This is a genomic window from Streptomyces sp. AA4 (assembly GCF_000158875.1).
Taxonomy (GTDB): Bacteria; Actinomycetota; Actinomycetes; order Mycobacteriales; family Pseudonocardiaceae; genus Amycolatopsis.
The window spans coordinates 6,820,403-6,875,630 of sequence record NZ_GG657746.1 but is presented as its reverse complement, the minus strand read 5'-3'; the positions used below and the strand labels follow the sequence as shown (position 1 = coordinate 6,875,630).

Genomic DNA, 55,228 nt, shown 5'->3' with positions numbered 1-55,228 from the left:
TCCGCTGCCGGTCGTGCTGGCAGTGCGCGCTGTGCACCGTTAATTCGGATGCGCGCCGCTCGGACGATCTTTACCCTGGCGATCGTGATACAGCACCAGTTCTACCTCTGAGGGTTCACCGCCTCCACCGGTACCGCGCGCGTTCGCGGCACCGGCCCTCGTCCTTGTCGCTGATCACGTTTCTCCGGAGGCAATTCCCTCATGACCTCTCCGCTTTCGCCTGCGCTCGTGCGCACGGCGCATATCCGGCTGTCCGACGTCCACGTCGCCTTCGGCGGCCGTCCCGTGCTCGCTGGGGTCGATCTGGTCGCCGCGGCCGGCGACCGGGTCGCCGTTGTCGGCGAGAACGGCCGGGGCAAGACCACCCTGTTGCGCGTACTGGCTGGCACTCAGCCGGTCGATCACGGCGAGGTTCGCCGGGCGGGCACGATCGGCGTTGCCGACCAGCAGATTCCGTTGGGAGACCAGGAAACTGTCGGCGATCTGATCGATCTCGAACTGGCGGCCGTACGCAATGCACTGGCCTGCTTGGAAACCGCGACGACCGCGCTCGCCGAAGGACAGCCCGGTGCCGAGGAAGTGTTTGCCCAAGCCCTTTCGGACGCCGAAGCGCTCGACGCGTGGGACGCGGATCGGCGGGTCGAGGTTTCGCTGGCCGCGCTGAACGCGGTCGACGAGCGGAGCCGTCCGCTCGGCACGTTGTCGGTCGGGCAGCGGCATCGGGTCCGGCTGGCGTGTCTGCTCGGCGCGGGGCATTCCGTGCTGCTGCTGGACGAGCCGGCCAACCACCTCGACGCGTCCGGTCTCGCGCACCTCACCGACCGGCTGCGTGCGTACCCGGGTGTGGTCGTGCTGGTGAGCCACGACCGGGCGTTGCTCGCCGACGTCGCCACGTCCTTCCTGGACCTCGACCCATCGAGCGACGGCCGTCCGCGCGGCTACGGCGGTGGCTATGCGGCGTACGTCGAGGCCCGGCAGTCCGAACGGGCTCGATGGGAGGCACTGCACGCCGAGCAACTAGCCGAACGACAGCGGCTCGCGGACGACCTTTCCGCCGCGCAGAACCGATTGCGGGACAACTGGCGTCCGGAAAAGGGCCACGGCAGGCACACGCGCGCAACTCGCGCGCCGGGTTTGGTCCGCGCGGTGCACCGGCGGCAAGAGGAGTTGAACGCGCACGTCGTGGCCGTTCCGCCACCGCCAGCGCGGTTCGTCCTGCCGGAATTGCCGCAGCACCAAGGAACAGTCGCGGTTCGAGCGGCCAGGGTGGCCGTCGCCGGACGGCTGGACCAGCCGGTCGACCTGACCCTCGGCGGCGCGGACCGGCTCGTCGTCACCGGGCGGAACGGGGCGGGAAAGTCGACGCTGCTGGCGGTTCTGGCCGGGAGACTGGAACCGACGTCGGGCACGATCACGCGCGCCCGGTCGGTGCGGATCGGCTGGCTGGGCCAGGAATCCGACCTCCCGGCCCGGCGCACGCCTGCCGAGTTGCTCGAGCAACGCTTCCCGGGCGCGGCTGATTCCGGCTTGCTCAGCGGATACGACCGGCACCGCCCGATCGCCGAACTGTCGACCGGAGCCCGGCGGCGGCTGGATCTGGCGCTGGTCCTGGCGGCGCGCCCGCAGGTACTGCTGCTGGACGAGCCGACGAACCACCTGTCCGCGACGCTGGTCGACGAGCTGACCGAGGCCCTGCACGCGACCCCGGCCGCGGTGGTGGTGGCCACGCACGACCGGCAGTTGTTGCGCGACACGGCTTCCTGGCCGAGGCTGGCGCTCTGAACCGCTCCGAGGTGGCGTTGGGTGCGCTCAACGTCACCTCGGGCGCTAACCGCCCCGAAACATCCGCCGGGCAGCCTGGAGCCATGCCCCTGGTGATCGAGCGAGCCGACTTCGCGAACCCGCAACTCCGCACCTTCCTGCAGGCCCACCTGGACGATCTCGCTCCGACCGCTCCGCCGGAGAGCCGCCACGCCCTCGATCTGGCCGCGCTCCAGCGTCCCGGCATCCGGCTCTGGACCGTCCGAGACGGCCAGCACCTGGTCGGCACCGCCGCCCTGGCCGCGCTGGAACCCCGGCACGAGGAACTGAAAAGCATGCGCACCGACCCCGCTCGCCGCGGGCAAGGCATCGCTCGCACGCTGCTCGATCACCTGCTCCAGGACGCCAAAGACCGCGGCATCGAACGCGTCTCCCTGGAGACCGGCAGCATGGACTTCTTCGCCCCGGCCCGCGCTCTGTATACGCGAGCGGGCTTCACCCCGTGCGCACCGTTCGGAAGCTACCGAGACGACCCGAACAGCACGTACCTGTCCCTCCGTCTCTGAAGCTGTCACAGATCTTCCGCGCCCGGTGTCCATCTGCCGAACACCCGAGAGCGGAGGAGGACCGCATGACGACGACAGTGCTCGGCGGGGGATACGCCGGGGTCATGGCCGCGAACCGGCTGGCGGGGCGCGGCGAAGAAGTGGTGCTGGTCACGCCGAATGCGTGGTTCGTCGAGCGGATTCGCCTGCACCGCGTGGCAACTGGCCTCCGGGAGAACGCCCGGCTCGACCTGGAAACCGTGCTGAACCCGGCCGTCGAGGTCGTCCGCGACACTGCGACCAAGATCGGCGACGGCAAGGTCCAGCTGGCCTCCGGCGAAAACCTGCCCTACGACACCCTCGTTTACGCGGTCGGATCCGGGGCCAGCGACCACAACGGCGCCTACCGGATCGTCTCCGAGGAGGAATCCGGACGGTTCCGCGCCGCCCTCGCCGAGGCACCGGACGCGCCGGTCACCGTCGTCGGCGCGGGCCTGACCGGCGTCGAGCTGGCCGGGGCACTGCGCGAGGCCGGACGCGCGGTGAAGCTGGTCTCCACTGCCCCAGAACGCCGTGCGATCCAGGCGCACCTGCGGTTTCTCGCCAAACAAGGGGTCGAGATCGAGCTTGGCCGACGCGTCGATCCGGCCGCGCTCGACGGGCTCGTCGTGGACACCACCGGCTTCACCGTGCCGAGCCTCGCCGCCGATTCGGGACTGCCGGTCGACGGCTTCGGCCGCTTGCTGGTGGACGAGCAGCTCACCGTCCCCGGACACCCGAACGTCCTCGGCGCGGGCGACGCCGTGCACCTCGCATCGCCCAGTTACCTTCGCGCCGCGTGCGCGACGGCGTTGCCGATGGGCGCCCACGCCGCCGACGTTCTCACCGCGCGCCGCGAAGGGCGGGCCGGGGAAGCGTTCCGGATGGGCTACGTCCTCCAGTGCACCGATCTCGGCAGCGGACGAGGTCGCGTCCAGTTCCTGCATCCGGACGACACCGAGCGCGCGCTCGCGATCGACGGGCGGGCAGGCGGGCTCGTCAAGGAGACGATCTGCCGGATGACCGTGCGATGGCTGACCCAGGAACGGGACCGCGCGGGTCGCTACTCGTGGCCGGCCGGCGCCTAGAGTTGGCCGGCATGGACCACGGTGCCGTCTTCACCGCGCATCGGTCGACGATGCTCGCCGCCGCCTTCCACATCACCGGATCGCGCCACGACGCGGAGGACGTCGTGCAGGACGCGTGGGAAACCTGGTCCCGGGCGGACCTCGCCACGGTCCGCAAGCCGCACGCGTTTCTGTCCGTGATGGTGTCGCGGCTGGCGCTCAACGCGGTTCGCGCGCAGCGGCGCCGGCGCGAGAACTACCCCGATCCCTGGCTGCCGGACCCGGTGGTCGAAGGGGATTCGCCGGAGTGGGAGGTGCTGCATCGCGACGGTCTGGGCCAGGCGCTCGACTTCGTGCTCAGCACGTTGACGCCGGAGCAGGCGGCCGCGTATGTTCTGCGCAAGGTCCTCGACGTCGACTACCCGTCGGTCGCCGAGGTACTGGAGACGACGCCCGTCGCGGCCCGCCAACTCGTCTCGCGCGCGCAACGGGCGGTGACCTCGGCGATCGGCGATTCCTTGCCGGATCAGGGAAAGCGCGACGCCGAGGCGCTGGCGAAGCTGGCCGACGCGGTGCTGTCCGGCGAGATCGAGAGGGTCGCCGCGTTGCTCGCGCCGGACGCGGTCCTGTACTCCGACGGCGGCGGCAAGGTGCTGGCCGCGCGCAAGCCGTTGTTCGGACCGGACCGGATCGCGCGGTTCCTCCTCGGAATCTCCACGATGGAGGAGGTGACGATCGTCCCGGCGATCATCAACGGCAGCGCTGGCGCGGTTTTCCTGCAGGACGGCAAGGCGACGACCACCGTCACGGTGCGAGCCGGAGCAAAGGGCGTGTCGACGCTGTGTTTCGTGCGCAACCCCGACAAGCTGACCGAGATCAGTCTCGCCTAGCCGCGATCCCGTCGTACATCATCCGCCGCACGGCCTCGCTCAACCGGCGCTGTTCGTCGGGGTCCGGATTGCGCAGCGAGGCGATCGCCGACGCCAGGATCATGCCGTTGATCGCCCGCGCGCTGTTCTCGATGTCGAGATCCGCGCGCAGGTACCCGAGTTCGACGCCGTGCGACAGGTACGCCGCGGTCAGCTCGGTGGCCAGTTCGAAGAAGTCCAGTACCCGCGCCGCCATCGCTTTGTCGATACCGGCGGCTTCGAAGAGCAGCAGCCGCGGGACGCGCGGGTCCTCGCCGAAGATCTGCGCCAGCGCGTCGCCGATCCGCGCGGTCTGCTCGCGGTAAGCGTCCAAAGTAGACACCGCGTCCGGCGCGTTCTCCGCGGTGAGCGCGGTGACGATGCGGGCGACCAGGTCGTCGATGACGTGGTCCACGATGTCGCGCTTGTTCTGGAAGTAGCGGTAGAAGGTGCCGTGCCCGATGCCGAGCTTCGTGGCGATGTCGGAGATGCCCGTGGCGTGGTAGCCGAGGTCGGCGAAGCAGTCGAACGCCGCGTCGATGATCTCGCGGCGCAGTTCCTGCTTCTTGCGCTCGGCTCGGGTGGTGCGGGCGCTCTCCTGGGCTGTCACGCACTGCAGTGTATTGCCAAGCTCGGCCAAGTGACATACCGTTCCGTTACTGACAAGTAGTTCCGGACGAGAGGTCGGACATGGACGCGCAGTACGACGCAGTCATCGTCGGCGCGGGCTTCGGGGGCATGGGGGCGGCCATCCAGCTGCGCCGCCTCGGCTACCGCGACCTGCTGATTCTCGACCGCGAGGACGACCTCGGCGGGACCTGGCACGTGAACCGGTATCCGGGGCTGGCCGTCGACATCCCGTCGTCCACCTACTCCTACTCGTTCGAACCGAATCCGTACTGGTCGCGGCTGTTCGCGCCGGGCGCGGAGCTGAAGAAGTACGCCGAGCACGTCGCCGACAAGTACGGCCTGCGCGCCTCGATGCGCTTCGGCACGGTGGTGACCGGCGCGACCTGGGACGGCTCCAGCTGGCGGGTCAGCATCGAAGGCGGCGAGACGGTCACCGCGAAGTACCTGCTCACCGCCACCGGGTTCCTCTCTCAGCCGAAGATGCCGGACATCGAGGGCATCGAGAAGTTCGCGGGCAAGGTCATCCACACCACGCAGTGGGACGACAGCTACGACCTGACCGGCAAACGCGCCGCGGTGATCGGCACCGGCGCGACGGCCGTCCAGCTCATCCCGGAGATCGCCAAGGCCGCCGCGGAACTGACGGTCTACCAGCGCACGCCGATCTGGGTCAGCCCGAAGCCGGACTACGCCGTGCCGAAGCCGGTGCAGCAGGCGTTCGCGAAACTGCCGCTGGTGCAGCGCGCGGTGCGGCTGGCGGGCAGTTCGATCCTGGAGCTGATGATGATCTCCGGCGTCGTGCAGTACCGGCAGTTCCGCGGGGCCAACCGGATCGCCGAACGCTGGTGCCGCGCGCATCTGTACCGCCAGGTCCGCGACCCGGAACTGCGCCGCAAGCTGACGCCGGACTACTCCTTCGGCTGCAAGCGGCCGGCGTTCTCCAACGACTACTTCCCGGCCTTCACCCGTCCGCACGTGCATCTCGAAACCACCAGCATCGAGCGGATCGACGAGTCCGGGATCGTCACCGCGGACGGCAAGCGCACCGAGATCGACACGCTCGTGCTGGCCACCGGCTTCAACCTGTGGGACACGAACTTCCCGGCGATCGAGATCATCGGCCGGGACGGCAAGAACCTCGGCAAATGGTGGCGCGACAACCGGTTCCAGGCGTACGAGGGCGTGACCGTGCCCGGCTTCCCGAACCTGGTTTCGCTGAACAGCCCGTATTCCTACAGCGGCCTGTCGTACTTCACGACCATCGAATGCCAGATGAAGCACATCGACCGGCTGTTCAAGGGGATGCGCGCCCGCGGCTCGGACGTGTTCGAGGTGACCCAGCGGGCGAACGACGAGTTCCTGGACCGGATGAAACACAAGGTCGGGCACTCGGTGTTCGCGCTCGGCCAGTGCGCGACGGCCAACAGCTACTACTTCAACCAGCACGGCGAGGCGACCCTGCTGCGTCCGACGTCTACGATCAGCGCGCACCGCGAGGCGGTGCGGTTCCCGCTGGAGGATTACAGCTTCGCCTGAGCCCGGGTGAGGTGTGCCGGTCCGGGGAACCTCCGGCCCCCGATCGGCGTCGAGGATGGCGTGAACACTCAGCAAGACGTCCTGGCCAGCCTCCGCACGCAGGCCGAGCCTGCCCTGGGCAAGGGCGCGGCGGCGCGGATCCGCGCCTTCGAGAACGGCGACCTGTATGTCGAGGCGCGCACCGCGTCCACGATCTGGGCGTGGCTGGTCGACTTCCTCCTGGTCACCGGCCTCTCGGTGGCCGCGGCGGTGGCGTACTACGCGAAGTCGAACGCCGTCGACGCCGCGGTCGGGGCGAGCGTGATCGGGATCGCGGGGCTGTTCGTCCTGCCGCTGCTGTACGGCTGGTTCTACGGCAACGGACGCGGCCTCGGCGCGTTGTTCAACGGCATTCGCCTGGTCCGGCTCCGCGACGGCGGCCGGATCGGGCTCTGGAAGGCGGGCTGGGCGATGCTGATACGCACGCTCGGCTTCGTGATCATCGCGCTGGGTGTGCTGAACGGCGACGTCACCGTGACGAACGGGGTCCGCACGAGCATCGACGTCCGCGAGACCGAACGGCTCCGCGCGGCCGGGTTCGTGCGGAAGCCATGAGCGGGTACCAGGTCCGCGCGGTCGCGGACACCCCCGAACAACGGCTGCGCGACTACACCACCCGGCTGCAGGCGATCGTCACCATGCGCCGGGTCTACCGCGTGATGACGGCCAGCCTCGCCGGGCTCTTCGGTCTCAGCGGGCTCCTGGTCGGGATGCTGGCGCATTCCGCCGCGGGAGGGTTCAGCCTGGCGGGCGGCGGTGTCTTCTTCGCGGTTTTGTGGCTCGGCGGAGTCTTGATCTGGCGTGCCAGGCCGGCGACCGAACGCGCGTTGAATCCTGGTTCGCATCCGCCCGCCGGTCGAACGCCGGGGAACGTGCGGGGAGCTTTCTTTGCCGCGGCGGGGATGGGTTGTTTGACGGCCGTCGTATGTGGACTGTCCTTTATGTCCTCTCCGCCCTCGGACGCTGAGCTGAAGCTGGCGATCATCGGGCTCGGTACCTTCGTGGTCTTCGCGGTTTTGTTCGTCCCGCCGGGATACGTCTACGCGCAGTCCGATCAGTACTTCGCGAAATGGCTCAACCGCAACCGCGCGGCTTACGAGGCAGCGGCTCGGCGGCTTTAAGGCGTGCGACGGCGCAGCGTCGCCGCGCCGAGTCCCAACGCCAGCACCGCGCAGCCGAGCACGATGAGGATGTTGCGGGTCAACGATGTCGTCCAGGCCGAGCTGTGCGTCACCTGGGTGAGCGCTTCGACGGCGTAGGACAGCGGCATCACGTCCGACAGCCAGTGCAGCACCCAGCCCATCTGGTCGCGCGGCTGGAAAAGCCCGCACAGCAAGGCTTGCGGCAGCACGAACAGCGGCATGAACTGCACCGCCTGGAACTCGCTCGTCGCGAACGCGCTCACGAACAGCCCCAGCGCCATGCCGAGCAACGCGTCGAGTGCGGTGATCAACAGCAGCGACCACACCGAACCGGCCACCGTCAGCCCGAGCCACCACAGGCTGACCGCTGTCGCGACCGCCACCTGCAGCACCGCGACCAGGCCGAACGCCAGCGCGTACCCGGCGAGCAGGTCGAATTTCCCCAGCGGCAACGTCATCAGCCGTTCCAGGGTGCCCGCGGTGCGTTCGCGCAGGGTCGTGATCGACGCGATCAGGAACATGATCACGAACGGGAACACGCCGAGCAGTGCCGGCGCGATCCGGCTGAACACCTCAGCTGAGTTGAACACGAAGCGCAGCAACACCATCAGCAGCGTCGGCACGAGGATGAGCATCACGACCGTGCGCGGGTCGTGCCGCAGCTGGGCGAGGATGCGGCGAGTGGTGGCGAGAGTGATCGAGGCAGTCATCGCTGAGCCTTCACGAGGTGCAGGAACGCGCGTTCGAGGTCTTGTTCGCCGGTGGCCGCGCGCAGGGCGTCCGGAGAATCGTCGGCGAGCAGCGCACCGTCGCGCATCAGCAGCAGCCGGGTGCACCGGGCGGCCTCGTCCATGACGTGGCTGGACACCAGAAGCGTGGTGCCGTCCGCGGCGAGGCGATGGAAAACGTTCCACAAATGCTCGCGCAGCAACGGATCCAGCCCCACGGTCGGCTCGTCGAGCACGAGCAGCTCGGGTTCGCCGAGCAGCGCGACGGCGAGGCTCGCGCGGCTGCGCTGGCCGCCGGAGAGCCGCCCGACCAGTGCGTCCGCGTGCGAACCGAGGCCGACCTGCTCGATCGCGTCGCTCACCGACCGGGCCGGCGCGCCCAGCACGGCGGCGAAGTAGCGCAGGGATTCGGTGACCGTGAGGTCGGCGTAGACCGCCGGCGCCTGCGTGGCGTACCCGATCCGCTTGCGCAACCGGCGGCTTCCGGCGGGTTCGCCGAGCACCGTGACCGTGCCGCCGTGGGTCACCTGCACGCCGACGACGGCGCGCATCAACGTGGTCTTCCCGCAGCCGCTCGGTCCGAGCAGCCCGGTGACCGAACCGGGCTCGACGCGGAAGCTCACGTCGCGCAGCACTTCCCGGCCACCGCGGACGACGCGCAGGCCGTCGATGACCACCGCGGAATTAATCATGCGGTTAATTCTGCGCGCGCGGAATTTCCCTGTCAAGCGCGGACTGGCGGATCAGCCGAGGTCAGGTGCGGTCGACGTACTGCTGCACCGCCGGAGCGATCAACGCGACGACGTCCTCGTGCGAGGCCCCGGCGAGAGGTTCGACCTGGATGACGTAGCGGACCATGGCGAGCCCGACCAGCTGGGCGGCGATGCCGGTGACCCGCAAGGGCGGGATGTCGAGCGCGTCGGCGATCTTGTCGAGCAGCGCGCCCTGGATGAAGCCGCGCAGCATGTCCGCGGCCTGTTCGGTGGTGGACACCGAGCGCAGCACGCCGAAGAACGCGTCGCGCGAGGCCGGGGTTTCCCAGAGCGTGAGGAACAGCCGGACGAGCCGTTCGCCGACCTCGGCGCGCGGCCCGTCGAGGATCGCGGCGACCACGACGCCGGGGTCGGCCGGGAGATGCAGCGCGGTCGCGAAGACCTGGTCCTTGCTGCCGAAGAAGTGGTGCACGAGCGCGGGATTCACGCCCGCCTCGGCGGCGATCGCGCGGATCGTCGCGCCCTCGTAGCCGTTCCGCCCGAACAGGTCCCGCGCGGCGGCCAGAATGGCCTCCCGCGTCTCGGTCTGCCCGGGGCGGCGTCCCGTCCGTGCCATCGGCGTCCTTTCGTCCGCTCCAGTATCGCGGGACCATGGGCGTACAGCTGGCTGTGCCTGATCTTTGCCTCGCCGGTCTTGACTCCGGGGCCGGACAGGAGGGGGAGCAATGAACGAGACAGCGGTCCGGGTGCTGATCCGAGCCTCGGATCCCCTTGCCGACACGGGGATCCGGAGCTGGCTGCAGGCCCGGCCGGAGTTTCCGTGGCGACCGACGAGGCGGACGTAGTCGTCGTCGCGGCCGAGTTGCTGTCGGTGGCGGTGACGTCGACGTTGCGCGGGCTCAAGGCCACTGTGGACGCTCCGGTGGTCCTGCTGGCCAACGAGGAGGCCGCAGGCCCGGCGGTGCTGACCGCGGTGGAGTGCAACGTGGTCGCCCTGTTGGACCGCGAGCGCACGTCGAGCGAGCAGTTGGCGGCCGCGGTGCTGACCGCCGCGCACGGCGGAGCAATCCTTCCCCCGGCGGCGCTGGGCACGCCGCTCAGCCACGTCCGCCGCCCGACCCACCCCCGGCCGACGCACAGTTCCGGCCTGACACAACGGGAAATCGACGTACTGCGGCTGCTGGCCGAAGGCCTCGACACGGCGGAAACCGCGGAGAAAATCAACTTCTCGGAGCGTGCGGTGAAGAAGGTGATCCACGATCTGTCGCAACGGCTGGACCTGCGAAACCGCACGCACGCGGTCGCTTACGCACTTCGCAACGGGGCGATTTGAGGCGGGTGGGGTTTGGCAGGAAGTCGTGGGCGGTTGGCTGCGCTGTGCGGTCGTGGGGGCGGGGTCGGCGGGAGGTTGGGGTTTGGGCTGCATCGCGCATGCTTGAGGCTTCCGGCCGCCGCGTGAGCCCGGTGGGTGGGTTGTGCGGGAGGTCGGGCTTCTGACTGTGCCGCGCGAGCGCGGAGGAGAAGGCCCGCGCAAGCTTGAGGCTTCCGGCCGCCGCGTGACCTCGGCGGGTGGGTTGTGCGGGAGGTCAGGCTTTGGGACTGCGTCGCGGGGCCCCGGCGAGCAAGGCCCTCGAAAGCTTGAGGCTCCCCGCTATCTCGCGCGACCGCGGCGGGCAAGGTCTGCGGAAGTCGGGGCTTGTGGCTGTGCCGTGCGGTCGCGGCGGGCAAGCCATGCGACGACCGCGCCCCTCGCTGCATTCACGCGCCCGGCGGGCAAGGCCTGCGAAACCCGAGACTCCCCGCCGCCCGGCGCGGCCGTCCGAGCGCGGCCGAGAAACGGGGCGGGCGCTCAGATGATGCCGGTCCGCAGCGCGTACGCGACCGCGTGCGAGCGGTTTCGCAGGTCGAACCGCACGAGGAGCGTGCTGATGATGTTCTTGATCGTCCGTTCCGAATACGCCAGCCGCTCGGCGATTTCGACCGTGCCCAAACCGTCCGCGAGGAGGCCGAGGATTTCCACCTCTCGGCTCTGCAACCGGTGCCGGTCGAGGAGGCCGCGCGGGTACTGGGCCTCGCCCTCGCTGGTGCGGAACTCGCTCGCCAGCCTGGCCGCGCGGACGTCTTCCGGTTCGCCCGCGGGCACCCGGGCGGCCAGCGCGTCCAGGAGCTTCTCGCGCGTCGCGGAACCCCGGTACAGCGCCGCGGACAGGCCGAATCCGCCGAGTCTGCTCAGTTCGGCCTTCTCGATCCGGTCCGCGACCAGCACCGCGCGCACGTCCGCGACGAGCGTGGTCCGGCGGATCCGCGCCAGGTCGAGCAGGGTTTTCTCGCGGACCTCCGGCACGATCACGAGCAGGACGTCCGCGCGCGGGACCTCGCCGGGAGCCAGCACGGCATAGCGGGCCGCGCCGCGCAGGTAGGCGGCGGCGCCCTCGCCGCTGATCGGATCGGCGGCGATGATCGCCACTCGTTCGGGCAATGCGCTCATGTCAGCTCACAGACCAGTCGTCCCGGCGCGCAGGGTCGATCTGCCTCGGCAGTCCATCGTCAGTTAAGGAGGTAATTGAACGTTAGTACCTGTAACCCTCGTTGCACGATAGCACTAGACGGGAGTCCAGTGCTGGTAATTGCCCGCACGACCGGACGGCGTTCACACGATCCGCGGCCTCGTGCCAGGTCCCGGCTAGACGGTCCTGAACGTGGCCATCATCCCCATGTCCTCGTGCTCCGCGTTGTGGCAGTGGAACATGTACCGCCCTCGGTACCCGTCGAACCGCGCGATCACCTCGACTGCTTCGCCGGGCTGAAGGTCCACGGTGTCCTTGCGGCCCGCGTCGTGTGGTGCGGGTGCTTTGCCACCGCGGGAAAGTATCTGGAAGTGCACCAGGTGCAGGTGGATCGGATGGTGCAGATCCGCGACGAAACGCCAGATCTCGACGTCGCCGAGTTTCGGCTGGGCCGCGATTTTCGTCGGGGTGAAGGCTTCGCCGCCGATGGTCCAGCCGTGCCTGCCGTTGAACTGTCCACTTCGGAAAGCGAACTCGCGCGTCACGGTCGCTTGTGCCCGGTCCAGATGCTCCACTTCGGACAGTCGAGCCGGGACAAAGCTGTCGTCCTGCGCCCGGCGAGCGACGCGAAACCGCATGACCTGTGCGGTGGAACCAGTGCCGAGCCGGTTCACCAGCGTCACCTCGGTACCGACCGGATAGGCGCCGAAATTGACCACCATGTCGTACCGTTCGGCGGGAGCGATCGGCAGATGCTCGTGGCCGCGCGGGGCGTCGAGCAAACCTTGGTCCGAGCCGATCTGGGTAAAAGCAGGTCCGCTCGGCGGTGGCGGGTTGAGCGCGAGGTCGTACCGGCGGGCGTTGGAACCGTTGAGGAATCGCAGCCGGTACCGGGTCGCCGAGACCTCCGCGACCGGCCACGGTGCGCCGTTCACCAGCAGCACGTCGCCGAGAACACCTGCCGCGTAAGCATCTTCGACCCCGGGAACGGATCGCAGGGAAGGATCCAGCGACGGGTACCGCATCGATCCGTCCTCGGCGAACGCGCGGTCGGTGATCAGGAGCGGGAGCTCTCGCTCGCCGCGCGGCAGCGGCAGGGCGTCTTCCTCGTCGTCGCGGACGATGTGCAACCCGGCGAGTCCGCGATACACGGCCGGACCGGTGAAATCCATCCGGTGGTCGTGATACCAGAGCATCGCGGCCTTCTGCCGCAACGGATACGTGTACTCGCGCGTGCCGGTGGTGACGACGGCGTCCGGGTCGGCCATCCCCGAATGCCCGTGCCCGGCACTGGCGAGGTATCGGCCGTCGGCGGGCAGGACGAGGTCGGTGGCGTATCCGTCCGACTCCGGCGGCGTGCGTCCGCCGTGCAGGTGCACGACGGTCGGCACCGGAAGTTCGTTGCGGTGCCGGACGATCGTGGTCCGGCCGCTGCGGGACTCGATCGTCGGTCCGGGGAAAATGCCCTGATAGCCCCAAATCGGCGTGCGCAGGCCAGGCAGGATCTCCGCGGTGCTCGCCCGCTGCACGATCTCGTACCGGTCGACGCCGCCGTCGCGGGACACCGGCTGCAGCACCGGCGGCAGCGGCAAGGGCACCTGAAACGGGTGCGGCAGCGGCACTTCGCTGGTCAGCAGCTCGCCGGTGGCCGCGGCCGGACGCAACAACCGCGGGGTGACGAACCCGGCCGTGAGCACCACTCCGGCTCCGCCCGCCAGCCCGAGAAACCGGCGGCGCGACATCCCGCTCATCGCCGCGCCCCGGTGCGCCAGATGCCGAACAGCGTGCCGAGCGCGATCGCGACCAGCGCGACCCCGAGCGGAATGTGCAGGTCAAGCGCACCGGCCTGCCCGGCGAAATACTGCGCGGTCTCGCCGCCGGCCAGCAGCAGGCTCGTCCAGAACGGCCATCGGACGCCGCCGCGCCACCAGTACAGCGCGGCAGGCACGAGCTGCACCAGCGCGACCGTCGACACGATGTTCGCGCCGAGTTCGTGCATCGCCAGCATGTCGTAATCGCCGATCAGATACCGCCCGGCGAACACCGGCTGTCCGAGGATCGCGACGGCGTGCACCGTCACGACGGCCCGCAGCACCGCCAGCACCGTCCGCCCGCGGGTCAGGACCGCTTCGGTCACCGTTCCCCCTTGTGCGCGTAAGACTTCCCCCGAACAGACGCTAAGCTGAAGTTCTCATGCCGTCCAAGACCAAATTCGCCATGTATTCATGACCTCGGAGCTATGAGATGGACCTGCTGCTGCTGCGCTACTTCCAGGCGGTCGCCTACCGCGGCCACCTCAGTCAGGCGGCGGCCGAACTGCACATCGCCCAGCCGTCGCTGAGCCGGGCGATCGCGCGGCTGGAGGCGGATCTCGGCGTGCCGCTGTTCGAACGCGCCGGGCGGGGACTGCGGCTCAACCACTTCGGCGCCACGTTCCTGCGCCGCGTCGACCGGGCCCTGCGCGAACTCGACGACGCGCGTCAGGAGCTCGTCGACCTGGCTGGTCTGGACCACGGCCGGGTCGCCGTCGCGTCGGAAACCCTGCTCACGCTCACCGGCCTGATGAGCGCCTTCCGCGCCGAGTATCCCGGCATCGAACTGCGGCTGTACCAATCGTCGGCGGAAACCATGGCGCAGCAGCTGTGCGCGGGCGAGGTCGACCTGTGCTTCGCGTCGCAACCGCTGCGGCAACCCGGCCTGCAGGCACGGGAATTGCTCCGCGAGGAAGTGCTGCTCGCGGTGCCCAGCACGCACCGGCTCGCGGGACGCAAACGCGTGCGGATGGCGGATCTCGCGAACGAGCCCATGGTGACCACCCGCCCCGGCTACTGGCCGCGCACCCTCGCCGACCGCCTTTTCGCCGAGGCCGGCCTGGAACCGAACTACTCCTGCGAAAGCGACGAACCCGGCGCGACCGGCCAGCTCATCGCGAGCGGACTGGGGATCGGCCTGGTGCCGGAGGTCGCCCGGCAGGCCGCCAAGGACGAGGCGGCCGTCGGGCTTGAGCTGGACGTCCCGGATTGCTCTCGGACGCTGTCCGTGGTGCAGCGGGCGGATGCGTATCTTTCCGCAGCGGCACAACGCCTGACGGAGTTCGCCGTGGCCTACTTCGCCCGTGAACCGTCCGAGCAGGAACCGTTTGCGCCGTTTGGGCTACGAGCCTAGCCCGCTTCAGCGAGGGGATTTGCCCGATTCTCGACCATGGACGGTTGTTGCCCGGTCACGAACTGCTCATGCTGAACAGCTATTCGGCACGAGCAGGGGAAGCCAGATGCAGCAGCAGAGCTTGGCGGTCCGGTGGTCGGCGCGAACAGTCCGGTCCGGCCCGTTTCACCGCGCGTTGTCCGAGGCCGTCGACCGGCGCGGGTTGTCGCTTTCGCGGCTCCGCGCGCATCTCGCCGCGCACGGGGTGTCGGTCGCCGAGTCCACGCTGAGTTACTGGCAGCGCGGCCTGCGCAGTCCGTCCGCACCCCGGTCGCTCGACGTCGTGCGCGCTCTGGAGTCGGTGCTGAACCTGCCGCCGGACAGCCTGGTCGTGCTGATCGGACCGCACCGGACCGCGGACGCCGACCGCAGGCCGTCGCTGCCGGAACTCCAGCAGAGCTGGGCGGAAACGTTCGCGCTGCGCGACGAGCTGAGCGGAACGCCGGGCGTCGAGGAGAACGCGGACCTCGACGTCGCGACGGTGGTCGACGTGCTGACCCTCGGCGCGCAAGGCCGCACCGAGGAGATCTCGTCGACCATGGTGGTGCGCGCGCGAAGATCCGGCCCGGACAGCTTCCTGGTGACGCACCAGGACGAGGAGGGCAGCGACGTCACGGCGACGGAGATCATCGCGGTCGACGGCTGCCGGGTCGGGCGGGTGCGCCGCAGCGCGCGGTCGTCCGGGATGGTGTTCGAGGTGCTCTTCGACCGGGGCCTCGCCGAGGGCGAGACGCACACGTTCGGGTTCACGCTGCGTCCCGCCGCCTCGGTCCGGCCGGGGAATTTCCACCGGGTCGTGCGCTCCCGCATGTCGGCGTACCTGCTGCGGCTGCGCTTCCACCCGGCCGCGCTGCCCGCGCGCTGCCTGCGGACCGTCCGGCCGAGGGAAGACCTCGAACTGCTGGTCCGCGAGCCGCTGTTCTGCGGGCCGGGGAACACGGTCAGCGCCTACTTCGAGGAACTCGGCGTAGGCATCGCCGGGGTCGATCTCATTTGGGACTGATCCGCCGTTTCGTCCAGCGCCACAGCAGGAACGCGCCGCCGAGCACCACCGCCGAGCCGAACACGATCAGCCCGACGAGCAGCGACCCGGCCGGTCCGGTGTCGCGCTGGAGGGTCTGCTTGAACCCGATCCCGCCGCCGCGCTGGTAATCGGAACCGGGCAGTTTGTCGGCGTACCGGGAATGCACCTGCCGCTGGTATTCGGCGATCGGCGTGAACTGGCCGACCGGCGACTGCGGAAGACTGGCCTGCAGCAGCACGACGCCGTCGCGGCCGAGGTCGTACCACCCGTTGATCTGGGGTTCGTTCAGCAGCACCGAACCCGGGCGCAGCCGGGCGCTGAGCGTCTCCTCGTCGTTGCCGGACAACACGTTCCCGACCGACCAGCCGCTCGGCGCGTTATGGTCGGGCGCGGCGCGGAGGGTGGCTTTCGCGCCGGTGGCCGCGGTGGCCGTCACCGCGATCGACCGCAGCACCCCGGCCGGGGCTCCCGGCTTCTCCGTGACGAAGTCCGGATTGAGCGTGTAGACCGGGAAACCCTTGGGCAAGAGGGTGATCCGGCCCGGGTCGGCGTGGCCGACCTGCCGGAAGTTCGACTTGGCGAAACTGATCGCGCGTGCCGTTTCCGCGGCTTTGACCGCGGCCGCGACGTCCTGCTCCGACGGCGGCGCGACCCACGAGGCCCCGGCGGCCTCGGCGGGACCGGCGGACAGGAGCGCCGCGACCGCGATCGCCGCGCCGGCGGCGAACTTCCGGCAGATCTCACCCATGGCGGCTCGTCAGCCCTTCTTGATGTTGACGATGGTGTCGTTCCAGGTGAACTGGGCGTTGCTCTGGTACTGGTTGTAGTCCCAGGTCTGGTACCGCTCGTAGCTCGGCCACGGGTCGCCGACCATGATCGAGTTGTTCGTGTTGTCGTATCCGTAGATCACCTCGGCGTGGCCGCCGCCGGAGGTCCAGTAGATGCCGGTCAGGTTCAGGATTCCGGAGTTGACCTGGTTCTGGACCGAGTCGTAGCTGATCGGCCCGTTCGCGCTCTGCGCGGAGAACCCGGTGCCGAGGAATCCCTGCACGATTTCCGAGATCTGGCCGCCCTCGTTCGGGCAGTACCCGGACTGGGTGCCCTTGCCCGCCGCGCAGAAATCGGCCTGCGTGGCGGTGCCGCCCTGCGACTGCTCGATGCTGGAGCCGTCCGCGGCCCAGCACCACTGGTCGTTTTCCTGCACCTGCTGGTTGTATTCGAGCTGCTTCGAGGCGGGCAGCGCCGCGGCGTGCACGCGCCCGCCGATCGGCTGGACCTCTTGCACCTGGGTGTGCGTCGCGGTCTTGATGAGGCCGTTCGGCTGGTTCGCGTCGTTGGTCGACTGGGCCAGCGCGGTGCCCGGCAGCAGCGCCACGGCAAGCGCGGCTGCCCCGGTCGCCACCGTTATCCGGACGGTCCGCCGGGTGGGTCGGTAATCCATCGAATCTCCTTGTGCCAGACGGGGAAGGGAGCCTGCCGGGTGACCCGGCCGAGCATCACTGTGTGCTCGCCCGCTCCCGCAGAGCAACGGCCCCGGCACGCGGTGTGAGTGTTCACAGCCGGATTCGCCGGAGAATGACTGGCACGGCCGCGGTTTCGCGCACCGCGGCACCAGCTAATTCGCAATATTCACAGCGCGTTCACAAGCGATGAACCGTGCCGGAGCGGGTCAGTCCACAAGGGACTCGGGTTACGGCAGGCTTTGCCGCAGCGCCTCGCGGAGCAGTTCCGGCGGAGTCGATTCGGGGTGCAGGACCGCCTGCATGGTCAGTCCGTCGAGCAGGGCGGACAGCCGGACCGACTCGACGGTCAGGTCCAGTTCTTCGGGGAGCCTGCCGAGTGCGACGGCCTCGCGCAGGATGCGCGTGATCAGGTCGCGCAGGTTCTGGTGCTGTGCGTCGGCGCTCGCGCGGAACGCCGGACGGGTGCGGGCGGCGACGGTGAACGCCAGCCAGGCCACTGCCTCGTCCCGGCGCTCGTCGTCGAGCGGGAGGAATTCGGAGAGCAGATCTTCGACCAGCGTCCGGCGGTCTGTTTCGGCGGCGAGCAGCCGGTCCGCGCGGATCGCGACGCGCTCGCCGATCCGGCGGCCGAGCTGGTTCATGGTGAAGAGCATCATCGCTTCGTGGTCGGCGAAGTAATGCCGGATCGACCCGATCGCGAGGCCCGCTTCCTTGGCCACGTTGCCGAGCGTCGCGCCCTCGACGCCGGAGCGGCGGACCACTCGGACCACGGCCTCGCTGACGGCCTTCCGCCGGTCTTCCGGCACCACGATCTTCGGCACGGTTGTGTTTATAGCACGGTGGTGCCACGATGGTTTTAGCAAGTGCGTGCTAAAACGGGTCTTGGGGGTCGTGATGAGCGGATGGGTGCTCGGGGGCTTGGTCGTCGGCGTCGTGGTGATGCTGGTGTTCCGGTTGGTCGGCGAGCCGCTGAACTGGCGCGACACCGTCGCGCCGCCGGTGGTGCTGATCGCCCTCGGGGTGGTGGGGGTGGTCCAGTTCAAGGGACTGACCAGCACGGACGTGTGGTGGATCGGCGGCAGCTGCGTGCTCGGTCTCGCCTTCGGCGCGGCGCGCGGCGCGACGATCCGGCTGTATTCGAGGAAGGGCGAGTTGTGGCAGCGCTACCGGAAATCGAGCCTCGCGCTGTTCGTGCTCGGCGTCGCCGCGTCGATCGGATTCACTGTGCTGGCAGTGAAATTCGGTCTGCACGAACAGGCGAGGCCGTACCAGCTGGCGATCGGCGTCAGCTTCGCCGGAGAAGCGTTGGTATTGATTCCGCGTGGGCTGCGCTCGGACGTCCCCTTCGCGAAGGACAAGGAACGCCCGTGGGACAACTGGCTGCGTTCCCGCTGAACCAGGTCAGGACAATTCGGCCTGGCGTCGCCGCAGTTCGTCGATGACCTGGTCGAACACGGCGCGGTGGGCTTCGAGCCGGGCGAGGGTCAGGCTGATCGACTCCTGGACCTGCTCGACGTCCTCGGCGGCGATCTCGACGTGGTCCGCGTGTTCGGCGGTGGTCGTCCCGACGGTCAGCGGACGGTCGACGCGGGGGAGCGGCCGTCCTTGCGGTTCCCGGTCCAGCCAGGACGCCATGTCCCGCATCTCGTCGTCCAGCCGCACCGTCCACGACTGCCGTCGGCGTTCCTCGCGTCCTGGATCCCGGCGTTCCCAGCCCGCGACGACCAGGTCTTCGATGGCTTTCGCCGCGGTCCGGCACGCGACTTCCAAGCGGGGCAACGGATCCAGTCCGATTGTCGAGATCTCCTCCAGGATCGGTTCGCCCGCGGTCCACACCCCGTCGACGGTGTGGGTTTCGGCGACGTCGTGCGCGGTGGCGAGCAGGGCGCTGATCGCCTCGCGCACCTTCGCCACGTCGGCCGGGTCCAGGTCCTCGTCGGTCAGCCGGTGCGGCGATCCGGTGCGCGGCGGGCGTTCCTTGGCCGGCCAGGAACGGGTTCCGCCACGCCTCCGGTAGTGCTGCTGCATCGCCTGTTTGGACCGGCCGCCGTACTCCGCGCCCAGTTGTTCCCAGGTCCAGCCCCGGTCGAGAACCGCTTCGATCAGCGTGACCTCGGCCCGGTCCAGGTCGGCTCGGACGTCCGGGACCAGGTGCAACGCTCCCGCCGCGTCGTCGGCGCTGAGGTCTTCGTCCGGGCCGCGCCCGGATCTAGCCGCGCGTACCAGTTCGCTGAGGAACGGGTTTTCTCGTTGCCGGAAGTACCGGGTGGTCATGGTGTGCACGGAGTCCGCCATGCCGGCAACGTATCGGTTGACGGCATGGCGCGTCAACTGATCCGTTGACGACTTCGTCTCACCAGGTCACCGGCAGCTCGTGGACGCCGTAGATGCTCATGCCGGTCCGCAGCGGCACCTCCTCCGGCGGGACCGCGAGCGCGAGCGTCGGGAAACGGTGCAGCAACCCGGCGAATCCGGCGCGCATTTCGATCCGGGCGAGCTGCTGGCCGAGGCATTGGTGCACGCCGTGGCCGAACGACACGTGCGTCCGGGCGTTCCGCTCGACATCGAGATCGTCGCCTCCGGGGAAATGCGAAGGATCGCGATTGGCGGCCAGCATCGAAATCAGCACGGTCGATCCCTTGCTGATCTTTTCGCCGCCGAGTTCGAGGTCTTCGGACGCGTAACGGAACAGGACGTCGACCACCGTGAGGTAGCGCAGCAGCTCTTCGACGGCACCGGGAATCAGATCCGGATCGGCGCGCAGCGCGGCCAGTTGCTCCGGGTTTTCCAGCAGAGCGAAAGTGCCCAGCGCCAGCATGTTCGCCGTCGTTTCGTGCCCGGCGAGCAGCAACAGGAACCCGATGCCGACGAGTTCCTCGACGCTCAGGTCGTCGTCGCGCGCCAGGTCGGACAGCATGTCGGAGCCGGGGTTCGCGCGCTTGCCGGTGGCCAATTCCCCGAGGTACGACGTGATCGCCGTCCAGGCGGCCATTTTGTCCTCGAGGCTTTGGTCCCGGAGCATCATCTGCGCGGAATTCTTCTGGAAAGTCTCCCGGTCGGAATACGGGACCCCGAGCATTTCGCAGATCACCAGCGACGGCACCGGAAGCGCGAATTCCCGCACCAGATCGGCCGGCCTCGGACCTTCGGCGAGGTGGTCGAGCTGGCGTTCGGCTATTTCGGTGATGCGCTCCTCGAGCTGTTTCATCCGGTTGACGGTGAACGCGCCGGTGAGCTTCCGCCGCAGCCGGGTGTGGTCCGGCGGGTCCATCGTGAGGAACAGGCCGGGCACCTGCGGCTGCGGATCGAACTCCTCCTGCGCCTCGGGCATGCTCGGCGTTTCGTAGGGCACGTGCACCTGGCCGAGGTCCTGGCGCGAGCTGAATCGCGGGTCGGCGAGCGCCTGGCGGACGGCGGCGTAGCCGGTGACCAGCCAGCCGTCGTGCCCGTCCGGGAACTTCAGCGGGCTCACCGGCCGCGACTCCCGCAGCCGGGTGATGGCCGACGGCGGGGCGAACGGGCCCGCGTCGCGTTCGAGCGGCAGGCCGGGCGGTCGGGTCATCTTCGGATCCCCTCTCGGTGGTGGTGCGACCAGCGTCACCGCGGGGGCTGACATCCCGCTGATACGGCGCTGGCTCGACTACCATCGGCAGACATGCCGGACACGCAGTACGAAGACCTGCTTCAGCACGTGCTCGACACTGGAGCCGAGAAGGGCGACCGCACCGGGACGGGCACGCGGTCGATTTTCGGGCACCAGCTGCGCTACCGGCTGGCCGACGGATTCCCGCTGATCACCACGAAAAAGGTGCACTTCCGGTCCATCGCGTACGAACTGCTGTGGTTCCTGCGCGGCGACTCGAACGTCACCTGGCTGCGGGACCACGGCGTCACGATCTGGGACGAATGGGCCGCTCCGGACGGCGACCTCGGCCCGGTCTACGGCGTGCAGTGGCGCTCCTGGCCGACGCCGGACGGCGGGCACGTCGACCAGATCAGCGACGTCCTGCGCACCCTGCGCGAGAACCCGGATTCGCGGCGGATCATCGTGTCGGCCTGGAACGTCGGGGACATCCCGCAGATGGCGCTGCCGCCGTGCCACGCGTTCTTCCAGTTCTACGTGGCCAACGGCGAGCTGTCCTGCCAGCTGTACCAGCGCAGCGCGGACCTGTTCCTCGGCGTGCCGTTCAACATCGCCAGCTACGCCCTGCTGACGCACATGATCGCCGACCAGGTCGGCCTGCGCGTCGGCGATTTCATCTGGACCGGCGGCGACTGCCACATCTACGACAACCACGTCGAGCAGGTGCGCAAGCAGCTTTCCCGGGACGCGCGGCCGTTCCCGACGCTGAGCCTGAAGCCGGCGGAGAGCCTGTTCGACTACCGCTACGAGGACTTCTCGCTGGAGGGCTACGACCCGCATCCCGGCATCAAAGCCCCGGTGGCGGTGTGAGCATGATCGGACTCATCTGGGCGCAGGCGGCGAACGGCGTGATCGGGCGCGACAACGCGTTGCCGTGGCACATCCCGGAGGACATGAAGCACTTCCGCACGGTGACCGCGGGCGCGACGGTGCTCATGGGACGGCGCACGTGGGAGTCGCTGCCGGAACGCTTCCGGCCGTTGCCGGGACGGCGGAACCTGGTGGTGTCCCGCACGCCGCAGGAGGGCGCGGAGACATTCCCCGACCTGCAGCAAGCGTTTGCGGCCGCCGACGGCGACGTCTGGGTGATGGGCGGCGCGCGGATTTACCAGGAGTCGCTGCCGTTCGCGGACCGGATCGAAGTGACCGAACTGCGGGAATCCTTCGAGGGCGACGTCTACGCGCCGGAGATCGGCCGGGAACCGGACACGGTCGGCGAGTGGCAGGAGTCGAAGAACGGGCTGCATTACCGGCATTTGAGCTGGGGTTCTCTGAGCTGACCGCGGGTGCGACGGTGAGCGTGTCGCCGTCGAGTGTCGCGACGGTCGTCGACCGCGACACCGGCGCGCGGGAAGCCATCGAGAAGGCCGGGCTCGCGCCGGGATCGCGGTAGGCGGCACCGAGGTCGGCGAGTCGGTCCGGACCCGATCTCCCGGCCGGAGTCGCGGCGGCGGCACGACGTCCGTCACGCGGACCCCCGGCTGACTCGGCCCCGGACGATCGGCGGTACATACCCCGTGGCAACCACCTCCCCGTCGAACCAGGCGGTCAGCTTCGCCGCCTCCTCTTCCAGCGCCGCCGCGGCGGCGGGAGACAGCGGTTCGATCGGCACGACGTCCACCGTCCCGTCCGGTTGCTGCGTCCAGGTCCCGACGATCCGCCCGTTCCACCACGCGGTCGGACCGGCGTTGCCCGCGCCGTCGAAGAGCTGCGGTCCGTGGTCGCCGAGGTAGAAATCGCGGCGGCGCCAGCCCATGGTGGTCGGGTCGAGGGTCGGGAGAAGCGCCGCCCAATCGCTGTCGAGACGGACCTCCTCCGGGTCGTCCGGATGCAGCCACGCCGGGGTCCCGTCCTCCAGCAGAGCGGGCGTCGCGCCGACGTCGTCCAGCGCCTGGCGGACCGCGGTTTTCGTCGCGCCGAGCCACCACACCAGGTCGCCCTCGGTCCCCGGCCCAAAGGACCACAGCCAGCGCCGCACCAGTTCCTGGTAGCCCTCTCGTTCGCCCAGGACGCCCGGATCCTCGCCGAGCCACTGCTCGACTGCTGTCCACACTGGACGCGACGCCTGCCAGCGCCCGGCGTTGTCCCCGCGAACCACCGAACCACTCGCCGCGAGCACGGAAAGCACGCGGGAGCCCACCGGGGCGAGCACCGTGGGCTGTCCCTCGGCGGCGACCCGCGTGTTCAACTCGGGAAGGCGGGCGCGCAGTTGCGCGGTGGTGCCGGGTTCTTCGCGGATCGCCTGCAGCGCCTCGGTGCACCGGTCAGCAATCCACTTAGGACCGTCGACGATTCCGGCGAGTTCGGCGTCTTTGACCAGTCGCGCGGTCAGCTGCCGCGCCACCCGAGCCGAGGCGCTTCCCCTTGCCGCGGCGAGCAAATCGACGGGGAAGGCGAAGACGGTCCGGCGCATCGCCAACTGCCGCACCACAGTCCGTCGGCTGAACAATGCGTCCGAAATGGACATACGGTCTGCACGGGACCGGGCGTATGCGGACAGGTAGATGCTGCTGGCCTCAGTCGCGTGCAAGCACGTGACCGCGCGGACGGCGGCCTCCACTCCGGACTCGACGGTCGCCAGTGCGTGCCGCAGCCCGATCCGGTCCCGTCGCTCGTCGTCGGTCACCTTTCGCATGGATTCGATCCTGCCGGAAGTAGCGGCCACTCCCTGACCGCTACTGCTGCGAGTCTCGGTTCCAGCGCGGGAACGAGTCCGGCGCGGGAATCGAGGAGTCGAAATCATGGCAGTGCACGCCGTCGCCCACTTGAACTTCCGGGGCGAGGCCCGGGAGGCGCTCGAGTTCTACCGGTCGGTGTTCGGCGGGGAGATCCGGATCGCCACGTACGGCGACTTCGGGATTCCCCAGGACGCGCCGGGCGCGGATAAGGTCGTGTTCGGCCAGGTCGTGGGTGAGAACGGGTTCCAGGTGATGGCCTACGACGTGCCCGGCGCCGCGGCCGCCGCGCCGGTCGGCGAGACCACCCGCGAGAACGGGACGACCGTCACGACGGAGAAGTTCTTCCTGTCCGTCAGCGGCGATTCCGTCGACGAGGTCGGCGAGTTCTGGAAGAAGCTGTCCGAGGACGCGGCGGTGATCGAGCCGTTCGGCCCGTCCCAGTGGGCCCCGGGATTCGGCATGCTTCGGGACCGCTTCGGCGTCACCTGGATCCTGCAGGTCGCCTGATCCGCCGGTCTGCGGCCGGAATCCTGCGCCGGCCGCGGACCGCCTTTCACCCCGGGCACGGCGAGAGACCCTGTTCGAACGCGAGCACGCCGCTCGGGTCGTATTTCGCCGCTACCGCCTGGAGGGTCGGAAGGTTCACCCCGTAGTAGGCCGTGGCCCAGTCCTTCTGGTCGTCGTTGAGGTAGTTGACGTACGCGCCGCCAGTGGCGAATTCCGCCAGCCGCGTCTGGACGTCGTTCACCTCGTGCTTCGCGGACTCCCGGTCGACGTCCGGGCCGGCGCTGAGGTAGACCTGCACGTCGCCGAATACGCCGCGATGGGCGAACGCGGTTTCGGTGGGGCGGACGTCGGAGACCGCCGCGTCGAACGGGTTCACTTCCAGCGCGACCGTGGTGTCACCGGTGACGAGTGCGCTCAGCCGCGCCGGATCCGCTTTCTCGGCCAGCACCCGGGAAACGGCCGCGAATCGGCGGCGGCCGAGGCTTCCGGACCAGAACTCCATCGCACCGAGGTAGTCCGTCTCCTGGAAGCCGCTCACGCTGCCCTTGACCCCGGCCCGGCGTTCCAGGTCGGCGATGAGCTGGCGGGCTTGCTGTTCGCCGCCGAGGAGACAGCCGGGGACGCCCGCCGCCGGGTGCGGTCCGCCGAGCACCGAGATGTTCGACCAGAATTCCCTCGGCGCGGCGGTGACCCAGTCCTGCCAGGCTCCGTAGACGTCGGTGGCCGAGCCCTCGGGAAAGTTCACCACGAACACGGTCACCCGCGGCGGCGCGGGCACGGTGCGGAAGGTGAATTCCGTGGTGATCCCGAAGTTCCCGCCGCCTCCGCCGGTGAGCGCCCAGCCGAGGTCCGAACCCGGATCTACTGAATGCACTCGCAGATCGCGCGGTGTCACGACCTTCGCCCCGACCAGGTGGTCGCAGGTCAGTCCGTATTTCCGCATCAGGACACCGATTCCGCCGCCGAGCGCGAGCCCGGCGATGCCGACCGAACCGCAGGTGCCGCCCGGCAGCGCGCGGCCTTCGGCGGCGAGTGCGCGGTAAACGTCGATCAGCCGTGCTCCGGGACCGATGACCGCGGCGCCGTTCCGGCGGACCTCGACGCGGTTCATCAGCTTGAGGTCCGCGACCAATCCGTTGCCCGGTGTGGAATATGCGACGTAACTGTGCCCGCCGCTGCGTGCCGCGAACTTGACTTTGTTTTCCGCGGCGAAATCGAGGCACTTCCGGACGTCGTCCGTGTCGACGCACCGCGCGATCGCCGGTGGATAGCGGTCATCGTAAAGAAGATTGAACGGCGGACGGATTTCCTCGTAGCCGGTGTCGTTTCGCTGCAGCAGCGCACCGTGCAGCCGCCTGCGCAACGCGGCCCAGTCCGGCTCCTTTTCGGCGGCCTCCGCAACGGTTCCGGTCCCGACGACGGCCGCACCCGCGGCGATCGCGGACCACTGCAAAAGACGACGGCGGCTCAACGTCATGGACGCCCCCTCCCCGCCCCGAGATGTCCCTTGTCCGACGCCGCTAGCATAGACTAATCTTTCCGAAATAAAAGACGTGTCTACGGTATCTCGAAAATGCGTGATTCGGGGGCGCTGGGGGTCGACCGGCCTTGCTCCGCCATCGGATCAGGAGGTGCGGGCGTCATGGCTGCAGACCGCTCCGGCTCGGCCCCGCCGCGTTCCGCGCGCCGGTCCGCGGTGCTGGCTTCCAGTGTCGGCACGCTGCTCGAGTACTACGACTATTACCTGTTCGGCCTAGCCGCCGCCGTCGTGTTCCCGGCCGTGTTCTTCCCGTCCGCGGACCCGCTCACCGGACAGTTGTCGTCGTTCGCCACCTTCGCCGTCGGGTTCGTGCTGCGCCCGGTCGGCGGCATCGTGATCGGCCATCTCGCGGACCGGTTCGGCCGCAAGAAAGCGTTGATCCTGACCATCGTCCTGATGGGGACCGCCACGATTCTCATCGGCGCGCTGCCCGGGTACCGCCAGATCGGCGTCGCGGCCCCGATTCTGCTGGTGCTCCTGCGGCTGCTGCAGGGTTTCTCGACCGGCGGCGAAATGGGCGGCGCGATCTCGCTGGCGGTCGAACACGCCCCGCCGCGCAAACGCGGTCTCTACGGTGCCCTGCTGCTTTCGGGCGCCGGCGTCGCGTTGCTCATTTCCTCCGGGCTGATGGCGTTGTTCGCGACGCTCCCGGACCGGGATTTCCTGGCCTGGGGCTGGCGGATCCCGTTCCTGCTGAGCTTCGTGCTCCTGGTCGCGGGGTTGATCATCCGGCTGCGAGTAGGCGAAACGCCGGAGTTCGAACGCGCCCGCAAGAAGGACGCCGGCGCGCGCATTCCGCTGGTCGCCGTGCTGCGCCGGCCGCGCAATCTGCTCTACGGTGTGCTGTTCGGTTTCGCCAACAGCATCGGCGGCTACGTCATCACGACTTACGGCGCGTCGTACGTCAAAAAAGATCTCGGCATGCCCGCATCGGTGGCCCTCACCGCGACCATGGTCGCCGCCGGCGCACAGATCATTCTCGCGCCGACCTGGGGTGCGTTGTCCGACCGGATCGGCCGGAAACCGGTGTTCCTCGGCGGCTGTCTCGGGCTGGCCGTGGTGATTTTCCCGGTGTTCTGGCTCTTCGAGACCAAGAATCCGGTCCTCGTGGCGGTCGCGATGGTGCTGGGCTTCTCGGTGTTCGTGATGGCGATGTCCGCGCTTTCCCAAACCATTCTGGCCGAATTGTTCGACACCCGCTCGCGCGTCACCGGCGTCAACCTGGGATACCAACTCACCGCGGTACTCGGCGGCGGATTCGCGCCGTACCTCAGCGCATGGCTGGTCGGCGCGACCGGCGCGGTGTGGGGCGTCGGAATCTACGTGATCGCCGGCTGCGTCCTCAGTGCGATCGCGATGCTGCTGTTGCCCGAGAGGGCCGGACAACCGCTGCCGGAACCGGCTGCGGAACCGAAAGCCGCGACGGTATGACCTCATCCTGGTGCCGCAAAACCAACCCTTGCGAGACCTTGCCCAAGGAATCGCTCATCCGGCATCAACCTTTGAGCTGCCGGTAGCGTCATCCGCCCGGCTCGAGGCGCGCGATCGTCCCCTCGGTCCACGATCGGATGGCGTCGACCTGCGCCGGGGTCAGCTCGTCCAGGAAGTGGCGGCGAATGTTGGCGCCATGGACCACCAGGGCCTCCTGGATGACCGAACGGCCGGGTGCGGTGAGGCTGATCCCGGTGCGTCGCCCGCTGGGCCCGCTGCGGGTCGGGGTGACCAGGTCGCGCGACTCCATTCTCGTCAGCTGGTGCGAGACCCGGCTCTTTTCCCAGCCGAGGGTTTCGACGAGGTCGGCGACGCGGGCCTCGTGGCCGGGCGTGCGCCACAGGGTCACCAGCACGCTGAACTCGGCCTTCGAGATGCCGCATTCCCGTTGCAGGCCGCGGTCGAGTTCGCGGGTGAGCAGGCGTTGCGCGCGCACCCAGGCGTTCCACAGGTCCCAGTCGTCGGGCGTCATGGGCAGGGAGCGTACCCGGGGAGTTGACTCATCAACTCGAAGCGCCCTAGAGTTGACGTATCAACTTTGGGGAGGATTCATGCGAACCTTGCTCCAGAACGGAACCGTCGTCAGTCTCGATCCGGCGGTGGGGGACCTCTCGCACGGCGACGTGCTGATCGAGGACGGGCGGATCGCGGCGGTCGGTCCGGCGATCCAGGCCGAGGCCGAGGTGGTGGACGCGACGGGCAAGATCGTCCTGCCGGGGTTCGTGGACACGCATCGGCACACCTGGCAGACGGCGTTTCGCGGGCTCGGCGCGGACTGGACGTTCGCGCAATACCGCGAAGTCATGCACGGCACCCTCCGGCCGCACTATCAGCCGGACGACGTGTATCTCGGGAACCTGCTCGGGCGGCTCGAAGCGCTGAACTCGGGGGTGACGACGATGCTCGACTGGTTCCACTGCTCGGACCGGACGGAGAACGCCGACGCGGCGATCGACGCTCTCCAGGAGGCACCCGGAAGGTCGATCTTCTGTTACTGCGCAACGGAAACAGAAGACATCGCCCGGGTTCGGGAACGGTTGCCGGGCGACGAAATGGCGTTCGGGTTGCGCGGTCCGATGTTGACCACAATGGACACCACCGACGCCGATGTCGCGTTGGCGCGGGAACTCGGGCTCCGGGTCAGCGTGCACATTCACCGCGCCGCCTGCGAGGCGATTCCCGAGATGCACGAACGAAAATTGCTTGACGACCGGACGACGATAGTTCACGGCAACGGCCTCACCGACGCGCAGCTGGCGATCCTCGCGGACGCGGGCTGTTCGGTGACGCTCAGCCCGGACGTCGAGCTGAAGATGGGGTTCGGGTGGCCGGAAACCGGACGTCTGCTGGCCGCCGGGATCCGGCCGTCGTTGTCCATTGACGACTGTCCGGCTGCCGGGGGTGACATGTTTTCGGCGATGCGCACGGCTTTCTCGGCGCAACGCGGGCTTGACGGAGGTCTCGTCGCGCGCGATGTGCTCGAGTTCGCCACTGTGGACGGTGCGCGGACCTGTGGACGAGGAGACCGCGCGGGCAGTATCAGCGTCGGGAAAGACGCGGATTTGGTGCTCATCGACGCGGAGGACCTGTCCGTGTTTCCGGTCAGCGACCCGGTGTCCACAGTAGTCACCGCGGCCCATCCGGGAGTGGTGGACAGCGTGTTCGTCGGCGGCCGGGCGGTCAAGCGGGACGGTCGGTTGCTGGGGGTGGATCTGCCGAAACTCCGGGCTCGGCTGCTGGAATCGCGCGACCGGATCGCGGCGGCGGCCGGATTGGCGATCGGATGAAGATTCTGGAGACGGATCGGTTGCTGCTGCGGCGATTCACCGAAGCCGACGTCGAAAACCTGGTTCAGCTCGACAGCGACCCGCGAGTGATGCGATTCCTCACCGGCGAGCCGACGCCGCGCACCGAGATCGAGCAGAAGGTGCTTCCCGCGATCCTCGGCGATTACGAGCGCGGGCCAGCCGGACGGTGGGCGGCGATCGAGCGGGCGACCGACGAATTCATCGGCTGGATTTCCCTGCAGCCGCCGAAAGACGGCAGTACGACGGAGCTGGAACTCGGCTACCGGCTGCTGGCGAAGGCCTGGGGTCGTGGTTACGCGACCGAAGGCGCGCGGGCGGCGATCCACAAAGGATTCACCGAATGGGACACGCGGCGGGTCTGGGCGCAGACGATGGCGGTGAACACCCCGTCGCGGCGAGTGATGGAACGGGCCGGGCTGACCTATGTCCGCACGTTTCACCCGCACTTCGCCGACCCGCTGCCGGGCACCGAACACGGCGAGGTCGAGTACGAGCTGACCCGCGACCGGTGGGCGGCCCAGGTGCGGTGAACTGTCCACCAGACCGTGGAGCGGGCTGTCTTAAACTCCTGGTATGTCATCGCGAACCGGCGGGGGAGGGGCCGAGCTGGAGTTCGCGGTGCTCGGGCCGGTCCGCGGCTGGTACGGCGGGCAGCCGCTCGAACTCGGGCCGGTGCTGCGGACGACGATGCTGGTCGCGTTGCTCCTGAGGCCGGACGTGACGGTCAGCCGGGCCGAGCTGGTCGACCGCGTGTGGGGCGAGCATCCGCCGGAGAGCGACGGCGTGCCCGGCTACATCTACCAGCTGCGGAAATCCCTGGCGGCGGCCGGTGCGGACGCGAAATCCGTGCTGCGAACCGACCCGGGCGGGTACCGGTTCGCCGGGGCGGGCGTCGGGGTGGACGCGGTGCGGGTCGAGGATCTCGCCGCTCGCGCCAAGAAAGCGGCTGCGGCCGGTGCGTTCGCCGCGGCGGCTGACGGGTACGGCCAGGCGCTGGCCTTCTACGAGGGCGTTCCGCTGGCCGGACTGCCCGGCCCGTTCGCCGAATGCGAGCGGCGCCGGTTCATCGAACGCCGCGTCGGACTGGTCGAGGGCCGGACGGACGCGTTGATCCGGCTGGGCGACTACACGTCGGCGATCAGCGAGGTGTCGGCAGTCCTCGCAGAGCATCCGCACCGCGAATCGCTGACCGGGCTGCTCATGCGGGCCCTCTACGGCGCCGGCCGGCAGAGCGACGCGCTCGACACGTGGCGCGAGTTCCGCGTCCGGATGCGGGAGGAATTGGGGCTCGAACCCAGCGAAGACCTGCGTCGGGTGCACGATGCAGTGCTGCGTGGCGAGGACGGAGCGCTCGGCGTCGCGGCGCGGCCCGCCGTCGTGCCGAGGATCCGGGACGAGCTGCCGCACGACGTCGGCGAGCTGGCCGGCCGCGACGACGAACTGGCCCGGCTCGTCGCGCCCGGGAGCGGGGTGTGCGCAGTGGACGGCGTGCCCGGGTCCGGGAAGACGGCCCTGGCAGTGCGGGCGGCCCAGCTGCTGCGCGAGGAGCATCCCGACGGCTGCCTGTTCGTCGGCCTGCACGGGCATAGCACCAGCCGCGCGCCGCTCGCGCCGGTGCGGGTGGTGCGCCGATTGCTGCGGTCGGCGGGCGTCAACGAACAGAACATTCCGGACGACCTGGACGAACTGTCCGCGAATTGGCGCGCCGCCACCGCTCCGTTGCGCCTGGTGCTGGTGCTCGACGACGCGGTCAGCGCCGAACAGGTCCGGCCGCTTTTGCCGGGCGGAACCGGAAACCGGGTGCTGATCACCAGCCGTCGCCGGCTGCCCGGGTTGGACGTGGAACGCCGGATTTCCTTGGGGCCGTTGACGTCCGACGCCGCGGCTGGCTTGCTGAGCCGGATCGTCGGCCCGGCGCGGGCGAGCCAGGAACGCGAGGCCGTACGCGAATTGGCCAGCCTGTGCGGACGGCTTCCGCTCGCGCTGCGGATCGCGGGCGCCCGGCTCCAGAACCGTCCGATGTGGACTTTTCGCGACCTCGTGGACCGGCTCGCCGACGACGCCGGCCGCCTCGGCGAGCTGACCGCTGAGGAACGCAGCGTCGAGGCCGCGTTCCGCCTCTCCTACGACCAGCTTCCGCCAAAAACCCAACGCGCCTTCCGCACGCTGGGCCGCGCGCCCGCGCCGGAATTCGACGAGCTGGTGCTCGCCGCCATGCTCGGCTGCCCCCGGCGCGAGGCGGAAAGCGTGCTCGAGGGCCTGGTCGACGCGAACCTGGTGCAAGCTCCCGCCGCGGGCCGGTACCGGATGCACGACCTGGTCGCGGTTTACGCGCGCCGCCTCGCCGCGGACGAACCCGACGTCGCCAGCGGGCTGGGGGTTTACCTGCACGCCTGTCGCGCGGCGAGCGAATGGGACGAACCCGGTTTCCCCAGCGGCCCGGCACCCACCGAGTCGCCTTTCGCCGGGCTGGTGGACGCTTCGGCCTGGCTGGATCAGGCTGGTGACCTGGTGGAAGTGGTCTCGTCCGCGGTCGCCGCGGGGCACCCGGACTACGCGTGCTGGATCGCCGAGGGAGCTGTCGACTACCTCGTGCGGCGCATCCGCTATCGCGAATGTGTTGCCCTGCTGGAAGTTGCGCTGTCCGAGGTGGACAACGTCGCGGACCGGCGGATGACGACGGCACTGCGGTTCGGACTCGGCTGGGCGCACCTCGCGCTGGGCGATTCCGCCCAAGCTCGGCACTGGTGCGAGGAGGGGCTGCGGATCAGCCGGGAAAACGGCGACCGCCGGGAAACGGCACGAGGACTGTGCGGGCTGGGAATGGTCACGATGCTCTCCGGCCCGTTGGACGAAGCGCGCCGGGTGCTGACCGACGCTCGAACGCTGGCCGTTGAGGTAGCGGACGACTGGCTGGTCGAACGGGCGGTTTCCGGTCTCGGCTACGTGCATTTCCAACAGGGCGAGTACGAACTCTCGCTCGCCTGCTTCGCCGAATCGCGGGAAGTCGCGGTCTCGACCGGAAATCCGGCGATGCTGGGCCGCGTTTCGAGTCACGTCGGCAGCGTGCAGTTGCATCTGGGCCGATCCGCGGAAGCGGCGGAACCCTTGCGGGAGGCAGTCGAATTGGCCGAGCGGGTCGACGACCGGCTGTTGCTGGTGAGTTCGCTTTCGCGGCTCGGCACCGCGGAACAGGAATTGGGACATCTGGATCTCGCGCTCTCGTATCACTTGCGAGCGCTCGGTGCGTTGACGGACCAGATGTCGCCGTGGGCGGAGATCGAAGTCCGGAACCGGCTGGGTGCGTGTCGGCAGGCTCGCGACGAGGAAGAGGCGGCGCGGGAACAGTTCGACCTCGCTGCCGCGGTGTCGGCCGGGCTGGACCCGACGCGGGAAAATCAGGTTTCGTAAACGTGCTTGGCGTGAAATGCTTGCTGCACCACCGTATTTAGCCTGAGGGGAACTTTGTTCAGCTTGCCGAAGACCGGTATCGAGGTCCACCTCGGCCTCTGGGTCGACACCGCGGATCTCGCCGAGATGATCGGCCGATGCCAGTCGCTGGCCGACGAATTCGGCGGCGTCGCGGCGCAGATCGAGCGCTGGCCTCGGGAGAGTTCGCGTCCGGGATTCGTCGCCACCCTCTACTGTTCCGCCCCGTGGACGGAGGGGGAGACCGCTGCGCAAGCCATGCGCAGTGCGGTCAAACCGGTGGCCGCCAAGCACGGGCTGAACGACGAATACCTGGACTTCTTCGGCGATCCGGAGAAGGACGGTTACGCGAACCTTTGGTTCTACGAGCAAGAATTCGACGGATATGTGCTATTTCTCGTGCTCGCCGCGCACGGCGGCGCGGACGTGAAGGAAGCACAGCCCGGCACTCGGGAAGATTTCACCGAGGCCGCCGACACCGACCTCATCGCCACAGTGCGACGCCGGTTTCCCGGGGCAGGCCTCGGGACGGCGTTGGGACAGGCACTTCCGATCGCGGAATCGATCGGGGCGTCCGGCCTCCAATTCCAGGCCTCGGAGAGTTCGTGCGAGGTCGTGCTGTTCGCCGTGCGGCCCGTCGTTGACGGAGAGAACCTGGAAACCAGCCTGCGCCGCATCGGGGAAACGCTCGCGGATCAGCTGGACGTGCCTCCGAATGCGGTTGTCCTGCGGGGCGCTGGCGAAGATCTCGTCGGCGCGCTTGAGCCCGACCGCAAACCGGTCGCGACGCTGCGCCCGCGAACGGTCGAGGATTGAGCGTTCGCGGGTGGCTTCTGTTCCTCCAGTTCAGAAGCCACCCGCGAACGGCCCCTTCGCTCAGGAAGCGCGGATCGCCTCGATCTCAAGGACGAGTTCTATTTCCTTGGAGACGAGCAGGCCGCCCGATTCCAGTACCATGTTCCAGACCAATCCCCAGTCCTCGCGATTGATCTTGCCGCGAGCGGAGAACACCGCGCGATCATTTCCCCACGGATCGCGCGCGTGCCCGAGATACTCCACGGCGAGAGTGACCGGACGCGAGACGCCCTTAATGGTCAGGTCGCCGACCATCGTCGCCTCGTTGCCGGTCGCACTCACTGAGGTTGATTCGAACGTGGCTCGCGGATGCTGTTCCACGTCGAAGAAATCCCCGGAACGCAGGTGGTCGTCCCGGGTCTGGTCGCCGCTGTCCACAGTAGCCATCTCGATGACCGCGCGCACCGTGGTGTCTTCGATCTTCTCGCCGATTTCCACCGTGGCGTCCACGCCGGTGAACCGGCCGCGGACCTTGGTGAGCAGGAAATGCCTGCCCACGAAACCGACCTCGGCGTGTCCGGGATCGACCTTCCAGGTCCCGGCGGCGGGAAGTTCCGTTCCGGCGACCACGCGAGTTGCTTCTGTCATGGTGTTTCCGTCCTTTCAGCGGCCGGATTCGGTCGGCAGTCCGGCCGCGATCCAGTCGGCTTTGCCCTCGTCGTAGTCGAAGACCTGGGTGTACCCGAGTTCCGCCAGGTGCTTCGCGACGGTCCCCGAGTTCTGGCACGGCGAATCGGCGCAGTAGACGATCACCGCGAAGTCCTTGTCCGGCAACAGGTTCGGCGCGAGTCTCTCGACGTCGTCCACCGGCAGATTGAGCGCGCCGGGCAAATGCGCCTTCGCGTAGTAGTCGGCGGGCAGTGCCTCGACGACGATCGCCGAACCAGCGTCGATCCGCTTCTTGACCTCGTCGCGCGTGATGGGCTTGACCATCGGTCCTCCTCCGGGAATTTAAGTGCGTACGCACGCACTCTATACGTTAGGTGCGCCCGCACGCAATGACGTACCCTGGGAGGCGTGAGCGACCCGAAGATCGGCCTGGAGGCGTGGCGGGCGATGCTGCTCGCGCACAGTGCCGCGGTACGAGCCATCGAAACCGACGTGCAACGGGGCGGGACGGTGCCTCTGGCCTGGTACGACGTCCTGCTGGAACTGAACGCGGCGGGAAAGCAGGGCCTGCGGATGGCGGAGGTCGCCGACCGGGTGGTGCTCAGCCGCACGCGAGTGAGCCGCCTGGTGGACGAGATGGTGCGGGCCGGACTGGTGATGAAACGCCCGGAGCCGGACGATCGCCGGGTGAGCTGGGCGGTGATCACTGACGAGGGAGTCCGCGCGCTGCGGAAGACCGCGCCGGTGTACCTGCAGAGCATCGAGCGGCATTTCTCGGCGCATGTCAGCGACGAGGAGGCCGCGGTGATCGGGAAGGCCTTGCTGCGGGTCGCCGAAAGCGGGAAGGCCGGGCGGCAGGTTTAGTGCTTCCGCCGTCGGTACGTTGCGCGACGGCGGAAGGGGTCGCAGCGGATTTTGCCTGCTGAGCACGGGAACGCGCTGAATCGCGCCGAAAGATCAAGAAACTTAAAGCGGAGAGATGTGCCTCGGCAGGGTTGCCAAAGGATGGGAACGGGGCTGGCCAAGGGGCTTTCGTCGGCACCTTGGTGGTCGAGGCGAGCTTCCTGGCGCAGGCGGGTGGTCGGCATGAGCGCCAGTTCACGGACGATTGCCCGGTTTGTCGCGATCACGATGAGGCTGGTCTTCGGGCGCACCCTCCCTGTTTGGGTTTGGGAACGTCTTCAACCTGACGTTGAAGCTGCAGTTGCCAGCTTTTCGCCGCACCGCTGGCGGTGCCTGCTGTTGACCTGACGGTGCTGGGGTTGCTCGTCGGTCCGCGGCACCTGGCGCGCAGCGTGCCACCCCAACCCTTTCGGAGATCTCCCGTGCGGCTCGGATGGCGAGTTCGATACCTGCGGGATCGACTCGCGGACCGCCGGGTCGGCGAGCATCTCGGCGAAGCTGCGGGCGGACCGATTCGCGCTGGCCGCACTTCCGTCAGGCCGCCATTCGGAGTCCCCCGAATTGTGCGCCAGTCAGTTTTCCCGGCGTGAAAAATGCACGATGAGGCGATGAAAATTAACCTCGTGATCTGATGAATTGCCGTACTAGTCGTCGCCGGTGCGCGTCCATAACATGGTCGGGTCGATCACGCGTTGTTACGCATTAATCTCAGTCGGTGAGAGTTTCATCGTCGAAACCCGGAAAACCGATACCGTCCGCTCGGGCTGGTGCCGCCGGACCGTGCTGAGTCAGCTATTCGCTCCGGTGCACCCGGCGTCACTGTGCACCGTCGTCGCCTTGTGGAGAAGAAATCAGGAAAGGTTTCAGGTCTCGCATGTTCGAAGCGAATCCATTGTCTTCAGATTGTGCCGCCCTGTATCCGGGAGCGGAACACGCCTGCGTCGGCGTGAGCCTTTTCAACGGCTACTTCACCGCGGATCGCCTGACTCGTCTCGTCGCCTGGACCGCGGAACACTTCCCCGAATACCACTTCTTCGTCCCGGACGAAGTCGCTGTCTACACGCTGGAAGCGCTCGGGTATCCGGCGGCGCGGGCCAAACAGAAGGTGCACCGGCAGTCCTGCCACGTGCACAACAAGATCGCTTCCGCGTTGCGCGTGCTCGGCGTGCCGGATCCGGAGCGGCGGATCCTCGGCATCGCCCGTCTGCGCACGATGCCGGATTACCGCGAACTGTTGCGCGAAGCGGAGACCCAGCTCGAATCCGACCCGGCGTTCCGGGCCGCGGCCTACGACGCGTCCTCCTGGGTGCTGCAGGGGAAGACCGGGGTCGCGCCGGACAGCGAAGCCCTGCGCCTCGCGGTTCGCTACCTTCTCGCGGAGATACCGTTGTTCGCGGGTTCTGGCCTGATCACCGGCAATCCGCGGTCGATGTTCGTCTACCACCAGCGGGTTCCCTTTCTGCGCCGGTTCTTCGACCGGGAATTCGCGTTCCGTCCCCGCGTCGGCCAGGGCTTCCTGGTCGTGCGGGACTCCGTGTTCGCGGCGGCGGGACGATGACCGGCCGCGGCGACGACTATTCGCTGACCACGGTTCCGGACACGGCTCGCCGGTCGTGGTACGAGGTCGCGGTACAGCGGTTCGGCCAGGTCTCGTCTCTGCAGCAGTTCATCGTCGGGGCGCTGCTCGGCTACGGGATGACGTTCTGGAACGCGGTGCTGGCGATCACGATCGGCTCGGTGCTGCTGGAAGTGATCACCGTCCTGCTGGGAATCGCCGGAGTGCGCGAGGGGCTTTCGACCTCGGTGCTCGCGCGCTGGGCCGGCTTCGGGCGCAAAGGATCCGCGCTCGTCGGGCTGCTGGTCGCGGTGAGCCTGGCCGGCTGGTTCGGCGTGCAGAACGGCGTTTTCGCGCACGGCATGCACGAACTCACCGGTGCGGTGCCGGAGTGGGCGTGGGCCGTGCTCGGCGGGGTGGCGATCACCGCGATCAGTGCCTGCGGGTTCCGGATCATGGCAGCGGTCTCCTACTTGACAGTGCCCGCCTTCCTGCTGCTGGCCGGATACTCCATCGTGGACACGCTGAGCGGACACTCGCTCGGGGCGCTGGTGTCAGCACAGCCGCCTGGCCCCGCGCTCTCTCTAGGCGCGGCGACGACCCTGGTGTCCGGTGCGTTCATTCTCGGTGCGCTGATGACGCCGGACATGACCCGGTTCAACCGGACGACCGGGGACGTCGTCAAACAGACTGTGCTCAGCGTGACGCTCGGCGAGTACCTGATCGGACTGATCGGGGTGCTGCTCGCGCACGCAACCGCGACGTCGGACATCGTCAGCATGGTCGCTTCGTCCTCCGGCGTGCTCGGCACGCTGGTGCTGACCACCGCGATTCTCAAGATCAACGACTGGAATCTGTACTCCGCGTCGCTGGGCGTGGTCAATGTCGTCGATGTCTTGCTGCGCTGGAAAATCAGCCGGGTCCAGGCGGTGGTCTTGCTGGGCGCGCTCGGCACGGCGGCGTCCGCGGCCGGCATCGCCGACAGCTTCTCCGGGTTCCTGACCGCGGTCGGGGTGCTCACGCCGCCGGTCGCCGGTGTGCTGATCGCAGAGTATTTCGTGGTTCGCGACTGCCGCGCGGCCCTCGACGCGCTGCGGAACGGCCGGCCGGCCAGCGGCCGCGACTGGGTGCCGGCCGCACTGGTCAGCTGGGTGCTCGGGACGGCATCGGCGATATTTTTCGAATTCGGCATTCCCGCGATCAATTCCGTGGTCGTGGCTTTCGTCAGCTATCTGGTGGCGGCCCGCATCGCGCGGGCATTCCGCCAGGGAAAAGGAGCGGCGCACATGGTGGCGTTGATCGGCCGTGATGAGCTCAAGCGCGAAATGGAGTCCGGCAGGGTGGTGGTCGTCGACACCATGCCGGTCGCGTACTACGAGCGGGAACACCTGCCCGGCGCGCTGAACATCCCGGGCTTCCCGTACGAGCACGCGGCCCGGTTCACCGACGAGCACGCGCCGCGGGTCGTCCCGGACAAGGCCGCGGCGATCGTCGTGTACTGCGCCAATACCCCGTGCCGGAACAGCGATTTCGTCGGCAACCGGCTGATCGAGCTGGGGTATCTCAACGTCCGCAAGTACCGCGAGGGCATCGCTGACTGGGTCGAGGCCGGGTATCCGACCGAATCGGGGACGGTTCGCCCGGAAGTGCCGGTTCCGGCCGAGCAGCCGGACCGGTGAGAAGCGCGCGCCGCCCGGGCAGCCCCGGCCGCCGAACCCGATTTCCGGCATTTGCCGATGCTGCGAAAGCCGGCCCGCGGGCCGCCTGACGACTTACGGAGGATCCGATGACCGACCTCGCGCCGCGTCGCGCCGTCCTCGCGCTTTTGGCACTGGCTGCCGCAGTGTTCATCGGCTGCTTGACCGAGGTTGTCCCGGCCGGGATCCTGCTCCCGGCCGCCGCCGACCTCGGCGTGTCGCCCGCGGTGGCCGGCCAGCTCGTCACGGTGTACGCAGTCACGACGGCGGTCGGTGCGCTGCCGCTGACCGCAGCGTCCGCCCGGATGCCGCGCAAGACGCTCCTGCTTCTCCTGGTTGCCGGATTCTTCGCGACAAATCTGGTGGTCGCGGCTTCGCCGTGGTTCGCGCTGACGCTCGTGGCGAGAGTGGCTTCCGGCGCGATCACCGGCGTCTTGTGGTCGCTGGTGGCGAACTACGCGATGAGGCTGGTTCCGGCGGAACGCTCCGCCCGCGCGCTCGCCGTCGCGATGGCTGGCACTCCGATCGCGTTCGCATTCGGCGTACCTGCCGGTGCCGCGGTGGGGGAGACCATTGGCTGGCGCTGGGTGTTCGTCGGAATGGCGCTCCTCGCGGTGCCGCTGTTCTGGTGGATCGCGGTGGCGGTGCCGCCGTTGCCGGGCGACGCGCCCGGCGCTCCGATGCGTCTCTCGCTGGTTCTCCGCGTCCGGGGCCTTCGCTGGTTGCTCGTCGTGGTGGTCGCGTTCTCCTTGGGACACAACATCGTCTACACCTATCTCGGCTCGTTTTACGCAAGCCGTGGCCACCTCGAGTTGCTCAGCACGGGACTGCTGCTTTTCGGAGTGGCAACGGTTGCCGGTCTGTGGCTGGTCGGGCTTGTGCTCGACCGGTACCCGCGGGCAGTGCTCGTCTGCACCGCCTCGACAGTGGCCGTTTGCTTCGTCGTGCTTACTCTCGCCGGACGCGAGCCAGCAGTGTTGCTGACGGCAAGTGCGTTGTGGGGCTTCGCTTTCGGCGGCGCGCCGACTTCATTCCAAGCCGTTGCCGCCCTTCTCGCCGGTCGGCGGGCGGACCTTGCCCAAGCACTGATCGTCTCCGGCTGGAACGCCGCGGTCGCCGGCGGCGCCTTGGCCGGCGGACTGCTGCTCGCGGTGTCCGTGGACGCCCTGACCTGGGCCGCCTCGGCGCTGGCAGTCTTGCCGGTCTTCCTTGTTTCGCGAGTTTTCTCGCTTGTCGAGCCGGCGGACCTCGCCAAAGCCTGACCTGTCGCCGCGAGAAAGGAGCGGAATCCGCGGTCCGTACGTACAGAATGTTTCTCCTCTGATAGCAAAGGGATAAGATGGCTAAAGTATTGACGCGCCTCGCGGCCGGTGCGGCCCTCGCGGGCGCACTGACAGTCGGCTCGCTGGGCGGCACCGCGTTCGCTTCGCCTCAGCCGGCACCGACGGCAGCGGCCCCGGCAGCGGCGTTCCCGCCGATCGTCGATAACGCGGTCGACGTAGCCGACGCCGACTACGCGGCTCTGCTCCAGAAGTCGCGGTCGGTTCCGGTCGTGCTCGAAATGTCGTCCCAGGGATGCCAGCCGTGCGAGCAGCTGGCCCCGGTGCTGACCGGCAAGGCGAAGAACGACGCGGGGAAGTGGCTTCTCGCCCGCGTCGACGTGGGCAAGGATCCGGTGATCCGGCAGGCGTACGGCAGCCCGTGGACGCCTACCTTGATCGCCCTCAAGGACGGCAAGGAAGTCGGCCGGCACACCGGCTACAACAACAACAGCTACGGGGTCGAGAACTGGATCGACACCTTCGTGCAGGGGAAGCCGCTGCCCCCGGACCCGACAACCAAGTCGATCGGGCCGGACTTCGATTTCGGCGACCTTCTGGCCACCTCTCAAGGCCGCGTGGTCGTGACGTATTTCGGGAGGAACCTGCCGGACCCGGAGAGCAAGGTGCTCGAGAAGATCTCGGCTGAGGGGAAGGGCAAGTTCCTGGTCGCGCTCGCGGACGAGGCCAAAGTCCCGGATGTGGTGCGGGATCAGGGAATGGCCGGCAAGCGCGGCGTGATCGCTTACTACCACGGGGTCCCCGTCAACCAGACTTCGGTCAAGGACGAGGCGTCGCTGCGCGCGTGGATCACGACCGTCACGACCACGCACTATCCGGATCACCCCGAGGGCACTCGCAACGAGGTCTACCTGTCCGACGAGAAGGAACTCGACGAGGTGCTGGCCTACTCCCAGAACACCCCGGTGGTTATGGAGATCGGCACGCGCTGGTGCTACTACTGCAATCTGCTGTCGCCTATCGCCTCTCGGGCCGCTGCCAAGGCGGACGGTTCGTGGTTGCTCGTCCACGTGGACGCTGACGAGCTGCCCGGCATTGCCGACAAGTACCACGTGCGGGGTTATCCGACAACCGTGGTCATCAGCAAGGGGGCCGAGATCAAACGGTTCGATGGGCTGGCGTGGAAAACCGCGAACGAGTTGCTGACCGAGGTGAACCAGCTCATCGGCGTGCCCGTGCAGCAAACCGCGAACGGCAGCAGCGGTGCCGTGACCCAGAGCCGCCGGAATTCGACCGGGACCGTCGTTCAGTCTGCCGACGATTCGTCGGGAAACGTCACGCAGCTGGCACGCGACAGCAAGGGAGTTGTCACCCAGAGCGCCGACAAAACGACAGGTGAGGTCCGCCAGGACGCCAGCGGTTCGTCCGGCAGGGTGGTGCAGCAGGCGGACGGCGCCGGCGGCCAGGTGATCCAGCAGGCGAAGAATGCCAAGGGGCCGGTGCACCAGGACTAGGGACTGGAAAGAAATGTACCGCCGATAGCACCGGGCCGCCGTCGTTCCGCGACGGCGGCCCGGCGTCGCTCGGAGGGTTGGCGGTGCACGGAATGTTCCTCCCCAGGCCCGCCCGCACCGTCGCGAACCGGCGGTGGGCCGGACCGCGGCTGGGGCGATGGCTCCGGCGGCTCCGGATCGCCGAGTTCTCCGGCATCCGCCCTGGACGCTGGTTGGGGTACGACCCGGCTCTGCGCGAAGGAACGCCAGAGCGCGGTGGTGCCCCGCGCTCTGGCGTTTGTGCTCGCGAGTGCCGTGGGGGCACACATCGCGGACCAGTTTTCAGGCCCAGACGAAGGAATCGTTGGGCGTACTGCGTTGTTTGGCCGCTATGTGCGTTCGAGTCGCACGTGTCGTCGCTTCGGGAGTGCAGGGAGCTTCCGCACCGCGGCTTCGTGACCCATCACGGGGTGCTGGCCGAACTGCACGGAGTTGTGCGGTGGCCGGGGAATCCGGTGGAGTGCCCGGGACGAAGTGCGCGCGGCCGTTCGGGAACACCTGTCTCGACCCGTAGTTGGAGCCGCCCGGCTCGAACAGCGGACGAATATAGCGGGAGTGGGTGCTGGCCGGACTCGGCATCGACGGTGCGGCGGCAACCGGTCAGGCCGAGCCGAGGCGCGCGGGCGGCGAGTTCCAGCCCCCGGCGCGGTGTCGAGGAGGAGATCGAACGCTTTGCCAGACAAGGGACTCGAAGCCCTCGGTCGTCAGCTGACTCACATCCGCGAACCCGCCGGGGCTTCGCCTGTTCCCAGCCCGCCGCGTCCGGCATTCAGGAGCCACCCGCACACACGGCACCACTTCCCGGCAGCCGTCGGCGGCGGGCGAGCTTGTCGAACAGGGTTTGCGGCTTGGGATCGCTGTCGGAGAGCGGACAGTCGCGCAGCCGTTCGCCGTCAGCGTTCAATCCGGCCGAATAGTGCAGTGCTCTCAACGACTTTCAGTGCAGTCGCCCGCGCTCGAAGGGGTGAGGACGAGCGCGGCTTTGACGATGGCGCCGATCTTGCGTGGGCTGGCGGTGAGGTGGCGGAGTGCGCGCCCCGCCTCCCATGAGGCAAGAGCGATGACTTGACCAGCGCAAATACAAAACGAGGAGATGTCAGGCCTGACATCTCCTCGTACCCGTCTTTGTGTGCCCTCGGCAGGATTCGAACCTGCGACACCTGCCTCCGGAGGGCAGTGCTCTATCCCCTGAGCTACGAGGGCTCGCTTGCGCGACTGAAGAGAGCCTAGCGCATGCCTTAACCACCGCTCGCAGCGGGTATGAAGGCTTCGGAAGATCGACGCGGAGGGAGGCGGCGGTGGAGGCCGAACCGTTCCAGGTCAGGGTGGCGCAAGAGGACATCGAGGACGTCCGGGCGCGGTTGCGGCGCACTCGGTGGCCGGAGGCGGAGACCGTCGGCGGCTGGGAGCAAGGGGTGCCCCTCGCGTACGCCCGGGAGCTGTGTCGCAGCTGGGCCGAGGACTACGACTTCGGGTTCGCCGAGCGGCTCAACGTCTTCCCGCAGTTCCGCCAGGAGATCGACGGCCTCGGGATTCACTTCGTGCATCTCCGCTCGCCGGAGCCGGACGCGTTTCCGCTGGTGATCACGCACGGCTGGCCCGGCTCGGTGCTCGAATTCCTCGACCTTCTGGGTCCGCTGACCGATCCGCGGGCGCACGGGGGCGACCCGGCGGACGCGTTTCACGTCGTCGCGCCTTCGTTGCCGGGGTATGGCTGGAGTGACAAGCCCGCCAGCACCGGGTGGGGTGTGCGGCGGATCGCGACGGCGTGGGATCGGTTGATGGTCTCGCTCGGCTACGAGCGCTACGGCGCGCAGGGTGGCGACTGGGGGTCGGCGGTCTCGGGCGCGCTCGGCGAGGTGGCCAGGGAGCGGGTCGCGGGGGTGCACGTCAACATGGCGGCCGCGCCTCAAGGCCAGTTCGAGGACGAGACCGACGAGGAGCGCGAAGGGGCGCAGGCCGCGGCGGAGTTCCGGCGTACCGGGCAGGGGTATTCGGCTCAGCAGGGCACGCGGCCGCAAACGCTTGGCTACGGTCTGACTGACTCGCCAGCCGGACAGGCGGCCTGGATTGCCGAGAAGTTCTGGGCGTGGACCGACAACGACGGCCACCCCGAGGACGCGGTCACCCGGCAGCAGCTTCTCGACGCGATCTCGGCGTACTGGTTCACCGCGTCGGCGACGTCGTCCGCGCGGCTGTATTGGGAGAGCTACCGCAGCTTCGGCGACCTGGTCACGGCGCCGTCCGGGATCTCGGTCTATCCGCGGGACATCGTCCGTCCGTCACGGCGGCAGGCGGAGCTGAAGTACACCGATCTGCGCTGGTTCGAGCGGCTGCCGCGCGGCGGGCACTTCGCGGCGATGGAACAACCGGCGTCGCTCGTCGAGCAGATCCGCGGGTTCTTCCGGCTCGTGCGCTGAGCTTTCCCACCTCGCGGAACAGGGCTGGGAAATCCGCTCCGCCAGGCATTAGGGTGAAGTTAGGCTACCCTATATTGCATATATGCGCATACCACTATATATTCCTCTCGACACCGAAACCTGGGAGGCGAGCGATGGGACACGGGCACGGCCACGGGCACACCGCCGCTCCGGCGAGCGCGTCCGGCCGCTACGTCCGCGCGCTGCTGATCGCTCTCGCGGTCGGTGCCGGGTTCATGGTGCTGGAATTCGCGGTCGGTTTCGCGACCGGCTCGCTCGCGCTGATCTCCGACGCCGCGCACATGTTCACCGACGTCCTCGGCGTCGGCATGGCGCTCGCCGCGATCGTGCTCGCGCGCCGCAGCGGGCCCACGCCCAGTCGTACGTTCGGCATGTACCGGGCGGAAGTCCTTGCCGCGCTTGCCAATGCGGTGCTGCTGTTCGGCGTCGCGGGGTACGTGGCGGTTGAGGCGATCGGCCGGATCACCGACCCGCCGGAGGTGCCTGGCCTGCCGGTGCTGCTCGCCGCGGCCGCGGGGCTCGTCGCCAACGTGGTGTCGTTCCTCGTGCTGCGCGCGGGCGCGAAAGAGAGCCTGAACGTCCGCGGCGCGTACCTCGAAGTGCTCGCTGACCTCGTCGGCTCGGTCGGCGTGCTGCTCAGCGGCGCGATCACGCTCACCACCGGTTGGCGCTACGCCGACCCGATCATCGGTGTCGCGATCGGCCTGTTCGTGCTGCCGCGCACCTGGACGCTCGCCCGTCGCGCGCTGCGGATCCTGTTCCAGCACGCGCCCGCCGGCGTGGACGTCGGCGAGATCAGCACCGAACTCGCCGCGCTGCCGGGGGTCGCCGACGTGCACGACCTGCACGTCTGGACGCTGACCTCGGGCATGGAGGTCGCTTCGGCACACCTGACGGTGCGGGCCGACGCCGAACAGTCCGCCGTGCTCACCAAGGCCCAGGACCTGCTTTCGGCCCGCTACGAGATCAAGCACGCGACGCTTCAGGTCGAGGGACCGCAATGCGCCCGCCGGTGCGCGGAGCTCTCCTGGTAGACCGGGGGCTATGCGCAAGGACTTCGACCCCGCCCAGCTGGCCCCGAACGCGTTCTACCACCTGCTGACCGCGACCGTCGTGCCGCGGCCCATCGCCTGGGTGTCGAGCGTTTCCCGCGACGGAGTGGACAACCTCGCGCCGCATTCGTTCTTCACCGTCGCCTCGGCCGCGCCCGCGGTCCTGCAGTTCACCTCGGTCGGGCGGAAGGACACCCTGCGCAACGTCGAGGCGACCCGGCAGTTCGTGGTCAACCTCGCGCCCGAGCCGCTGTTCGAGCAGATCAACGCGACCGGCGCGGATTTCCCGCCGGAACTGAGCGAATTCGACGAGGCCGGGCTGACCCGCGAGCCGAGCCTGAAGGTCCGCCCGCCGCGGGTCGCGGAATCGCCGGTCGCGTTCGAATGCGAACTGCACAGCACGGTCGGTTTCGGGCGTTCGACAGTGGTGTTCGGCCGGGTCGTGCACCTCGCGGTCAACGAGGACGTGCTCGACGGCGACCACCCGATGATCGACCGGCTGCGGCCGCTGTCCCGGCTCGGGCGCGACGAGTGGGGGACGCTGGGCGACGTCAAGGAACTGGCGCGGCCGACATACAAAAGCTCGTGAGTGTTAAAACCGGTTCTAACCGGCTGTCTGAGTTCAGGACATCGTGAACAGGTGATGTTTCAGGACATCGTGGACACTGACCGGCCTGTCGGTCTGGTCGCCACGGCTGCTGTGGTGATCATGCGGCGATGGGCAGAGCAGGGTTTTCGATGGATCCTGAGTTCGTCGCCGCGGTCGCTGGCGCCGCCGCGGGCGAAGACGTCAACATCGCGCGGTTCTGCCGCGAGCACGGTGTGTCCCGGACGGTGTTCCACAAGTACCTGAACCGGTTCCGGGCCGAGGGCGCCGACGGGTTCACCCGCCGCAGCACCGCCCCGCACCGCCGCCCGACCGCGCTCGGGACGGAGGTGGCGGAGGCGGTGCTGCGTGCCCGCAAGGAACTCGCCGACGAAGGGCTCGACAACGGGCCGATCTCGATCCGCTGGCGGCTGGAAGCCCAGGGCGCCGCTGCGGTGCCGTCGCAGTCGGCGGTCTACCGGATCCTGCGCGCCCACGGGCAGATCGTCCCGCAGCCGCGCAAGAAACCCCGGACGCGGCGCCGGTTCGAATACGCCGACCCCAACGGCTGCTGGCAGATCGACGGCATGGAGCACCACCTGGCCGACGGGACGAAGGTCTGCATCATCCAGATCCTCGACGACCACTCCCGCCTCGACGTCGGCGCCTACGCGGCGACCGGCGAGACCACCGCCGCCACCTGGGCCGCCCTGCAACACGCCTTCGCCGGACACGGCCTGCCCGTGGCGCTGCTGTCGGACAACGGGCTCGCCTTCTCGGGCAAACACCGCGGCCGCATGGTCGAACTCGAACGCCGCCTCGCCGCCCTCGGGATAACCGCGATCGCCGCCGCCCCGCACCACCCGCAAACCTGCGGCAAGAACGAACGCAGCCATCAGACCCTGCAGAAATGGCTCGCCGCCCGACCGGCCGCCGGCACACTCGCCCAGCTGCAGGAACTGCTCGACGAATACCGGACGATCTACAACCACCGCCGCCACCAAAGCCTCAACGGCGACACGCCCCGGCAGCGCTACGACGCCCGGCCCAAAGCCGTCCCCGCCACCGGGCCGCGCCGGCCCAGCGGCCTCGCCACCCGGCCCGTCTCGGCCACCGGCGTCATCGCGTTCTCCGGATGCTCCATCGTCCTGGGACGCCGATGGGCCGGACACACCGCCAGCGTCTACTGGCAAGGCGACCGCGTCACCGTCATGATCAACGACACGATCGCCCGCCAGCTCACCCTGGACCGATCAGTACGCTACCAACGCCTCGCCAACCAAAAACTGCCCACAAAGTCCTGAAACACATCTGTTCACGAAGTCCTGAAACATGGCAACCGGTTCTAACCGGCTTTAACACTCACGAGCTTTTCACGGGGCGGGCAGCGGCTGCGCGTCCCGCGCCTTCAGCATCATCTTCATCTGGTCCATTTCCGCGCCCTGCGACACCAGCATGCTGCGGCACAAGGCTTTCACCGCGTCGTTGGACGTGTGGGCCTGCGCGTACTCGGCCATCGCGACGCCGCCCTGGTGGTGCCGCAGCATCAGCTGCAGGAACTCGACGTCCAGCGCGCGGCCGGACAGCGTGCGCAGCTTCGTCAGCTCCGCCTCGGTGGCCATGCCCGGCATCGGCGCGCCGCCCGCCGGGGCGCTGGTCGGCATCTGCATGCCCGCGTGCCCCATCGGCTCGGTCATCCACGTCATGTACGCGCCGGTCGCCTGCTCGGGCTGGTCCCACAGCATGAGCCAGCCCTTCATCCGCCCGACCTGCTCGGTCTGCGTGCGCTCGATGTCGAACGCGAGCTGGCGGATCTCCGGGTCGGTCGAATGGTCGCGCGCCCAGCCGGCCATGGTGACCGCCTGCAGGTGGTGCACCGACATGTCCTGGGCGAACCCGACCTCGACCGAACCCGCGCCCGGCGTCGCGGGGGCCGCGTCGCCGCCGTCGGTGAGCCGCGTCGCGAAGACCCCGATCGCGGCCCCGACCAGCAGCACCGCGATCAGCGTCCCGCCGATGACCACCCACCGGGACCAGCCGGTCCGTTCCGCCGGGGCGGACTCCTCGGCGAACTCGGGCTCGGCGGCTTCGGCCGGGGCTCCGCCCGTCTCGGTCCGGTCTTCGGAGCGCCCCACGGTCACTGCCCGGCCGGCGGGGTCCCCGGCATGCCGCCCTGCTCGCCCTGCGCGCCGGTGGTGCCCTTGTAGTCCATCGGCTTCGCGTCCTTGCCCGGCTTGCTCGGGTCGAACTTCGGCGGGTTGCTCGGGTCGAACATGCCCTTGCCGAGCGCGTCGCACGAGGCGCCGATCTCCGGGTACACGCCGTTCGGGTTGGTCCGCAGCGCGGCGATGAACTGGTCGATGCGCGGGTCGTCGGCGCTGTCCAGCTTCAGCTGGTGGCCCCACGACTGCAGCGAGATCGGCTTGTCCAGGCCCGGGTAGGGCGACATCATCGTGTACGGCTTGCCCTTGACCCGCGCCTCGAGCAGCGCGACCTGGTCGCCCTTGATCTGGTCCGGGTTGTAGGCGATCCACACCGTGCCGTGCTCGAGCGAGTGCACCATGTTCTCGTTGCGCACCGCCTCCGGGTAGACGATGCCGGTGCACGCGGCCCAGTAGCCGTCGTGCGGGCCGCCGAACGGCGGGCTCTGGTCGTAGGCCACCCGTTCGGTGGGCAGGATGTGCACCGAACCGGGGTACTGCTTGATGACCACCCCGGGGATCTTCTTCGACGGGTCCGGGTTGCTCGCGGTCGGCGCGAAGGCGGCGGCGGCCTCGTCCCTGGACTTCTGGTCGCGCTTGGGCGCGGAAGCCTGCAGGTAGTAGACGATGACGCCGGCCAGCAGGGCGACCACCACGACGACGCCGATGATGGTGCCCCAGGGCGTACGCTTGCCCGCGACGACCGAGCGGTTCTTCGCCGCCTTCACCGCGGACGCGGACGAGCCCTTCTTCTTGGTGGTCCCGTTGGCCATGATTGCCGAGATCTCCTCGTGAGAGCGGGGGAGGGATCCGGACGGACCCTGCCGGTAGCCCAGTGTAGAGACCGGGCGTGCGATCACCGTGAACACCCGCGAGGCGCCCCGGCGAGCGGAACATCCGCCTCCGGTGTGCCCGCCGTCTCGCGAGCGCGTACCGCTTCGAGCGCGCGGCCGGAGCGCACCTAGAATTCGGCGAGTGACTCCCGCCGCTCTCGCCGATCTGGTCCGCAGCTCCGCCGTGCAGGTCCTCGCCGCACGGGGCGTCGACGCCGCCGTGCTGCCGGAGACCGTGACCATCGAACGCCCGCGCAACCCGGACCACGGAGACTACGCGACCAACCTCGCGCTGCAGGTGGCGAAGAAGGCCGGGCTGAAACCGCGCGAGTTCGCCGAGGCGCTCGCCGAGGTCGTCGCGGGGGCGGACGGCGTGGCCGCGGCCGAGGTCGCCGGACCGGGTTTCCTCAACTTCCGGCTCGCCGCGGACGCGCAGGGCGAGGTCGTGCGCCAGGTGCTGGCCGCGGGCGCGGAGTACGGCCGCGGCGACGCGCTGGCCGGGCGGCGGATCAACCTGGAGTTCGTCTCGGCGAACCCGACCGGTCCGATCCACCTCGGCGGCACGCGCTGGGCCGCGGTCGGCGACGCGCTGGGCCGGGTGCTCGGCGCGCAGGGCGCGGACGTCACCCGGGAGTACTACTTCAACGACGCCGGCGCGCAGATCGACCGCTTCGTGCGTTCGCTGATCGCCGCCGCGAAGGGCGAGCCCGCGCCGGAGGACGGCTACGCGGGCGGCTACATCAGCGACATCGCGGCCGAAGTGCTCAAGGCCGAGCCGAGCGCGCTGAGCCTGCCCGAGGTGCAGCGGCACGAGACTTTCCGGCGCATCGGCATCGAGCTGATGTTCAGCCAGATCAAGCAGAGCCTGCACGAGTTCGGCACCGATTTCGACGTCTACTTCCACGAGAACTCGCTGCACGAATCCGGCGCGGTCGACGCGGCGGTGCAGCAGCTCAAGGACTCCGGCAACCTCTACTTCGCCGACGGCGCGTGGTGGCTGAAGTCCAGCGAGTACGGCGACGACAAGGACCGCGTCGTCCTCAAGAAGGACGGCAACCCGGCCTACATCGCGGGCGACCTCGCCTACTTCAAGGACAAGCGCAACCGCGGTTTCGACCTGTGCATCTACATGCTGGGCGCGGACCACCACGGCTACATCGCGCGGCTCAAGGCGGCCGCCGCGGCGTTCGGCGACGACCCGGCCACGGTCGAGGTGCTGATCGGCCAGATGGTGAACCTGGTCAGCGACGGCAAGCCGGTGCGGATGTCCAAGCGCGCGGGCACCGTGATCACGCTCGAGGACCTCGTCGAGGCGGTCGGCGTCGACCCGGCCCGCTACGAGCTGATCCGGTACTCCGTCGATTCCTCTTTGGACATCGATCTGGACTTGCTGCGCAAGCATTCCAACGACAACCCGGTCTACTACGTGCAGTACGCGCACGCCCGGCTGTCGTCGCTGCGGCGCGGCGCGGCGGACCTCGGCCTCAAGGTCGACGAGTCCGGCGCGGACGCCGATTTCGGACTGCTCACCCTGCCTGCCGAAGGCGACCTGATCCGCACCATCGGCGAATTCCCTGCGGTGGTGCGGCGGGCGGCGGAGATGCGCGAACCGCATCGCGTGGCCCGCTACCTCGAGGAACTGGCCGGCGCGTACCACAAGTTCTACACCGTGGGCCGGGTCCTCCCGCAGGGCGACGAGGAGGCCACTCCCCTCACGTACGCCCGGCTCGCTCTGTGTGAAGCCGCGCGCCAGGTGCTGGCGAACGGCCTGTCGCTGCTCGGTGTCTCCGCTCCGGAACGGATGTAAACAATGGCGCACCCCGCGGGCCCCCGCCACGCCGACGTCTACCCCCATGCCGACGCCTCCGGGTTCCCGCCCGCGAGTGCCGGCGAACTCGACCAGCTGCCCGCGAAAGTGTGGCCGCGCAACGTTTATCGCGCCGCGGACGGCGTCGTCCGGATCGCCGGGGTCGACGTGCGCGACCTCGCGCAGACCTACGGCACGCCGCTCTTCGTGGTCGACGAGGCGGACTTCAAGTCCCGCTGCGCCGACTACGCCGAGGCGTTCGACGACCCGGCGCTCGTGCACTACGCGTCGAAGGCCTTCCTGTCCGTCGAGGTCGCCCGGTGGGTGGCCGAGCAGGGGCTGAGCCTCGACGTCTGCAGCGGCGGCGAGCTGGCCGTCGCGCTGCGCGCGAACTTCCCGGTGGAGCGGATCACGTTCCACGGCAACAACAAATCGGTCGCCGAGCTGGACGCGGCCGTCGAGGCCGGCGTCGGCACCGTGGTGGTCGACTCGTACTACGAGATCGCCCGGCTCGCCGAAATCGCCGCCGCGCACGAGATCGAGCAGAAGGTGCTCGTCCGGGTGACGGTCGGCGTCGAGGCGCACACCCACGAGTTCATCGCGACCGCGCACGAGGACCAGAAGTTCGGTTTCTCGCTGGCGTCCGGCGACGCCGCCGAAGCCGTCCGCCGCGTGCTGAACGCGCCGTCGCTGAAGCTGGTCGGCCTGCACAGCCACATCGGTTCGCAGATCTTCGACGCCGACGGGTTCGAGGTGGCCGCGCGCCGCGTCGTCGGCCTGCTCGCGGACCTGGCCAAGGAACACGGCCCGGAGCTGCTGGAGCAGATGAACGTCGTCGACCTCGGCGGCGGTTTCGGCATCGCGTACACCGAAAAGGACAACCCGCCGCCGCCCTCGCAGATGATCACGCAGATCCGCGAGATCGTCCGCAAGGAATGCGCGTACGCCGAACTGCCGGTGCCGCGCATCGCGGGCGAACCCGGCCGCGCGATCGCCGGTCCGGGCACGTTCACCCTGTACGAAGTGGGCACGATCAAGGACGTGGCGCTCGGCGACGAGACCGCCCGCCGGTACGTCAGTGTCGACGGCGGCATGAGCGACAATATCCGCACGGCGCTCTACGACGCGGTGTACGACTGCCGCGTGGTTTCGCGGTCCGCCAGCGACACTGCGGACGGCGACGACCCGGCGACCCCCACGTTGTCTCGCGTGGTGGGAAAACACTGTGAGTCCGGCGACATCGTCGTCCGAGACTGCTGGCTGCCAGACACGCTGGCTCCCGGCGACCTGCTGGCCGTCGCGGCGACCGGCGCCTACTGCTACGCGATGGCCAGCGGTTACAACCGGCTGCCGCGACCCGCGGTGGTCGCCGTGCGCAACGGCTCCGCCCGGCTGCTGCTGCGCAGGGAGACGACGGACGACATGCTGCGCCTGGAGGTTTGAGAAGTGTCCACTGTGTCTCCGAAAAGCCCGTCGCCGGCGGACCGCGCGCCCATCCGGGTCGCGATGCTCGGCTGCGGCACGGTCGGCAGCGAGGTCGCCCGGCTGCTCACCGAACAGGCCGGCGAGCTGGCGGCCCGCGCGGGCGCGCCGGTGGAACTGGTCGGCATCGCGGTGCGGCGGCCGGACAAGCACCCGGAACTGCCCGCCGAGCTGCTGACCGACGACGCCGCGGCGCTGGTCGCGCGGGACGACGTCGACGTGGTGGTCGAACTGGTCGGCGGGATCGACCCGGTGCGCAGCTGGCTGCTCACCGCGCTGAACGCGGGCAAATCCGTGGTCACCGCCAACAAGGCGCTGCTCGCCGAGTATTCGGCCGAGTTGTTCGAGGCGTCCGACGCCAGCGGCGCGGACCTCTACTTCGAGGCCGCCGTCGCCGGGGCCATCCCGCTGCTGCGCCCGCTGCGCGAATCGCTGGCCGGCGACCGGATCACCCGCGTGATGGGGATCGTCAACGGCACCACCAACTACATCCTCTCCGCCATGGACGCCACCGGCGCGGGCTACGCCGAAACGCTCGACGAGGCCAGCCGGCTCGGCTACGCGGAAGCGGACCCGACGGCGGACGTCGACGGGTACGACGCCGCGTCGAAGGCCGCGATCCTCGCCTCGCTGGCGTTCCACTCCCGGGTCACCGCGAAAGACGTGCACCGCGAAGGCATCGCCGACGTCACGGCGTCCGACCTCGCCGCGGCGCGCACGCTCGGCCGCACGGTGAAGCTGCTGGCGATCTGCGAACGCGTCACCGCGGACGACGGCACGGAATCGGTGTCCGCCCGCGTGCATCCGGTGATGATTCCGCGCAGCCACCAGCTGGCCGGCGTCGGCGGCGCGTTCAACGCCGTCTACGTCGAAGCGGACGCGGCCGGCGAATTGATGTTCTACGGCCAGGGCGCGGGCGGCGCGCCGACCGCGAGCGCGGTGCTCGGCGATCTCGTCGCGGTGGCGCGCAACCAGGTGCTCGGCGGCCGCGGCCCGCGCGAATCGGCGCACGCCGCGCTGCCGGTGCGGCCGATGGGCCAGACGCCGACGCGCTACCACGTGAGCCTCGACGTCGCGGACCGCGCGGGCGTGCTCGCCCAGGTGGCGCAAGCGTTCGCCGCGCACGGCGTGAGCATCGCCGCGGTGCGCCAGCGCGACGCGAACGACACCGCGAGCCTCGTCGTGGTGACCCATCTCGCGCCCGACGCGGCTTTGCAGTCCACTGTGGACGAAATCGCGAAACTCGATGTGGTGCACGAGGTGGTCAGCGTGATGCGGGTGGAAGGCGAAGACGCATGAGCGCGGCTGGCAAGCGAATCATGGATATTCCTGCTTCCGCCTCGCCGATGCGCATGGTGAAACTCCGAATCGAGGCAGCAGCATGAGTTCCTGGCCGGGAATTATCGAGGCGTACCGCGACCGGATTCCGGTCCCCGACGGGGCGCGCGTGGTCACGCTCGGCGAGGGCAACACCCCGCTGCTGCCCGCCGCGCATCTGTCCGAGCTGACCGGCTGCACGGTCTACCTGAAGGTCGAGGGCGCGAACCCGACCGGCTCGTTCAAGGACCGCGGGATGACCGTGGCGATCACGCACGCGCTCGCGAGCGGCCTCCAGGCGGTGATCTGTGCGTCCACCGGCAACACCTCGGCGTCGGCCGCCGCGTACGCCGCGCGGGCCGGGCTCACCTGCGCGGTGCTGGTTCCGCAGGGCAAGATCGCGATGGGCAAGCTCGCCCAGGCGGTGCTGCACGGCGCGCGGATCCTGCAGGTCGACGGGAACTTCGACGATTGCCTCGAACTCGCCCGCAAGACCGCCGCGGACTATCCGGTCACGCTGGTCAACTCGGTCAACCCGGTGCGCATCGCCGGCCAGAAGACCGCGGCGTTCGAGATTTGCGACGTCCTCGGCGAGGCCCCGGACGTGCACTGCCTCCCGGTGGGCAACGCGGGCAACATCACCGCGTACTGGAAGGGGTATTCGGAGTACGCGGCCGACGGTGTGGTCAAGAACACCCCGCGGATGTTCGGGTTCCAGGCCGCCGGCGCCGCGCCGCTGGTGCACGGCGAGCCGGTTTCCGACCCCGACACCATCGCGACCGCGATCCGCATCGGCAGCCCGGCTTCGTGGGCGGGCGCGGTCTCCGCGCGCGACGAGTCGGACGGCCTGTTCGAGGCGATCACCGACGAGAAGATCCTTGAGGCGTACCGGCTGCTGGCCCGTCGCGAGGGCGTCTTCGTGGAGCCCGCGTCCGCGACGAGCGTGGCGGGCCTGCTGGCCACCGCGGCGGACGGTCGCCTGCCGAAGGGCTCGAAGGTCGTCTGCACGGTCACCGGGCACGGCCTGAAGGACCCGGCCACGGCGTTGGAGGGCAACGTCGAGGTGGAACCGCTCGCGGTCGACCCGACGGCCGTCGCGGCGGCGCTGGACCTGCGATGACGGTCCCGCGCGGGTTCCGCGCGACGGTCCCGGCGTCGACGGCGAACCTCGGCCCGGGATTCGACGCGCTCGGCCTCGCCCTGTCCCGCTACGACGTGGTCGAGCTGCAGGTCACCGAGGGCGGACTGAAGATCGAGGTGCTCGACGCGGGCGCGGGCGACGTCGAGGACGTGCCGACCGACGAATCCCACCTGGTGGTCCGCGCGCTCCGGCGAGCCTGCGAACACCTGGACGTCCGGCCGCCGGGCCTGCATCTCCGGTGCCACAACAGCATTCCGCACGCGCGCGGTCTCGGGTCGTCGGCCGCCGCGGTGGTGACCGGCGTGGCGCTGGGCTACGCGCTGGCGGAGCGTCCGCTCGACGCCGACGCGCTGCAGCTCGCGGCCGAGTTCGAGGGCCACGCGGACAACGCGGCGGCGAGCCTGTTCGGCGGCCTCGTGGTGGCGTGGTCCGAGGACGGCCGGTTCCGCGCCGAACGCGTCGAGCCGAACCCGGCGATCCGGCCGGTGGTCGCGGTGCCCGCGGAGAAGTCGTCCACCAAAACGACCCGCGGCCTGCTTCCGGCGCAGGTGCCGCACGCCGACGCGGCGCACAGCGCGGGGCGGGCGGCACTCGCCGTCCTGGCCGTCACCGAGCGGCCCGACCTGCTGCTGGCCGCCACCGAGGACCGGCTGCACCAGGACTACCGCGCCGAGGCGTACCCGGCGAGCGCCGCACTCGTGCGCACGCTGCGTGCCCACGGCGTGCCCGCGACGATCTCCGGAGCCGGCCCGACTGTGCTCGCTCTCACTCTGACGGGAATACTCCCGGCGGGCGTGGACGTTACCGGCTTCGACGTCTCCGAATTGCCCGTGGACCGCGACGGCGTGCAGGTTGTGCCCAGGTGACGACCTGGTCACAGGCTAGACGGCAGCGTGCGCCACGCGGGGGGTGGTTGTTGCACCCGGACAGGGCGCGGTCTACCCTCGGGGGCGTTCGATCACCGTGCGTTTCCGCACCCGATGCCGGGCCTGTTCGCCCCTAGCGGCGGCTCCGGTCCGCATCCTTCGTCGATCCGCCGATTCCGCACCGCCTGGCACGCGGGAGGCGGAGGGACGCAGGCGGGTTTCCGGTTCCGGCGGTGCCGAATTCCGCTTTCTCCGTCCGGAGGGGGCAAACACCCTGTGCTGGCGGCGCTTCGCTGTGTTTCGCACGGCTGGGCGCGAGCCGTCCGCATCGGAGGCAGAAGCCGTCTCGCTACCGGCGGCAGTCCGCTGATCCACCTGGAACGTGGATCGGTCAGGAAGGACATGTGTGAGCAACACCGATCTGTTGAGCGGCGACGTGGAGACCCCCGCCGCGGCCGCTGAGACCAATGGGGCCGCGGCCGCTCCGAAGCGCCGCACCGGGGGCCTGTCCGGAATGGTCATCGCCGAGCTCCGCCAGCTGGCGGGCGAACTGGGTGTGGGCGAGACCACCGGCATGCGCAAGGGGGACCTGATCGCGGCGATCCGCGAGCGCCAGGGCAAGAGCAAGAAGCGCGCCTCCGCGCCCGC

Annotated in this window: 53 protein-coding genes and 1 tRNA gene; 34 read left to right on the top strand and 20 right to left on the bottom strand. The window is 69.1% G+C overall.

Features of this window, described 5'->3' with window-relative positions:
* Positions 1 to 228 precede the first annotated feature (228 nt).
* The 4 genes from SSMG_RS31285 to SSMG_RS31270 all read left to right on the top strand — a co-directional run bounded on the left by SSMG_RS31285 (position 229) and on the right by SSMG_RS31270 (position 4,302).
* Positions 229 to 1,782 carry an ABC-F family ATP-binding cassette domain-containing protein gene (locus SSMG_RS31285; protein ID WP_286156986.1) on the top strand — a complete coding sequence of 518 codons (1,554 nt, stop codon included), beginning with the start codon at positions 229 to 231 and terminating at the stop codon, positions 1,780 to 1,782.
* An 83-nt stretch (positions 1,783 to 1,865) separates the two neighbouring features.
* A complete protein-coding gene (locus tag SSMG_RS31280; protein WP_037715442.1) occupies positions 1,866 to 2,327 on the top strand; it encodes a GNAT family N-acetyltransferase in 462 nt (153 codons plus the stop codon).
* 65 nt (positions 2,328 to 2,392) lie between these two features.
* Positions 2,393 to 3,433 carry an NAD(P)/FAD-dependent oxidoreductase gene (locus SSMG_RS31275; protein WP_050788329.1) on the top strand — a complete coding sequence of 347 codons (1,041 nt, stop codon included), beginning with the start codon at positions 2,393 to 2,395 and terminating at the stop codon, positions 3,431 to 3,433.
* Positions 3,434 to 3,444: 11 nt separating this feature from the next.
* Positions 3,445 to 4,302: a sigma factor gene (locus tag SSMG_RS31270; RefSeq protein WP_009082710.1), complete on the top strand. Its 858-nt coding sequence runs from the start codon at positions 3,445 to 3,447 to the stop codon at positions 4,300 to 4,302.
* On the opposite strand, the gene SSMG_RS31265 is transcribed toward SSMG_RS31270, so the two are convergent.
* Positions 4,289 to 4,930: a TetR/AcrR family transcriptional regulator gene (locus SSMG_RS31265; protein WP_009082708.1), complete on the bottom strand. Its 642-nt coding sequence runs from the start codon at positions 4,928 to 4,930 to the stop codon at positions 4,289 to 4,291. The genes SSMG_RS31270 and SSMG_RS31265 overlap by 14 nt on opposite strands.
* Positions 4,931 to 5,010: 80 nt before the next feature.
* On the opposite strand from SSMG_RS31265, the gene SSMG_RS31260 reads away from it, so the two are divergent.
* From SSMG_RS31260 to SSMG_RS31250, 3 genes are read left to right on the top strand one after another with little or no spacing between them, the layout of a single operon-like run.
* A complete protein-coding gene (locus SSMG_RS31260) occupies positions 5,011 to 6,486 on the top strand; it encodes an NAD(P)/FAD-dependent oxidoreductase (protein WP_009082706.1) in 1,476 nt (491 codons plus the stop codon).
* A gap of 60 nt (positions 6,487 to 6,546) precedes the next feature.
* Positions 6,547 to 7,080, top strand: a complete 534-nt coding sequence (locus tag SSMG_RS31255; RefSeq protein WP_063631982.1) for an RDD family protein — start codon at positions 6,547 to 6,549, stop codon at positions 7,078 to 7,080.
* A complete protein-coding gene (locus tag SSMG_RS31250) occupies positions 7,077 to 7,646 on the top strand; it encodes a hypothetical protein (protein ID WP_009082704.1) in 570 nt (189 codons plus the stop codon). Before SSMG_RS31255 ends, SSMG_RS31250 begins: the two co-directional genes overlap by 4 nt.
* Here SSMG_RS31250 and SSMG_RS31245 read toward each other — a convergent pair.
* The 3 genes from SSMG_RS31245 to SSMG_RS31235 form a co-directional block, all read right to left on the bottom strand.
* Positions 7,643 to 8,377: an ABC transporter permease gene (locus SSMG_RS31245; RefSeq protein WP_009082703.1), complete on the bottom strand. Its 735-nt coding sequence runs from the start codon at positions 8,375 to 8,377 to the stop codon at positions 7,643 to 7,645. The two genes, SSMG_RS31250 and SSMG_RS31245, sit on opposite strands and share 4 nt — an antisense overlap.
* Positions 8,374 to 9,087: an ABC transporter ATP-binding protein gene (locus SSMG_RS31240; RefSeq protein ID WP_009082701.1), complete on the bottom strand. Its 714-nt coding sequence runs from the start codon at positions 9,085 to 9,087 to the stop codon at positions 8,374 to 8,376. Before SSMG_RS31240 ends, SSMG_RS31245 begins: the two co-directional genes overlap by 4 nt.
* Positions 9,088 to 9,148: 61 nt before the next feature.
* Positions 9,149 to 9,724: a TetR family transcriptional regulator gene (locus SSMG_RS31235; protein WP_009082699.1), complete on the bottom strand. Its 576-nt coding sequence runs from the start codon at positions 9,722 to 9,724 to the stop codon at positions 9,149 to 9,151.
* Between the two features lie 204 nt (positions 9,725 to 9,928).
* On the opposite strand from SSMG_RS31235, the gene SSMG_RS31230 reads away from it, so the two are divergent.
* The gene (locus tag SSMG_RS31230) at positions 9,929 to 10,441 is read left to right on the top strand and encodes a response regulator transcription factor (RefSeq protein ID WP_009082698.1); all 513 of its coding nucleotides are present in this window, start codon (positions 9,929 to 9,931) and stop codon (positions 10,439 to 10,441) included.
* 516 nt (positions 10,442 to 10,957) lie between these two features.
* Here the strand turns inward: SSMG_RS31230 and SSMG_RS31225 are convergent.
* The 3 genes from SSMG_RS31225 to SSMG_RS31215 all read right to left on the bottom strand — a co-directional run bounded on the left by SSMG_RS31225 (position 10,958) and on the right by SSMG_RS31215 (position 13,752).
* Complete coding sequence (locus SSMG_RS31225) at positions 10,958 to 11,596, bottom strand: LuxR C-terminal-related transcriptional regulator (RefSeq protein ID WP_009082696.1); 639 nt, start codon at positions 11,594 to 11,596, stop codon at positions 10,958 to 10,960.
* 195 nt (positions 11,597 to 11,791) lie between these two features.
* Positions 11,792 to 13,366, bottom strand: coding sequence for a multicopper oxidase family protein (locus SSMG_RS31220; RefSeq protein ID WP_037715436.1), 1,575 nt, complete (start codon positions 13,364 to 13,366; stop codon positions 11,792 to 11,794).
* Complete coding sequence (locus SSMG_RS31215; RefSeq protein ID WP_009082693.1) at positions 13,363 to 13,752, bottom strand: hypothetical protein; 390 nt, start codon at positions 13,750 to 13,752, stop codon at positions 13,363 to 13,365. Before SSMG_RS31215 ends, SSMG_RS31220 begins: the two co-directional genes overlap by 4 nt.
* Before the next feature lie 107 nt (positions 13,753 to 13,859).
* On the opposite strand from SSMG_RS31215, the gene SSMG_RS31210 reads away from it, so the two are divergent.
* On the top strand, positions 13,860 to 14,780 hold the full coding sequence (locus tag SSMG_RS31210; RefSeq protein WP_009082691.1) for a LysR family transcriptional regulator: 921 nt from the start codon (positions 13,860 to 13,862) through the stop codon (positions 14,778 to 14,780).
* Positions 14,781 to 14,886: 106 nt separating this feature from the next.
* Positions 14,887 to 15,822, top strand: coding sequence for a helix-turn-helix transcriptional regulator (locus SSMG_RS31205; protein ID WP_050788327.1), 936 nt, complete (start codon positions 14,887 to 14,889; stop codon positions 15,820 to 15,822).
* On the opposite strand, the gene SSMG_RS31200 is transcribed toward SSMG_RS31205, so the two are convergent.
* The 3 genes from SSMG_RS31200 to SSMG_RS31190 all read right to left on the bottom strand — a co-directional run bounded on the left by SSMG_RS31200 (position 15,809) and on the right by SSMG_RS31190 (position 18,127).
* Complete coding sequence (locus SSMG_RS31200) at positions 15,809 to 16,591, bottom strand: hypothetical protein (RefSeq protein ID WP_009082689.1); 783 nt, start codon at positions 16,589 to 16,591, stop codon at positions 15,809 to 15,811. The genes SSMG_RS31205 and SSMG_RS31200 overlap by 14 nt on opposite strands.
* 9 nt (positions 16,592 to 16,600) lie before the next feature.
* Complete coding sequence (locus SSMG_RS31195) at positions 16,601 to 17,284, bottom strand: papain-like cysteine protease family protein (protein WP_050788326.1); 684 nt, start codon at positions 17,282 to 17,284, stop codon at positions 16,601 to 16,603.
* Between the two features lie 249 nt (positions 17,285 to 17,533).
* Positions 17,534 to 18,127, bottom strand: a complete 594-nt coding sequence (locus SSMG_RS31190) for a TetR/AcrR family transcriptional regulator (RefSeq protein WP_037715434.1) — start codon at positions 18,125 to 18,127, stop codon at positions 17,534 to 17,536.
* A 73-nt stretch (positions 18,128 to 18,200) separates the two neighbouring features.
* Here SSMG_RS31190 and SSMG_RS31185 point away from each other — a divergent pair, with 73 nt between their 5' ends.
* The gene (locus tag SSMG_RS31185; protein ID WP_037718289.1) at positions 18,201 to 18,701 is read left to right on the top strand and encodes a hypothetical protein; all 501 of its coding nucleotides are present in this window, start codon (positions 18,201 to 18,203) and stop codon (positions 18,699 to 18,701) included.
* A 6-nt stretch (positions 18,702 to 18,707) separates the two neighbouring features.
* On the opposite strand, the gene SSMG_RS31180 is transcribed toward SSMG_RS31185, so the two are convergent.
* Positions 18,708 to 19,601, bottom strand: coding sequence for a hypothetical protein (locus SSMG_RS31180; protein WP_037715432.1), 894 nt, complete (start codon positions 19,599 to 19,601; stop codon positions 18,708 to 18,710).
* Positions 19,602 to 19,659: 58 nt separating this feature from the next.
* A complete protein-coding gene (locus SSMG_RS31175) occupies positions 19,660 to 20,868 on the bottom strand; it encodes a cytochrome P450 (RefSeq protein WP_009082678.1) in 1,209 nt (402 codons plus the stop codon).
* Between the two features lie 93 nt (positions 20,869 to 20,961).
* Here SSMG_RS31175 and SSMG_RS31170 point away from each other — a divergent pair, with 93 nt between their 5' ends.
* On the top strand, positions 20,962 to 21,759 hold the full coding sequence (locus tag SSMG_RS31170; RefSeq protein WP_009082677.1) for a thymidylate synthase: 798 nt from the start codon (positions 20,962 to 20,964) through the stop codon (positions 21,757 to 21,759).
* A 2-nt stretch (positions 21,760 to 21,761) separates the two neighbouring features.
* A complete protein-coding gene (locus SSMG_RS31165; RefSeq protein ID WP_037715430.1) occupies positions 21,762 to 22,229 on the top strand; it encodes a dihydrofolate reductase in 468 nt (155 codons plus the stop codon).
* A gap of 185 nt (positions 22,230 to 22,414) precedes the next feature.
* On the opposite strand, the gene SSMG_RS31160 is transcribed toward SSMG_RS31165, so the two are convergent.
* The gene (locus SSMG_RS31160) at positions 22,415 to 23,584 is read right to left on the bottom strand and encodes a winged helix DNA-binding domain-containing protein (protein ID WP_037715428.1); all 1,170 of its coding nucleotides are present in this window, start codon (positions 23,582 to 23,584) and stop codon (positions 22,415 to 22,417) included.
* A gap of 106 nt (positions 23,585 to 23,690) precedes the next feature.
* Between SSMG_RS31160 and SSMG_RS31155 the strand changes: the two genes are divergently transcribed.
* Positions 23,691 to 24,134 (top strand): VOC family protein, encoded by a 444-nt coding sequence (locus SSMG_RS31155; protein WP_009082672.1) that lies wholly within the window; start codon positions 23,691 to 23,693, stop codon positions 24,132 to 24,134.
* Between the two features lie 46 nt (positions 24,135 to 24,180).
* Here SSMG_RS31155 and SSMG_RS31150 read toward each other — a convergent pair whose 3' ends face one another.
* The gene (locus SSMG_RS31150) at positions 24,181 to 25,611 is read right to left on the bottom strand and encodes an FAD-binding oxidoreductase (protein WP_009082670.1); all 1,431 of its coding nucleotides are present in this window, start codon (positions 25,609 to 25,611) and stop codon (positions 24,181 to 24,183) included.
* A 165-nt stretch (positions 25,612 to 25,776) separates the two neighbouring features.
* On the opposite strand from SSMG_RS31150, the gene SSMG_RS31145 reads away from it, so the two are divergent.
* The gene (locus SSMG_RS31145) at positions 25,777 to 27,105 is read left to right on the top strand and encodes an MFS transporter (RefSeq protein WP_009082669.1); all 1,329 of its coding nucleotides are present in this window, start codon (positions 25,777 to 25,779) and stop codon (positions 27,103 to 27,105) included.
* Positions 27,106 to 27,193: 88 nt separating this feature from the next.
* On the opposite strand, the gene SSMG_RS31140 is transcribed toward SSMG_RS31145, so the two are convergent.
* Positions 27,194 to 27,637 (bottom strand): MarR family winged helix-turn-helix transcriptional regulator, encoded by a 444-nt coding sequence (locus SSMG_RS31140; RefSeq protein WP_009082664.1) that lies wholly within the window; start codon positions 27,635 to 27,637, stop codon positions 27,194 to 27,196.
* A gap of 79 nt (positions 27,638 to 27,716) precedes the next feature.
* On the opposite strand from SSMG_RS31140, the gene SSMG_RS31135 reads away from it, so the two are divergent.
* The 4 genes from SSMG_RS31135 (at position 27,717) to SSMG_RS31120 (ending at position 33,218) form a co-directional block, all read left to right on the top strand.
* The gene (locus SSMG_RS31135; RefSeq protein ID WP_037715425.1) at positions 27,717 to 28,952 is read left to right on the top strand and encodes an amidohydrolase family protein; all 1,236 of its coding nucleotides are present in this window, start codon (positions 27,717 to 27,719) and stop codon (positions 28,950 to 28,952) included.
* Positions 28,949 to 29,503 (top strand): GNAT family N-acetyltransferase, encoded by a 555-nt coding sequence (locus SSMG_RS31130; RefSeq protein ID WP_009082662.1) that lies wholly within the window; start codon positions 28,949 to 28,951, stop codon positions 29,501 to 29,503. Before SSMG_RS31135 ends, SSMG_RS31130 begins: the two co-directional genes overlap by 4 nt.
* 43 nt (positions 29,504 to 29,546) lie before the next feature.
* Positions 29,547 to 32,384, top strand: a complete 2,838-nt coding sequence (locus SSMG_RS31125) for a BTAD domain-containing putative transcriptional regulator (protein ID WP_009082660.1) — start codon at positions 29,547 to 29,549, stop codon at positions 32,382 to 32,384.
* A 63-nt stretch (positions 32,385 to 32,447) separates the two neighbouring features.
* Positions 32,448 to 33,218, top strand: a complete 771-nt coding sequence (locus SSMG_RS31120) for a hypothetical protein (RefSeq protein ID WP_158688121.1) — start codon at positions 32,448 to 32,450, stop codon at positions 33,216 to 33,218.
* Positions 33,219 to 33,278: 60 nt separating this feature from the next.
* Here the strand turns inward: SSMG_RS31120 and SSMG_RS31115 are convergent, their stop codons facing one another.
* Positions 33,279 to 33,845, bottom strand: coding sequence for a YceI family protein (locus SSMG_RS31115; protein WP_037715423.1), 567 nt, complete (start codon positions 33,843 to 33,845; stop codon positions 33,279 to 33,281).
* Between the two features lie 15 nt (positions 33,846 to 33,860).
* A complete protein-coding gene (locus SSMG_RS31110) occupies positions 33,861 to 34,190 on the bottom strand; it encodes a rhodanese-like domain-containing protein (RefSeq protein ID WP_009082654.1) in 330 nt (109 codons plus the stop codon).
* Positions 34,191 to 34,274: 84 nt separating this feature from the next.
* Here SSMG_RS31110 and SSMG_RS31105 point away from each other — a divergent pair, with 84 nt between their 5' ends.
* The 5 genes from SSMG_RS31105 to SSMG_RS42720 all read left to right on the top strand — a co-directional run bounded on the left by SSMG_RS31105 (position 34,275) and on the right by SSMG_RS42720 (position 40,815).
* Positions 34,275 to 34,730: a MarR family winged helix-turn-helix transcriptional regulator gene (locus SSMG_RS31105; RefSeq protein WP_009082651.1), complete on the top strand. Its 456-nt coding sequence runs from the start codon at positions 34,275 to 34,277 to the stop codon at positions 34,728 to 34,730.
* A 913-nt stretch (positions 34,731 to 35,643) separates the two neighbouring features.
* A complete protein-coding gene (locus SSMG_RS31100; RefSeq protein WP_009082649.1) occupies positions 35,644 to 36,327 on the top strand; it encodes a tRNA-dependent cyclodipeptide synthase in 684 nt (227 codons plus the stop codon).
* Positions 36,324 to 38,003, top strand: coding sequence for a cytosine permease (locus SSMG_RS31095; RefSeq protein WP_009082647.1), 1,680 nt, complete (start codon positions 36,324 to 36,326; stop codon positions 38,001 to 38,003). The genes SSMG_RS31100 and SSMG_RS31095 overlap by 4 nt, the downstream gene beginning before the upstream one ends.
* 107 nt (positions 38,004 to 38,110) lie before the next feature.
* The gene (locus SSMG_RS31090; RefSeq protein ID WP_009082645.1) at positions 38,111 to 39,283 is read left to right on the top strand and encodes an MFS transporter; all 1,173 of its coding nucleotides are present in this window, start codon (positions 38,111 to 38,113) and stop codon (positions 39,281 to 39,283) included.
* A gap of 77 nt (positions 39,284 to 39,360) precedes the next feature.
* Positions 39,361 to 40,815, top strand: coding sequence for a thioredoxin family protein (locus SSMG_RS42720; protein ID WP_009082643.1), 1,455 nt, complete (start codon positions 39,361 to 39,363; stop codon positions 40,813 to 40,815).
* Positions 40,816 to 41,984: 1,169 nt separating this feature from the next.
* Here the strand turns inward: SSMG_RS42720 and SSMG_RS31080 are convergent.
* Positions 41,985 to 42,057, bottom strand: a tRNA-Arg gene (locus SSMG_RS31080).
* A gap of 95 nt (positions 42,058 to 42,152) precedes the next feature.
* On the opposite strand from SSMG_RS31080, the gene SSMG_RS31075 reads away from it, so the two are divergent.
* The 4 genes from SSMG_RS31075 (at position 42,153) to SSMG_RS31060 (ending at position 46,237) form a co-directional block, all read left to right on the top strand.
* Positions 42,153 to 43,274 (top strand): epoxide hydrolase family protein, encoded by a 1,122-nt coding sequence (locus SSMG_RS31075; RefSeq protein ID WP_009082641.1) that lies wholly within the window; start codon positions 42,153 to 42,155, stop codon positions 43,272 to 43,274.
* A 134-nt stretch (positions 43,275 to 43,408) separates the two neighbouring features.
* Positions 43,409 to 44,329, top strand: coding sequence for a cation diffusion facilitator family transporter (locus SSMG_RS31070; RefSeq protein ID WP_009082639.1), 921 nt, complete (start codon positions 43,409 to 43,411; stop codon positions 44,327 to 44,329).
* Between the two features lie 10 nt (positions 44,330 to 44,339).
* Positions 44,340 to 44,936 carry a flavin reductase family protein gene (locus SSMG_RS31065; protein WP_009082637.1) on the top strand — a complete coding sequence of 199 codons (597 nt, stop codon included), beginning with the start codon at positions 44,340 to 44,342 and terminating at the stop codon, positions 44,934 to 44,936.
* Positions 44,937 to 45,085: 149 nt separating this feature from the next.
* Positions 45,086 to 46,237 carry an IS481 family transposase gene (locus SSMG_RS31060; protein WP_037713211.1) on the top strand — a complete coding sequence of 384 codons (1,152 nt, stop codon included), beginning with the start codon at positions 45,086 to 45,088 and terminating at the stop codon, positions 46,235 to 46,237.
* A gap of 69 nt (positions 46,238 to 46,306) precedes the next feature.
* Here the strand turns inward: SSMG_RS31060 and SSMG_RS31055 are convergent, their stop codons facing one another.
* Positions 46,307 to 47,068 carry a DUF305 domain-containing protein gene (locus SSMG_RS31055; protein ID WP_009082635.1) on the bottom strand — a complete coding sequence of 254 codons (762 nt, stop codon included), beginning with the start codon at positions 47,066 to 47,068 and terminating at the stop codon, positions 46,307 to 46,309.
* Between the two features lie 2 nt (positions 47,069 to 47,070).
* Entirely contained in the window at positions 47,071 to 47,907 is an 837-nt protein-coding gene (locus SSMG_RS31050; RefSeq protein WP_037715418.1) for a DUF3105 domain-containing protein, read from the bottom strand.
* Between the two features lie 202 nt (positions 47,908 to 48,109).
* On the opposite strand from SSMG_RS31050, the gene argS reads away from it, so the two are divergent.
* The 6 genes from argS to SSMG_RS31020 form a co-directional block, all read left to right on the top strand.
* Positions 48,110 to 49,774, top strand: coding sequence for an arginine--tRNA ligase (gene argS / locus SSMG_RS31045; protein ID WP_009082631.1), 1,665 nt, complete (start codon positions 48,110 to 48,112; stop codon positions 49,772 to 49,774).
* Between the two features lie 3 nt (positions 49,775 to 49,777).
* The gene (gene lysA / locus SSMG_RS31040) at positions 49,778 to 51,217 is read left to right on the top strand and encodes a diaminopimelate decarboxylase (protein ID WP_009082629.1); all 1,440 of its coding nucleotides are present in this window, start codon (positions 49,778 to 49,780) and stop codon (positions 51,215 to 51,217) included.
* A 12-nt stretch (positions 51,218 to 51,229) separates the two neighbouring features.
* Positions 51,230 to 52,555 carry a homoserine dehydrogenase gene (locus tag SSMG_RS31035; protein ID WP_255409891.1) on the top strand — a complete coding sequence of 442 codons (1,326 nt, stop codon included), beginning with the start codon at positions 51,230 to 51,232 and terminating at the stop codon, positions 52,553 to 52,555.
* Positions 52,556 to 52,637: 82 nt separating this feature from the next.
* Positions 52,638 to 53,693: a threonine synthase gene (gene thrC / locus SSMG_RS31030; protein ID WP_009082626.1), complete on the top strand. Its 1,056-nt coding sequence runs from the start codon at positions 52,638 to 52,640 to the stop codon at positions 53,691 to 53,693.
* The gene (thrB, locus tag SSMG_RS31025; protein ID WP_009082624.1) at positions 53,690 to 54,580 is read left to right on the top strand and encodes a homoserine kinase; all 891 of its coding nucleotides are present in this window, start codon (positions 53,690 to 53,692) and stop codon (positions 54,578 to 54,580) included. The genes thrC and thrB overlap by 4 nt, the downstream gene beginning before the upstream one ends.
* A gap of 406 nt (positions 54,581 to 54,986) precedes the next feature.
* A partial coding sequence (locus SSMG_RS31020) for a Rho termination factor N-terminal domain-containing protein (protein WP_037715416.1) occupies positions 54,987 to 55,228 on the top strand: 242 nt, incomplete at its 3' end.

What these genes read in the sequence shown, in the direction of transcription:
- SSMG_RS31280 (WP_037715442.1), top strand. Translation starts at nt 1,866, where the DNA reads ATGCCCCTGGTGATCGAGCGAGCCGACTTCGCGAACCCGCAACTCCGC.
- SSMG_RS31275 (WP_050788329.1), top strand. Translation starts at nt 2,393, where the DNA reads ATGACGACGACAGTGCTCGGCGGGGGATACGCCGGGGTCATGGCCGCG.
- SSMG_RS31270 (WP_009082710.1), top strand. Translation starts at nt 3,445, where the DNA reads ATGGACCACGGTGCCGTCTTCACCGCGCATCGGTCGACGATGCTCGCC.
- SSMG_RS31260 (WP_009082706.1), top strand. Translation starts at nt 5,011, where the DNA reads ATGGACGCGCAGTACGACGCAGTCATCGTCGGCGCGGGCTTCGGGGGC.
- SSMG_RS31250 (WP_009082704.1), top strand. Translation starts at nt 7,077, where the DNA reads ATGAGCGGGTACCAGGTCCGCGCGGTCGCGGACACCCCCGAACAACGG.
- SSMG_RS31245 (WP_009082703.1), bottom strand. Translation starts at nt 8,377, where the DNA reads ATGACTGCCTCGATCACTCTCGCCACCACTCGCCGCATCCTCGCCCAG.
- SSMG_RS31240 (WP_009082701.1), bottom strand. Translation starts at nt 9,087, where the DNA reads ATGATTAATTCCGCGGTGGTCATCGACGGCCTGCGCGTCGTCCGCGGT.
- SSMG_RS31235 (WP_009082699.1), bottom strand. Translation starts at nt 9,724, where the DNA reads ATGGCACGGACGGGACGCCGCCCCGGGCAGACCGAGACGCGGGAGGCC.
- SSMG_RS31225 (WP_009082696.1), bottom strand. Translation starts at nt 11,596, where the DNA reads ATGAGCGCATTGCCCGAACGAGTGGCGATCATCGCCGCCGATCCGATC.
- SSMG_RS31220 (WP_037715436.1), bottom strand. Translation starts at nt 13,366, where the DNA reads ATGAGCGGGATGTCGCGCCGCCGGTTTCTCGGGCTGGCGGGCGGAGCC.
- SSMG_RS31210 (WP_009082691.1), top strand. Translation starts at nt 13,860, where the DNA reads ATGGACCTGCTGCTGCTGCGCTACTTCCAGGCGGTCGCCTACCGCGGC.
- SSMG_RS31205 (WP_050788327.1), top strand. Translation starts at nt 14,887, where the DNA reads ATGCAGCAGCAGAGCTTGGCGGTCCGGTGGTCGGCGCGAACAGTCCGG.
- SSMG_RS31200 (WP_009082689.1), bottom strand. Translation starts at nt 16,591, where the DNA reads ATGGGTGAGATCTGCCGGAAGTTCGCCGCCGGCGCGGCGATCGCGGTC.
- SSMG_RS31195 (WP_050788326.1), bottom strand. Translation starts at nt 17,284, where the DNA reads ATGGATTACCGACCCACCCGGCGGACCGTCCGGATAACGGTGGCGACC.
- SSMG_RS31185 (WP_037718289.1), top strand. Translation starts at nt 18,201, where the DNA reads ATGAGCGGATGGGTGCTCGGGGGCTTGGTCGTCGGCGTCGTGGTGATG.
- SSMG_RS31180 (WP_037715432.1), bottom strand. Translation starts at nt 19,601, where the DNA reads ATGGCGGACTCCGTGCACACCATGACCACCCGGTACTTCCGGCAACGA.
- SSMG_RS31175 (WP_009082678.1), bottom strand. Translation starts at nt 20,868, where the DNA reads ATGACCCGACCGCCCGGCCTGCCGCTCGAACGCGACGCGGGCCCGTTC.
- SSMG_RS31170 (WP_009082677.1), top strand. Translation starts at nt 20,962, where the DNA reads ATGCCGGACACGCAGTACGAAGACCTGCTTCAGCACGTGCTCGACACT.
- SSMG_RS31165 (WP_037715430.1), top strand. Translation starts at nt 21,762, where the DNA reads ATGATCGGACTCATCTGGGCGCAGGCGGCGAACGGCGTGATCGGGCGC.
- SSMG_RS31160 (WP_037715428.1), bottom strand. Translation starts at nt 23,584, where the DNA reads ATGCGAAAGGTGACCGACGACGAGCGACGGGACCGGATCGGGCTGCGG.
- SSMG_RS31155 (WP_009082672.1), top strand. Translation starts at nt 23,691, where the DNA reads ATGGCAGTGCACGCCGTCGCCCACTTGAACTTCCGGGGCGAGGCCCGG.
- SSMG_RS31150 (WP_009082670.1), bottom strand. Translation starts at nt 25,611, where the DNA reads ATGACGTTGAGCCGCCGTCGTCTTTTGCAGTGGTCCGCGATCGCCGCG.
- SSMG_RS31145 (WP_009082669.1), top strand. Translation starts at nt 25,777, where the DNA reads ATGGCTGCAGACCGCTCCGGCTCGGCCCCGCCGCGTTCCGCGCGCCGG.
- SSMG_RS31140 (WP_009082664.1), bottom strand. Translation starts at nt 27,637, where the DNA reads ATGACGCCCGACGACTGGGACCTGTGGAACGCCTGGGTGCGCGCGCAA.
- SSMG_RS31135 (WP_037715425.1), top strand. Translation starts at nt 27,717, where the DNA reads ATGCGAACCTTGCTCCAGAACGGAACCGTCGTCAGTCTCGATCCGGCG.
- SSMG_RS31130 (WP_009082662.1), top strand. Translation starts at nt 28,949, where the DNA reads ATGAAGATTCTGGAGACGGATCGGTTGCTGCTGCGGCGATTCACCGAA.
- SSMG_RS31125 (WP_009082660.1), top strand. Translation starts at nt 29,547, where the DNA reads ATGTCATCGCGAACCGGCGGGGGAGGGGCCGAGCTGGAGTTCGCGGTG.
- SSMG_RS31115 (WP_037715423.1), bottom strand. Translation starts at nt 33,845, where the DNA reads ATGACAGAAGCAACTCGCGTGGTCGCCGGAACGGAACTTCCCGCCGCC.
- SSMG_RS31110 (WP_009082654.1), bottom strand. Translation starts at nt 34,190, where the DNA reads ATGGTCAAGCCCATCACGCGCGACGAGGTCAAGAAGCGGATCGACGCT.
- SSMG_RS31100 (WP_009082649.1), top strand. Translation starts at nt 35,644, where the DNA reads ATGTTCGAAGCGAATCCATTGTCTTCAGATTGTGCCGCCCTGTATCCG.
- SSMG_RS31095 (WP_009082647.1), top strand. Translation starts at nt 36,324, where the DNA reads ATGACCGGCCGCGGCGACGACTATTCGCTGACCACGGTTCCGGACACG.
- SSMG_RS31090 (WP_009082645.1), top strand. Translation starts at nt 38,111, where the DNA reads ATGACCGACCTCGCGCCGCGTCGCGCCGTCCTCGCGCTTTTGGCACTG.
- SSMG_RS42720 (WP_009082643.1), top strand. Translation starts at nt 39,361, where the DNA reads ATGGCTAAAGTATTGACGCGCCTCGCGGCCGGTGCGGCCCTCGCGGGC.
- SSMG_RS31070 (WP_009082639.1), top strand. Translation starts at nt 43,409, where the DNA reads ATGGGACACGGGCACGGCCACGGGCACACCGCCGCTCCGGCGAGCGCG.
- SSMG_RS31065 (WP_009082637.1), top strand. Translation starts at nt 44,340, where the DNA reads ATGCGCAAGGACTTCGACCCCGCCCAGCTGGCCCCGAACGCGTTCTAC.
- SSMG_RS31060 (WP_037713211.1), top strand. Translation starts at nt 45,086, where the DNA reads ATGGATCCTGAGTTCGTCGCCGCGGTCGCTGGCGCCGCCGCGGGCGAA.
- SSMG_RS31050 (WP_037715418.1), bottom strand. Translation starts at nt 47,907, where the DNA reads ATGGCCAACGGGACCACCAAGAAGAAGGGCTCGTCCGCGTCCGCGGTG.
- lysA (WP_009082629.1), top strand. Translation starts at nt 49,778, where the DNA reads ATGGCGCACCCCGCGGGCCCCCGCCACGCCGACGTCTACCCCCATGCC.
- thrC (WP_009082626.1), top strand. Translation starts at nt 52,638, where the DNA reads ATGAGTTCCTGGCCGGGAATTATCGAGGCGTACCGCGACCGGATTCCG.
- thrB (WP_009082624.1), top strand. Translation starts at nt 53,690, where the DNA reads ATGACGGTCCCGCGCGGGTTCCGCGCGACGGTCCCGGCGTCGACGGCG.